This is a genomic window from Paenibacillus sp. DP01 (assembly GCF_044784315.1).
Taxonomy (GTDB): domain Bacteria; phylum Bacillota; class Bacilli; order Paenibacillales; family Paenibacillaceae; genus Paenibacillus; species Paenibacillus polymyxa.
Genome location: NZ_CP173059.1, coordinates 1,810,070 through 1,867,740, shown reverse-complemented (window position 1 = coordinate 1,867,740; position 57,671 = coordinate 1,810,070). Strand labels below are relative to the sequence as shown.

At 44.1% G+C, this 57,671-nt stretch carries 54 protein-coding genes and 1 pseudogene (2 of these 55 running past the window's edge); 21 read left to right on the top strand and 34 right to left on the bottom strand.

The genetic code is table 11. The features are described 5' to 3' along the window. The 11 genes from ACH59B_RS08310 to ACH59B_RS08260 form a co-directional block, all read right to left on the bottom strand. A protein-coding gene (locus ACH59B_RS08310; RefSeq protein ID WP_016820446.1) for a hypothetical protein crosses the window boundary here: on the bottom strand, window positions 1-27 show its 5' end (the start). Its footprint begins 462 nt before the window's first position; the window shows 27 of its 489 coding nt (coding positions 1-27); its start codon is at window positions 25-27; the stop codon falls past the left edge of the window. Then, window positions 27-1,370, bottom strand: a complete 1,344-nt coding sequence (locus ACH59B_RS08305) for a WXG100 family type VII secretion target (protein ID WP_404303619.1) — start codon at window positions 1,368-1,370, stop codon at window positions 27-29. Before ACH59B_RS08305 ends, ACH59B_RS08310 begins: the two co-directional genes overlap by 1 nt. Window positions 1,371-1,662: 292 nt before the next feature. Beyond that, window positions 1,663-3,033: a helix-turn-helix domain-containing protein gene (locus tag ACH59B_RS08300; protein ID WP_017426699.1), complete on the bottom strand. Its 1,371-nt coding sequence runs from the start codon at window positions 3,031-3,033 to the stop codon at window positions 1,663-1,665. 330 nt (window positions 3,034-3,363) lie between these two features. Beyond that, window positions 3,364-4,695 carry a helix-turn-helix transcriptional regulator gene (locus ACH59B_RS08295; RefSeq protein ID WP_044788197.1) on the bottom strand — a complete coding sequence of 444 codons (1,332 nt, stop codon included), beginning with the start codon at window positions 4,693-4,695 and terminating at the stop codon, window positions 3,364-3,366. 223 nt (window positions 4,696-4,918) lie between these two features. Then, complete coding sequence (locus tag ACH59B_RS08290) at window positions 4,919-5,374, bottom strand: GNAT family N-acetyltransferase (protein WP_019686805.1); 456 nt, start codon at window positions 5,372-5,374, stop codon at window positions 4,919-4,921. Between the two features lie 94 nt (window positions 5,375-5,468). Then, window positions 5,469-6,143, bottom strand: a complete 675-nt coding sequence (locus tag ACH59B_RS08285) for a VOC family protein (RefSeq protein ID WP_404303618.1) — start codon at window positions 6,141-6,143, stop codon at window positions 5,469-5,471. 45 nt (window positions 6,144-6,188) lie between these two features. After that, a complete protein-coding gene (locus ACH59B_RS08280; RefSeq protein ID WP_404303617.1) occupies window positions 6,189-6,713 on the bottom strand; it encodes a hypothetical protein in 525 nt (174 codons plus the stop codon). 136 nt (window positions 6,714-6,849) lie between these two features. Next, on the bottom strand, window positions 6,850-8,025 hold the full coding sequence (locus ACH59B_RS08275) for an MFS transporter (RefSeq protein WP_404303616.1): 1,176 nt from the start codon (window positions 8,023-8,025) through the stop codon (window positions 6,850-6,852). A gap of 75 nt (window positions 8,026-8,100) precedes the next feature. After that, window positions 8,101-8,412, bottom strand: coding sequence for a helix-turn-helix transcriptional regulator (locus tag ACH59B_RS08270; RefSeq protein ID WP_014599587.1), 312 nt, complete (start codon window positions 8,410-8,412; stop codon window positions 8,101-8,103). A gap of 139 nt (window positions 8,413-8,551) precedes the next feature. Then, a complete protein-coding gene (locus ACH59B_RS08265; RefSeq protein WP_404303615.1) occupies window positions 8,552-10,600 on the bottom strand; it encodes an iron ABC transporter permease in 2,049 nt (682 codons plus the stop codon). Beyond that, on the bottom strand, window positions 10,597-11,592 hold the full coding sequence (locus ACH59B_RS08260; protein WP_153795124.1) for an ABC transporter substrate-binding protein: 996 nt from the start codon (window positions 11,590-11,592) through the stop codon (window positions 10,597-10,599). Before ACH59B_RS08260 ends, ACH59B_RS08265 begins: the two co-directional genes overlap by 4 nt. A gap of 171 nt (window positions 11,593-11,763) precedes the next feature. Here ACH59B_RS08260 and infC point away from each other — a divergent pair, with 171 nt between their 5' ends. After that, window positions 11,764-12,279, top strand: a complete 516-nt coding sequence (gene infC / locus ACH59B_RS08255; RefSeq protein ID WP_019686800.1) for a translation initiation factor IF-3 — start codon at window positions 11,764-11,766, stop codon at window positions 12,277-12,279. Window positions 12,280-12,347: 68 nt separating this feature from the next. Here the strand turns inward: infC and ACH59B_RS08250 are convergent, their stop codons facing one another. Next, window positions 12,348-12,650, bottom strand: a complete 303-nt coding sequence (locus ACH59B_RS08250; RefSeq protein ID WP_404303614.1) for a hypothetical protein — start codon at window positions 12,648-12,650, stop codon at window positions 12,348-12,350. A 98-nt stretch (window positions 12,651-12,748) separates the two neighbouring features. Between ACH59B_RS08250 and ACH59B_RS08245 the strand changes: the two genes are divergently transcribed. Beyond that, window positions 12,749-13,519 (top strand): ANT(4')-I family aminoglycoside nucleotidyltransferase, encoded by a 771-nt coding sequence (locus ACH59B_RS08245; protein ID WP_031463176.1) that lies wholly within the window; start codon window positions 12,749-12,751, stop codon window positions 13,517-13,519. A gap of 443 nt (window positions 13,520-13,962) precedes the next feature. Next, the gene (locus tag ACH59B_RS08240) at window positions 13,963-14,511 is read left to right on the top strand and encodes a hypothetical protein (protein ID WP_016820460.1); all 549 of its coding nucleotides are present in this window, start codon (window positions 13,963-13,965) and stop codon (window positions 14,509-14,511) included. A gap of 105 nt (window positions 14,512-14,616) precedes the next feature. Here ACH59B_RS08240 and ACH59B_RS08235 read toward each other — a convergent pair whose 3' ends face one another. Continuing rightward, entirely contained in the window at window positions 14,617-15,000 is a 384-nt protein-coding gene (locus ACH59B_RS08235; protein WP_016820461.1) for a DUF423 domain-containing protein, read from the bottom strand. Between the two features lie 219 nt (window positions 15,001-15,219). Between ACH59B_RS08235 and ACH59B_RS08230 the strand changes: the two genes are divergently transcribed. From ACH59B_RS08230 to ACH59B_RS08220, 3 genes are all read left to right on the top strand, one after another. After that, window positions 15,220-15,693 (top strand): hypothetical protein, encoded by a 474-nt coding sequence (locus ACH59B_RS08230; RefSeq protein WP_103042333.1) that lies wholly within the window; start codon window positions 15,220-15,222, stop codon window positions 15,691-15,693. A 32-nt stretch (window positions 15,694-15,725) separates the two neighbouring features. Next, window positions 15,726-16,577, top strand: coding sequence for a DegV family protein (locus ACH59B_RS08225; protein ID WP_016820463.1), 852 nt, complete (start codon window positions 15,726-15,728; stop codon window positions 16,575-16,577). A 155-nt stretch (window positions 16,578-16,732) separates the two neighbouring features. Further along, complete coding sequence (locus ACH59B_RS08220; protein ID WP_103042332.1) at window positions 16,733-18,358, top strand: S-layer homology domain-containing protein; 1,626 nt, start codon at window positions 16,733-16,735, stop codon at window positions 18,356-18,358. A 71-nt stretch (window positions 18,359-18,429) separates the two neighbouring features. On the opposite strand, the gene ACH59B_RS08215 is transcribed toward ACH59B_RS08220, so the two are convergent. Together ACH59B_RS08215 and ACH59B_RS08210 are read right to left on the bottom strand one after the other, a co-directional pair. Further along, complete coding sequence (locus ACH59B_RS08215) at window positions 18,430-20,019, bottom strand: amidohydrolase (RefSeq protein WP_103042331.1); 1,590 nt, start codon at window positions 20,017-20,019, stop codon at window positions 18,430-18,432. A gap of 47 nt (window positions 20,020-20,066) precedes the next feature. Then, a complete protein-coding gene (locus tag ACH59B_RS08210; protein ID WP_103042330.1) occupies window positions 20,067-20,768 on the bottom strand; it encodes a 4'-phosphopantetheinyl transferase superfamily protein in 702 nt (233 codons plus the stop codon). 226 nt (window positions 20,769-20,994) lie between these two features. On the opposite strand from ACH59B_RS08210, the gene ACH59B_RS08205 reads away from it, so the two are divergent. Further along, window positions 20,995-22,461 carry an RICIN domain-containing protein gene (locus ACH59B_RS08205; RefSeq protein WP_103042329.1) on the top strand — a complete coding sequence of 489 codons (1,467 nt, stop codon included), beginning with the start codon at window positions 20,995-20,997 and terminating at the stop codon, window positions 22,459-22,461. A 108-nt stretch (window positions 22,462-22,569) separates the two neighbouring features. On the opposite strand, the gene ACH59B_RS08200 is transcribed toward ACH59B_RS08205, so the two are convergent. Further along, on the bottom strand, window positions 22,570-23,085 hold the full coding sequence (locus ACH59B_RS08200) for an acyl-CoA thioesterase (protein ID WP_014599583.1): 516 nt from the start codon (window positions 23,083-23,085) through the stop codon (window positions 22,570-22,572). 99 nt (window positions 23,086-23,184) lie between these two features. Further along, window positions 23,185-23,733 carry a helix-turn-helix domain-containing protein gene (locus ACH59B_RS08195; protein ID WP_017426682.1) on the bottom strand — a complete coding sequence of 183 codons (549 nt, stop codon included), beginning with the start codon at window positions 23,731-23,733 and terminating at the stop codon, window positions 23,185-23,187. 233 nt (window positions 23,734-23,966) lie between these two features. On the opposite strand from ACH59B_RS08195, the gene ACH59B_RS08190 reads away from it, so the two are divergent. The 3 genes from ACH59B_RS08190 to ACH59B_RS08180 all read left to right on the top strand — a co-directional run bounded on the left by ACH59B_RS08190 (window position 23,967) and on the right by ACH59B_RS08180 (window position 26,433). Next, the gene (locus tag ACH59B_RS08190; protein WP_017426681.1) at window positions 23,967-25,205 is read left to right on the top strand and encodes a sugar MFS transporter; all 1,239 of its coding nucleotides are present in this window, start codon (window positions 23,967-23,969) and stop codon (window positions 25,203-25,205) included. Window positions 25,206-25,381: 176 nt separating this feature from the next. Continuing rightward, on the top strand, window positions 25,382-26,107 hold the full coding sequence (locus ACH59B_RS08185) for an AzlC family ABC transporter permease (RefSeq protein WP_016820470.1): 726 nt from the start codon (window positions 25,382-25,384) through the stop codon (window positions 26,105-26,107). After that, window positions 26,104-26,433 carry an AzlD domain-containing protein gene (locus ACH59B_RS08180; RefSeq protein ID WP_017426680.1) on the top strand — a complete coding sequence of 110 codons (330 nt, stop codon included), beginning with the start codon at window positions 26,104-26,106 and terminating at the stop codon, window positions 26,431-26,433. The genes ACH59B_RS08185 and ACH59B_RS08180 overlap by 4 nt, the downstream gene beginning before the upstream one ends. A gap of 38 nt (window positions 26,434-26,471) precedes the next feature. Here ACH59B_RS08180 and ACH59B_RS08175 read toward each other — a convergent pair whose 3' ends face one another. From ACH59B_RS08175 to ACH59B_RS08155, 5 genes are all read right to left on the bottom strand, one after another. After that, window positions 26,472-28,205, bottom strand: a complete 1,734-nt coding sequence (locus ACH59B_RS08175; RefSeq protein ID WP_231124963.1) for an ABC transporter ATP-binding protein — start codon at window positions 28,203-28,205, stop codon at window positions 26,472-26,474. 154 nt (window positions 28,206-28,359) lie between these two features. Further along, window positions 28,360-31,614, bottom strand: a complete 3,255-nt coding sequence (locus ACH59B_RS08170) for a lantibiotic dehydratase (protein ID WP_017426678.1) — start codon at window positions 31,612-31,614, stop codon at window positions 28,360-28,362. Then, a complete protein-coding gene (locus tag ACH59B_RS08165) occupies window positions 31,589-32,266 on the bottom strand; it encodes a winged helix-turn-helix domain-containing protein (RefSeq protein WP_016820474.1) in 678 nt (225 codons plus the stop codon). Before ACH59B_RS08165 ends, ACH59B_RS08170 begins: the two co-directional genes overlap by 26 nt. A 50-nt stretch (window positions 32,267-32,316) precedes the next feature. Further along, window positions 32,317-33,582, bottom strand: coding sequence for a lanthionine synthetase C family protein (locus ACH59B_RS08160; RefSeq protein WP_016820475.1), 1,266 nt, complete (start codon window positions 33,580-33,582; stop codon window positions 32,317-32,319). Window positions 33,583-33,657: 75 nt separating this feature from the next. After that, window positions 33,658-33,810 (bottom strand): FDLD family class I lanthipeptide, encoded by a 153-nt coding sequence (locus ACH59B_RS08155; protein WP_016820476.1) that lies wholly within the window; start codon window positions 33,808-33,810, stop codon window positions 33,658-33,660. A gap of 197 nt (window positions 33,811-34,007) precedes the next feature. On the opposite strand from ACH59B_RS08155, the gene ACH59B_RS08150 reads away from it, so the two are divergent. After that, complete coding sequence (locus ACH59B_RS08150) at window positions 34,008-35,369, top strand: lanthionine synthetase C family protein (RefSeq protein ID WP_153794423.1); 1,362 nt, start codon at window positions 34,008-34,010, stop codon at window positions 35,367-35,369. Here ACH59B_RS08150 and ACH59B_RS08145 read toward each other — a convergent pair whose 3' ends face one another. From ACH59B_RS08145 to ACH59B_RS08125, 5 genes are all read right to left on the bottom strand, one after another. Next, window positions 35,370-36,104 (bottom strand): ABC transporter permease, encoded by a 735-nt coding sequence (locus ACH59B_RS08145; protein ID WP_404303613.1) that lies wholly within the window; start codon window positions 36,102-36,104, stop codon window positions 35,370-35,372. Window positions 36,105-36,117: 13 nt separating this feature from the next. Continuing rightward, on the bottom strand, window positions 36,118-36,825 hold the full coding sequence (locus tag ACH59B_RS08140) for an ABC transporter permease (protein WP_017426676.1): 708 nt from the start codon (window positions 36,823-36,825) through the stop codon (window positions 36,118-36,120). Further along, on the bottom strand, window positions 36,822-37,745 hold the full coding sequence (locus ACH59B_RS08135; RefSeq protein WP_017426675.1) for an ABC transporter ATP-binding protein: 924 nt from the start codon (window positions 37,743-37,745) through the stop codon (window positions 36,822-36,824). Before ACH59B_RS08135 ends, ACH59B_RS08140 begins: the two co-directional genes overlap by 4 nt. A 145-nt stretch (window positions 37,746-37,890) precedes the next feature. Next, entirely contained in the window at window positions 37,891-38,826 is a 936-nt protein-coding gene (locus ACH59B_RS08130; RefSeq protein ID WP_226888706.1) for a sensor histidine kinase KdpD, read from the bottom strand. A 131-nt stretch (window positions 38,827-38,957) separates the two neighbouring features. Then, window positions 38,958-39,677, bottom strand: coding sequence for a response regulator transcription factor (locus ACH59B_RS08125; RefSeq protein WP_193190554.1), 720 nt, complete (start codon window positions 39,675-39,677; stop codon window positions 38,958-38,960). A 163-nt stretch (window positions 39,678-39,840) separates the two neighbouring features. Between ACH59B_RS08125 and yhbH the strand changes: the two genes are divergently transcribed. Both yhbH and ACH59B_RS08115 read left to right on the top strand, forming a co-directional pair. Then, window positions 39,841-41,007, top strand: a complete 1,167-nt coding sequence (gene yhbH / locus ACH59B_RS08120) for a sporulation protein YhbH (protein WP_031463169.1) — start codon at window positions 39,841-39,843, stop codon at window positions 41,005-41,007. After that, entirely contained in the window at window positions 41,004-42,449 is a 1,446-nt protein-coding gene (locus ACH59B_RS08115) for a SpoVR family protein (protein WP_016820484.1), read from the top strand. Before yhbH ends, ACH59B_RS08115 begins: the two co-directional genes overlap by 4 nt. Before the next feature lie 68 nt (window positions 42,450-42,517). On the opposite strand, the gene ACH59B_RS08110 is transcribed toward ACH59B_RS08115, so the two are convergent. The 4 genes and pseudogenes from ACH59B_RS08110 to ACH59B_RS08095 form a co-directional block, all read right to left on the bottom strand. Beyond that, window positions 42,518-43,699 carry a hypothetical protein gene (locus ACH59B_RS08110; RefSeq protein ID WP_017426672.1) on the bottom strand — a complete coding sequence of 394 codons (1,182 nt, stop codon included), beginning with the start codon at window positions 43,697-43,699 and terminating at the stop codon, window positions 42,518-42,520. Between the two features lie 113 nt (window positions 43,700-43,812). Continuing rightward, window positions 43,813-45,396 carry a cell wall metabolism sensor histidine kinase WalK gene (locus ACH59B_RS08105; protein ID WP_103042324.1) on the bottom strand — a complete coding sequence of 528 codons (1,584 nt, stop codon included), beginning with the start codon at window positions 45,394-45,396 and terminating at the stop codon, window positions 43,813-43,815. Then, the gene (locus ACH59B_RS08100; protein WP_016820487.1) at window positions 45,393-46,079 is read right to left on the bottom strand and encodes a response regulator transcription factor; all 687 of its coding nucleotides are present in this window, start codon (window positions 46,077-46,079) and stop codon (window positions 45,393-45,395) included. Before ACH59B_RS08100 ends, ACH59B_RS08105 begins: the two co-directional genes overlap by 4 nt. A gap of 32 nt (window positions 46,080-46,111) precedes the next feature. Continuing rightward, a pseudogene (locus ACH59B_RS08095) lies at window positions 46,112-46,327 on the bottom strand (helix-turn-helix domain-containing protein); the annotation flags it as partial. 189 nt (window positions 46,328-46,516) lie between these two features. Here ACH59B_RS08095 and ACH59B_RS08090 point away from each other — a divergent pair. The 7 genes from ACH59B_RS08090 (at window position 46,517) to ACH59B_RS08060 (ending at window position 53,096) form a co-directional block, all read left to right on the top strand. Continuing rightward, window positions 46,517-47,218, top strand: coding sequence for a response regulator transcription factor (locus tag ACH59B_RS08090; protein WP_090887791.1), 702 nt, complete (start codon window positions 46,517-46,519; stop codon window positions 47,216-47,218). Further along, a complete protein-coding gene (locus tag ACH59B_RS08085; protein WP_103042323.1) occupies window positions 47,215-48,576 on the top strand; it encodes a cell wall metabolism sensor histidine kinase WalK in 1,362 nt (453 codons plus the stop codon). Before ACH59B_RS08090 ends, ACH59B_RS08085 begins: the two co-directional genes overlap by 4 nt. 22 nt (window positions 48,577-48,598) lie before the next feature. After that, window positions 48,599-49,192: a PepSY domain-containing protein gene (locus ACH59B_RS08080; RefSeq protein WP_404303612.1), complete on the top strand. Its 594-nt coding sequence runs from the start codon at window positions 48,599-48,601 to the stop codon at window positions 49,190-49,192. Window positions 49,193-49,307: 115 nt separating this feature from the next. Beyond that, the gene (locus ACH59B_RS08075) at window positions 49,308-49,856 is read left to right on the top strand and encodes a PepSY domain-containing protein (protein WP_404303611.1); all 549 of its coding nucleotides are present in this window, start codon (window positions 49,308-49,310) and stop codon (window positions 49,854-49,856) included. Window positions 49,857-50,060: 204 nt separating this feature from the next. Then, window positions 50,061-51,071: an aminoglycoside phosphotransferase family protein gene (locus ACH59B_RS08070; protein WP_019686778.1), complete on the top strand. Its 1,011-nt coding sequence runs from the start codon at window positions 50,061-50,063 to the stop codon at window positions 51,069-51,071. An 18-nt stretch (window positions 51,072-51,089) separates the two neighbouring features. Next, window positions 51,090-51,986 carry a phosphotransferase gene (locus ACH59B_RS08065; RefSeq protein WP_404303610.1) on the top strand — a complete coding sequence of 299 codons (897 nt, stop codon included), beginning with the start codon at window positions 51,090-51,092 and terminating at the stop codon, window positions 51,984-51,986. A gap of 243 nt (window positions 51,987-52,229) precedes the next feature. Further along, window positions 52,230-53,096: an arylamine N-acetyltransferase gene (locus tag ACH59B_RS08060; RefSeq protein WP_017426663.1), complete on the top strand. Its 867-nt coding sequence runs from the start codon at window positions 52,230-52,232 to the stop codon at window positions 53,094-53,096. 169 nt (window positions 53,097-53,265) lie between these two features. On the opposite strand, the gene ACH59B_RS08055 is transcribed toward ACH59B_RS08060, so the two are convergent. Then, on the bottom strand, window positions 53,266-54,288 hold the full coding sequence (locus ACH59B_RS08055; protein ID WP_126666748.1) for a globin-coupled sensor protein: 1,023 nt from the start codon (window positions 54,286-54,288) through the stop codon (window positions 53,266-53,268). A 249-nt stretch (window positions 54,289-54,537) separates the two neighbouring features. Then, window positions 54,538-56,433, bottom strand: a complete 1,896-nt coding sequence (locus ACH59B_RS08050; protein ID WP_013370145.1) for a PrkA family serine protein kinase — start codon at window positions 56,431-56,433, stop codon at window positions 54,538-54,540. Between the two features lie 283 nt (window positions 56,434-56,716). Between ACH59B_RS08050 and ACH59B_RS08045 the strand changes: the two genes are divergently transcribed. Continuing rightward, complete coding sequence (locus tag ACH59B_RS08045; RefSeq protein WP_404303609.1) at window positions 56,717-57,475, top strand: DUF2161 domain-containing phosphodiesterase; 759 nt, start codon at window positions 56,717-56,719, stop codon at window positions 57,473-57,475. Window positions 57,476-57,494: 19 nt separating this feature from the next. Here the strand turns inward: ACH59B_RS08045 and ACH59B_RS08040 are convergent, their stop codons facing one another. Continuing rightward, window positions 57,495-57,671, bottom strand: the 3' portion of a protein-coding gene (locus tag ACH59B_RS08040) for a PLP-dependent aminotransferase family protein (protein WP_016820497.1). 1,077 nt of this gene lie beyond the right edge of the window; the window shows 177 of its 1,254 coding nt (coding positions 1,078-1,254); its start codon lies off the right edge, out of view; it ends in the stop codon at window positions 57,495-57,497.

Here is a 57,671-nt window from a genome sequence, read left to right as displayed (position 1 = left end):
TATTAAAATAAAAGCCGAACTCCCCATCACTTAACCACCTTTCTTAATTCCTCCAAGGAATTTACAACAGTTACTCCTAGTTTCTTGATATTATCTAATTTTTCTATATTGCTTTGAGATAGATTGCCCAAAGGCTTATCAATATAAAGTATAACTTTCTTCTGTTCTGGATTAAAATAAAGCTTATCAGTTGTAATTGTCATTTTCTCAAGTTGTCCTTCTTTAACTGCTTTAATTGAAGCCTTAACCTCAATTAATTCATTTTTTGTAACTACATCTAAATCACCTGCAAGTTGACCATCTTTCTTTAATATTTTTTGTCCAAAACCTGTGACTTCCCGTTCTTCTTTTAAAAAGCCAGCTACTTTTGCTTCAGTTGCCTTTCCTACATCTGAGCTATTCATAAAGTTCTCAATATCCCGGTTAATATTTTTGGGATGTTGATCAACCCATGTCAATTCATTGCCAGCAGGGTTTGTATATTTTGTCTTATTTCCTTCCTTAATTATGCTACCCATATTATTATTGTGGGTTCCCTCGATCACATGTGGAGCCTTTTCTGCCTTAGCTCCCGAAGAAGGGGTAGATTTTGATGAGCCTCCGCCTTCTCCTTTCACCATCTGCCACAATTCGGCTGTTTTTTCTCCTATTCCACTTGCACCTTTAAATGCGGTGGTACTTCCATGCGCTGCCAAAGCTGCAGATCCAATTAATCCTGGTACTCCAACGATACTTCCAACTCCTGTAGATGAAACAGCAACTGATAATCCTTCTCCACCTAGTCCAGCTACTACCTCACCGGCGCCCTGCAATGTCGTAGCTACGTGACCGAGAATTTCGCCTACTTTAGCTGCCATAGGATGATCATAATCCCGTTCTTTATCAGGCAGTATCCCTAAGGTTAAATCTTCCTGAATAGCACCTTTTGCTCCCTGTGCAGTATCCCAGAAAATTTCTCCTTGTAGCTTGCTAGCTTCCAGTTGGGCTTCGGCCTTGGTAATCTCCGCTTTTCCAATCTGTTCAAAAATTTTATGTAACCAACCTTCACCGCTGGATGCTGTTTTGATAGGTACACCATTCCCTGGCACATCTAATACGACTTTTTCCCCGTCTACCTGTGTGAAGTTATTTGAAATAAAGATGAGTTCTTGTGCAACCGTAGAAAGTCGTTCAAGCGTTACACTCATGGATTGTCGAGAAACCTGAAATTCCTGAAAAAATCTTTCTCGGGTAGCTCCAGACCAGCCTTGTTGGACAAAATCAATTCGTCCACTCAGAAAATTCAGCATACGATCCATTTCATGCTTTCCGTGTAAGAACTGATCAGCCACTTCCATCAATTTGTCAGGTGGAACTAAAATTCTCCCCATTCTACCACGCTCACTTTAATTTTGATGGAAATAATCCTATCAGAAGGGGTGATTTAGGAAAATCCATCTACTATCCTGTTATTTCCTTTTAATCCATATGAAGTTCGAACTGAAATAAACAATTCTATTATGTCTTAAGTATCACACTCCCTTGTTATAAGTTATTTAAATCAATGAGCAGCACTGTTAGCTTTCAAATCTCGAACAACATACCCTGTAACTCAGGAATCAATGTCAGGTGTAGTTTTGAACTTAAAAGCATTTTATTTGCAATTGGAATGGTGGGATCAGCTTACTCTTCCTCTTCGTTAACCGCTTTAATCAGATCTCCATAGACTGCCCTCGTATGAGCAGATGCATGTTCTTTAAAATGTGTAAACAATCTCATACATCTGATTGCTTGTATTCTATTATTAGCTTCAGCAGACTTTTCCAAACAGCTGAACAAAAATGTGAATCCTTCCGAAAACCTCCCCTTGCGCAAAAGATAGATCGCCAACTCCCTTAAAAAATGAGTAAAACGTTCTGTAGTGAATTGTTGATTGTACACGCCCGAACACTCAGGATTATCCAGTAATGTGAAAATTTCCGTTTCAAATTGTTTTAGAATATGATCAACATCTAAATGAAATCGATTTGCAGCTTCAATTACATTATCTAATCCGGGAAGTGTCTCTTCTTTTCTTGAAGAAAAATATGTTACATAATCAGCCAATATACCAACTTCACCAGCATGAAGCTTATTTACATAAGCGTTGGCTTTAGCCCATTTTTTAAATCGCTTTTTCCATTCCAAACTGATTTCATCGGTTTCCTTCACCCAACTTAAATCAGCATATTTGTACGTATGTTGAAGCGCCTTCTCATAATCTTTATGTGCTTCACACACTTCAGCACGAAGCAGATGAGAAAACGCCCAGTAAGCAAAAGCTGGAGAAACAGGTTTCTTTGAGTTCTCTTTTTTTACATTATTACTTTGATCTAACTTATATTGAATATCTGCTTTTATCTCCATTGCTTTAGCGAATAGTTCTACTTTATCCCATTTTCGTAACGAACGGTATGTATTCGCCAAGTCTTTTAATGCCTCTAACTGATCTATCTCATCTAACCGTTCAACGTAAGGCTCAAATTGAATGGCTGCATCATAGTTTTTCTCTTGATCGTCTCCAATACGAATCGTAAACAATCGATACTGGCAAACCGCCAAACGTTCTGAATACTGATACTTTTCCCCTTCTGACACGTTTTCATAAAGGAACGCCGCTGCTTCAGTATTACCCTTTTTAAAAGAATCCTCGGCTACTTCAAAAAGTGAAGGAAGATAAACAGGATTATCTAGCAACATACCTGCAACTCTTCGCAAGCAATCAAGTCGTCCTAACTCCACGCATCGGTACAAAAAAGGGCTGATTCTTCGCCAGTTGAGCGGTTCTTCCTCAATACATTCATCAATATAACGTTCATAAAAATAATCCGGTGGTAAATCCATTCCCATAGTGATGCGATCTAGCTGGTGAACAGAAATAGACCGGTTGCCCGTCACAATGCCACTAACTGTACCTACATTCAAATCAATCATGTGACCAAACTCGGTCATGGTTAAGCTTTTCCGTATCAGATAGGTTTGTACTTCTGCTCTAATCGTAGGTGTGATCTCCATAGATAAACCACCCTTTCAACATAAACTCGACATACAACACACATAACATTTTTGCACTTTTTACATATATTTCTCAAAAGAAGATTTTCTCATATTGCTTATATACAGCGAAATAGGTAATAAAAAGGCTAGACGGATCATTCCGTCTAACCACTTAACATTGGTGATTTTCTAGGTTCTACTGTGGCCTTGAACTTGAGGCCTTTTTACCCTCACATTCCTCCGTGTTTTCCAGTCGGCTCGTAAGTAGATCCTTTGTCTTGATACTGAAGGGGGGTAACCATTACCGCTGCTAGTGTAAAACTTGTTACCAAGAAAGCTATCATCACTTTACGTCCCATCATCATCCACCTTATTAATCAAATTTCTGTAGGCTGCCTTCGTCTCAAACGATGCATACTCCAGATAGGATTCATACAGCTTTACACATTTAATTATATACGATTTATTATTTACTAATGTAGATTTTTCCAAGCAACTTAATAAAAAATTAAATCCATCTGCAAAATTATTTTTGTTAAAGTAGTAAACCGCTAATTCACATGTAAAATGAATATAACGTTCTATAATAAATTGTTGATTGTAGACACCTACACCTTCATGTTTATCTCGCATAGCTAAAATTTCCGTTTGAAATTGATTTAGAATATGATCAACATTTAAATTAAATCGATTAGCAGCTTCAATTACGTTATCTAACCCGGGAAGTGTCTCTTCATTCCTTGAAGAAAAAAACGCTACATAATCAGCCAGAACACCAATTTCACCAGCGTGAAGTTTATTTACATAAGTATTGGCTTCAGACCATTCTTTATATCTCATTTTCCATTCTGAAGTGATTTCATCTGACTCTTTCACCCAACTTAAGTCACCATATGTGTACGTATGTTGAAGCGCTTTCTCATAATCTTTATGTGCTTCACAAACCTCATCACGAAGCAAATGAGAAAAAGCCCAATACGCAAACAGAGGAAAGCTTGGTTTCTTTGCATTTTCTTTTTTGGATGGATGGCGTTCTTGCTCCAGTTTATATTGAATTTTTGCCTTGTCTCCCAGAGCTTTAGCGAATAATTCTACTTTGTCCCATTTTCGTAACGAGCGGTATGTATTCGCCAGATCTTTTAATGCATCTAACTGTTCGATCTCATCTAGTCGATCAACGTATATTTCAAATTGAACGGCTGCTTCATAGTTTTTCTCTTGATTATCTCCTTGCCTAGTATGGAACAAACGGTACTGACAAATAGCCAGACGTTCCGAATATTGCTTTTTTTCACTTATAGCCACATTTTCATAAAGTATGGTTGCCGCTTGATACATTTTTTCATGAAATAATTCTTCGGCAAGCTCAAATAAAGATTCTGAATAGCCTAGTTTATCCATCAATAAATTAACCACATCATGAATGCAGTCCAATTTATTGAGTCTCGCACAATTATGTATAAAAGGACTCATTCGACGCCAATTCGGATTAGCCTCTGCTAAATACTCAGACACGTAGCGTTCATAGTAATAACCAACGGGATAGCCCATCGCTTGTGTAATTCGGTCTAACTGATCGACTGAAAGTGTGCGATTCCCATTAATAATACTGCTCATGGTGCCCGGATTCATTTCGGCTGCTCTAGCTAAATCACTTAGGATTAAATCATGATCTCTCATATGTTTTGCTATCTCTGTGAGTATCGTGGTTGTTGTGTTGTACAAAGTAACCACCCCTTGTCAGGAACTTAGTAGGATATCAGCTCATTAAAAAAGGACTATTGCAATCCAATGATTGTATAGCCTTTCCGCAATTCATTGTACCATCTTTTGGCACAATATCATATACCTTTCAGAACCTTACTTAAGATACCTTTGAAGGGTTTGCAAAGAAAATTAAGCTCTACAAATCCTGAGACATACGAATCATATCTCTACACTGTATGCCATTCTCATAAATTTCTTCTACATAGTTATGTCTGACAAAGAAATCTAGATCTACACCTACAATTCTGAAACCACATTTTTGGTAGAGAGCTAACTGTCCAATGCTAGAGTTTCCTGTACCAATTTCTAATGTTTTATAGCCTTGTATCCGGGCTGTTTCAATCGCATGTGTCACTAATTGTCTGCCAATCCCCTTACCATGCATGACTTCCGATACTGCAATATTCACCACCTCAATTGTTTCAGGTCTTGTAGGTAAAAGAACATAGACTCCCACAATTTGATGGTCAATTTCTGCTACATAACACTGCCCTCTTTTCAAATATTCCTCAACAAGTTGGCGCGAAGGATCAGCTAGTAACAAGAGCTCTAACGGATAATTTTCATTTGAATTTAGCAATCTAATATTCATCTATTCTCTCCTATATGTATGGTAATCCCCGGATTTTCCTCTTATTGATCTATTCTAGAAATCCAGGGTGGTGGCAATGAGATGAAGCCTTAACTCAGGTTGATCTCAATTCATACGACCCATTATGAAGCGAAAGACGGGCAGAGCATATACCTTCAAACAAGACACGGATGCTGAACACGGTCGGAAGCCTATCATCAGGAAACCAGGGACGTTGCTTGTCTGTAACAATAAAGGAACCTTCCACATCCCCTAGCGGTACAAATTTCTGTCCAGCCCCTCCCCATGAATTAAGTTGGAACGTTTCGGTAATTATTCTAGAACCCTCTGGAACATCATCGACCGGAAGACCAATCTCGCTTATACGAAGTATCGAGTGAGATCCGAAAGCTTCAGCGACTGCATTATCGAGTGTATGGTGAGCAATGAATTCAACGAGGTTTTGATCCGGATCATAGAAGTAAAACGCGGTTGCATTCCAGTTTTCGAAATAAAACTCATCTTCTTGGTGCCTTGAAATCAACGAAATTCCTCGGTTGATAGCCCACTGTTTGGCTTCTATAAATTTATTGGTTGGAATCGTAAAGGCAATATGGTAAAACTCATTTTCCATATGGGAGGATTCCTGAAAAGCAAGCACCGATTCACCTACTTGAAACGATAACCGCGATGGACCCTCCTCTACAACCTGCAAATCCAGGAGAGAACCGTAAAAAATCTTCATCGCTTCGAAGCTGTGTGTACCTAAGAGCACTTCTTTTAATTTCAAAGCAGTCGTCCTCCTCATAAATAAAAAATAAGACCATTACATTGATTATTGGCTATCTTTTAATTCGCTCAAAAGTTTGGCATTCACATCCAACGCCTTAAATCGAAGTAATACATCCTGTTCATCCAGAGCTTTACTTTTCGCCATTTCGAGATAAAGCTTGGGCTGATCCCGAAATGCCCGTGCGCCCCCAATCGAGTATGCCTTCTTGAGATATTTATAAGCTAATCCAGGCTTGCTCTGAAGAAGATGCGTTTCCGCCATTTGAATGTAAGGCTCTGCATGTATAATTCGGTGCCCTGAACCTTCCAAATCTAAAATTTCGTCATTTAAAAGCTCTACTGATCGCTCCATATGACTGTTATAGTTGAGTATTTGAACATACTGATGCAAGGTTACACCTGTAATGCCCCATGTATGCTTTGGCTCAGGGATTAGATCCCAAGCCTTCTGTGCCTTTTCCTCGGCCATACCGCTATCTATGGGAAGTATAAGAGCTGCTTCCTCTCCAAGAGCCCAAATCGCTTCTTCCAATTGAGCCTCCAGATCGTGATACATTCGAATATCCATCAGATTCCTCCCCATAAATAATGTAATTTCAACACATAGAGATGTCTACTCCTTTATTACGATTAGCGAAAACGCTTAATTAAGGATATCACTCCCCAGGTGAGCAACGCCAAGATCCCGTTTGCCTCTCCATATTTTAACGCACGTTGACTTCCGTTGCATTTGATTTGAACATTTTTATTTTTGTGATAATCGATAAAAATGCTAGCAGTGCAAACATCATTCCACTCCAGATGAGCTGGTGTATTCCCAAGTGAGAGATAAACCACCCACCCATAGCAGCCCCTATCGTAATACCGAGATTAGAAAATGAGACAAATAGGCTATTACCGAACTCTGGAGCTTCTTTCACTTCAGTGGTTAACCATACTTGACTAATAATTAGCCCTCCGGAATGTACAGCTCCCCAAATGAGCACAACCACAATCATCGGTAGGAAAGAAGTACCCAGAGCATAAGTGAGTACGTAAATGACCATATATAGCAACGGGAACGTGATGACAGTCTTTGTCAGATTTTTATGTAGTAATCCCCCAAATAAAAAGTTCCCAAAAATCATAACGATTCCAAAGACCATCAGCATCATACTGATCCATGACCCGTTCATACGGGTTATTTCTCCAAGATATTCAGCAAAATAGCTATACACTGAAAACATAGCTGCAAAGATAAAAATAACTGACACAATATTGAACCATAATTGAGGCTTGCGTAATACACTTAGCTGTTTGCCATAAGACATTTTTTCCTGAACAGGTAGAGAAGGAAGCCATATGAGGATTCCTACAAATGCAATCATGCTTACGACAGCTCCAAACCAGAAAGCAGCTTCTAACGCTATTTTCTCAGCAAGATAAGAAGTCAAGGGTACGCCAAAAGCAAATCCTACCGTGATTCCGGCGAAAACCTTGGTGACGGCTTTACTGCTCTTTTCAGGGGGAACAAGATTAGATGCGGTCACGAGGGCAACTGAAAAAAAGACAGGATGAAATATTGCAGGAAGAACACGAAAAGTGAGCATGACCTCAAAATGAGTAGTATAGTTATAGACAAGATTTGAAATAACAAAACTGAATACAGCTATTAATAGAACAACTTTACGATTCATGCCAGAAACGAGTAAGGTCAAAAACGGTCCTGAGATCGCAACAACGAAAGAAAATATACTGACGAGCCAACCAGCTTGGGAAGCTGATATATTGAATTTTTGAGTGACTTGGGGAAGAACACCTATAATACCCATTTCCGTTGTAATAATGCCGAACACGCCCAAAGCTAGAATGATAATAAGTAACGGGTTAACCTTTTTCATATTTAAGTATAAGCCTCCAATTAATTATATATATAGATTTATAGATATGTTATGTGAAAAAAAACTCCTTTCTGTTTATAGTTCTTTTTGGATGTACTCGGCAAATTCCTGTATTGTTTTTTCATTCCGACGATAGTACGTCCACTTCCCTACTCGCTCAGACTCTAACAAACCGGATTTTTGCATCGTTAATAAATAACTTGAGATTACAGACTGTGCAAGTCCCGATTTGGCCTGAATATCTCCCACACATACACCAATTTGAAAATTGAGCCCTTGCTTTAAATAAGCCTGCTCATCAAAATAATCTTCTGGTTTTTTTAACCACTGCATAATCAGACGACGAGTCTCGTTCGACAAAGCTTTATAAATCAATGACGGTTCCATACTTCACATTATATCTACTTTATTAGATTTGTAAATATTTAATTCAGATGATTCCTCAGATGATTACATAGAAAAAAATAATAAAGGCTGCTTCCTCACGGAGAATCCGCTTGGAAACAGCCTGTTCATGTCATCTCAACTACACAGATTTACTCTTATTCGAGCGGTACATCAAGTACAGAAAATACGGTGCACCGATTAGTGCAATCAGCAATCCAGAAGGAATTTCGGTCGGCGCAAGCACGGTCCGTCCAATCGTATCCGCCAGCACCAGCATGACCGCTCCCAAGATGCTAGACAGAACAATGGAACGGCGTACATGGTGCCCGATCAACGTACGCACGATATGCGGAGCAATCAGCCCAATGAAGCCGATTGTACCCACACAGGCTACTGCTCCACCCGCCAGCAGCACACCTACTACCATCGCCCACAGCCGGGTGCGGCGCACCGGAAGCCCCAGTCCCATAGCGCTGCTATCGTCAAATACCAAAAGATCGAAACGGCGAGCCAGCCACCATGCTACTGGCAACAACACGAGTAGAAAGGCCAGAATGGTTGCCACCTGTCCCCAGTTTCGAGCGTAGGTGCTACCAGTCAGCCAGATATAGCCTGTGCTACCCCAGAGCGAACCTTGGATGATCAACACCTGAATACCGGCTGATCCGATGGCAGATACGGCAATCCCAAGCAGGATGACCACTGACGGATTTAGGTGCTTGTTCCACGATAAAAAGAAGATCACCGCTGCCGACACTGTCGCTCCAGCAATCGCCGCGATGGGCAGCATGTAAATAGGCAGCCCAGGCCACACGATAATCACTGCAAGCGCACCGAAACCAGCCCCTGACGAAACTCCAATGATCGAGGCATCCGCCAAAGGATTACGAACCGCTAGTTGGATCAAGACGCCGCTGACCGCAAGCGCGATACCAGCCCCGGCCGCCACCAGCGTACGTGGTATTCTAAATTGAAGCAAAGCCGAATTCGCACTCTCCCCGCCAAACAGGCCGGATAGCAGATCCCCCACTGGAATGCGCATTCCTCCAAACATCAGGCTGAATACCGTTAGCAGCACGGCACAGCACGCAAATATTGTAGCCAGTCTGCCAAACGGTAATTTCCGAGAGCGCACACCTATGTTCATGGAAGACTGTCCGCCGATACCGGATGGCAGCTTCATTTTCCGCAAAATCAGCCAAATCAACCAAGGTGCCCCAATCAAGGCCATAACCGCTCCGGTTGGCAGATCCATGCTTGATTTGTGAATCATTTTCGCCAGCACGTCTGCGCCGATCAACAGCAGTGCCCCCCAGAGGAAGGAACCGGGTAGCACCCAACGATGCATTTTCAACCCGCTTAGGCGCACCAAATGCGGAGCCACCAAACCTACAAATCCGATGGGACCAATGACGCTGACTGTAATGGTCGACAGCAGAACCGCCAATACAATACCCACCGCCCGTGTTAAGCTAACCTTTTGTCCAAGGGATGTGGATGTGGACTCATCCAGATCCAGCACATCAAACTGCCTTGACAGCAAGACAGCAATAACCGAGAGTCCTACGACCCAAGGCCAAGCGTAAGTCGTCCCACTCCAATCATTTTGCACCAGTGAGCCCGAACCCCAGAGAAACAGCCCCTGTGTTTCAAATGAATAAAAAATATGCAGTGCTCCAGTAAACGAACCAAGAACCATGGATACGATCAAGCCGGCAAGCGCCAACCGAATCGGAGTTCCAGCTCTTCCCCCGCCCATAAAGTAAGCCAGCACCGCTGCCAACAGACCGCCAGCAGCGGCAAATAGAAATGGCGCCTGGTGCAGCAATCCGGGAAACATCACCGCACCAAGTACGACCACAAAGTAGGCACCAGCGTTTATCCCTAGGGTATCAGAAGCTGCCAGTGGATTTTTGGTGATGGCCTGAAGCAAAGCACCCGCGATGGCCAGCGCACCGCCAGCCAGAATTCCAATGACCGTACGCGGCATCCGAAGATCCCAAACCATGTTATGCTCAAGCGTATTCTGACGCTGGGTCAACGCCTCGATGACTGTATGGAGCGGGATCGAAGCCTCCCCATAACACAAGCTTACAAAAAAAAGCACGATGAGGACGATCAAGCCGCCCCCAAAGATGCTTCCTATACGCCAAGTCTTCGATAATCCCGTTGTGTCCGTTCGGGTCATTTCGTCAGAGCTCCGACTACTTGATCAACCAGTACTTTGGATGAAATTGGACCGCCGAAAGTCCATGTTGTACCGTCCAGCGGGTAGGTGCGTTTTTCTTTAACAAAGTTCAGTCCGTTCCATACCGTGTTGTTCTTCATGGCGGTGCCAAATATATCGTCCGTCTTTTGCGTAATGTAGATAAAATTACTATCCTGTACAGCTGGAAGAGCTTCGATGCCTACGGTACTAAATCCGTACTTCTCAGTCTGGTCCGACTTCCAGTCGTTCACCATGCCGATTCTCGCAAGCGTACCCGCTACAACTGAATTATCCTTGAACATTCGCAGACTGGCAGCATTTTGAGCTGTAAAGGCCTGTGTCAGCGCATAGTGAAAGTCTGCTTTGCCCGCCTTCTCCAATGTTGCCTTTGCCTCTACATAGTGCTGGTCAAGTTCGCTTAAGACTTTATCAGCCTGTTCCGTTTTACCGGTAGCCACCGCGATTTGCTTGAAAATCTCGACCATACGGTCGTAATCATAGCCGTTCCCCTTGTAAGGATCAAACTCTATCGTCGGTGCAATTCCCTTAAGCTGTGCATAGATCGCTGCATTGTTATCGGCGTTAGAGATAATAAGATCCGGCTTGAGCGCCGCAATCGCTTCGAGATTGGGTTCGCCCCGTGTACCGATATCCGTTACGGTATCAGCCAGCTTCGCCTCTGGTGTCACCCACAGCTTGTAATTGGCATTGTCCGCATTCCCGACCGGCTGTACGCCAAGTGCTATCAGATCCTCGGTAAACGTCCATTCGAGTACAACGACACGTTCCGCTGGCTTGTCCAGCTTGACTTCCCCATGGTCGTCCTTAACCGTAACCGGACCAGCCGCTGTAGATGTCTGCTCAGACCCTGTAGCCCCTTCCGTCTTCGAGCTATTCGCAGCCGAACCGCAGCCTGCCAATACAATCGCTAAAACTACAAATAACAATAGGCCATTCCACATCTTTTTCATTTCTCTCAATCACCCCTGTATGTATATGCATCGGAAAATGATAATCATTATCAGTAAAAGAGTATAGGGGTTAGTGATTTTTGTCAATAAGGATATATCGAAGTTCAATTGAATCGCACATAGGTTCCGTATATGATAGTTTTATCATTGTTTAAGGGAGGCTACATTGAAGTGGCAGTATTAATTAACGAGCAAATTAAAGCTGACGAGGTGGTGCTCACCGGACTCTCGGGGGAGAAGCTCGGCGTTGTTTCCAAGTCAGAAGCCTTGGCTATGGCCCGATCCAAGGGAGTGGACCTGGTCTGCACCTCACTGATGAGTAGTCCGCCACCGTGCAGCTTGGTTGCAAAGGGCAAAGGAAAAGCGCTTGTGCAAAAAAAAGCCGCAGCAAGCAAAACAAATAACGGCCAAGCCGCAGGAAACCATGGTAAAGAAAAGGTCAAGGAGCTTCGCTTCACCGCTCACATTGAGGAGCATGATTACGACACGAAGCTGCGTCAGGCGGACAAACAACTGCGTTCTGGTAAACCGGTACAGTTGGTCGTTAAGGCCTCAGGCGCAAAAGAAGCACCTGTCGCCAAAGCGGTGCTGGAGCGTCTACTGGGCGATCTGAAGGAAGTCGGTGTAAAGGAAACTGGAATCCAGACGGGCGGCAAGGGCTCACAGGTGAAATTAAACCCTCGCTGAATGGCGAACCAAATGGCGAATCAGTAGATTGGACAAGTCTCTTAGTTCGTACAATCAAACACTTCACCTTAGTCCTCTAAGCCTAGTTCGGCTATAAGAAAATCAGCCTGATCCATTTTCATCTGTTTCTTTTCTTGGCTGTAATCCCAACCGAGTGCTATAGCATATTTAATGATACGGGCACAAGTATTGGGTTTATGAAGGTTGATGGACCAGCTCCCCTTCCATGAAAAGCTCACTTCAAAAAATGAAGTTTTGGAAGAGTATATTCTAAGACTGACAAAATCTCTGCTAGGCATTTCATTAATCACACAATGAAAAAGAAAATTATTGACCGTAATGTTTTTAGTTCTCTTAACAAAGGGCTTCATAAGTCACCACACTACTGATAAAATAGATATTTTCACTTGTCGCTATTTCCCCACAGCACTCCATACCATGCTTGCTAAAAACGGAGGGAGAATCACAAATGAACATGAATGGACCTGTCCACATTTCCCGAAATGAGAGGCTTCAGACGTGCCATGAAATAGCTGCTAGGTTACATGAAGTATACAAAGACAAAATTCTAGCTATAGGGGTCTATGGATCTGTTGCCAAAGGTACGGACGGCCCTTTCTCAGATATTGAAATGTTTTGTGTACTAAGTGAATCCAACGCTCCCGTAGATTTTAGCCATGAATGGTCGGCGGGTCCCTGGAAAGCCGAGGTGAACGTCTGTAGTTCAGACATTCTTCTGAAAACCGCCTCTACTGTTGAGGGTACGTGGCCGTTGACACATGGACCCTTCTTTTCCCCACTTCGTCTGTATGATCCTAAAGACTTTTTTTCCATATTAAAGGAAGCTGCCGAATCCCCAACAAAGGAAGATTTCAGGCATGCAATCAACGAAGTGCTTGTAGGTGAAATGTATGAGTTTATTGGAAAGCTTAGAAATGTCAGTATAAATGGCCCTCGTACCTACTTGCCGTACTTGATCATGCAGTTTGCCCAATATGGAGCTATGTTAGTTGGGTTACACAATCAGAAGCTTTTCTCAACGGGCTCAATGGTTCTACCAGAAGCACTGGAACTGCCTGGTCGTCCAGAGGGATTTGATCATCTAGTTAAGTTGGTTATGTCCGGAGATTTAGCGGAACCAACAAAGATCATTTCAGTCTGTGAAAATTTCTGGAGTAGCCTTGTGAGTTGGGCAGTCGAACATGACTATCATATTCAATCACAACGAATTCCATTTTGATTGAATATAACATCCACTTTATTTTTTGCTTACTATAATATACCATGTTTTCGATATGCCAAATCCCTCTTTCGTTAAGGGGGATTTTAATTTTTTTCTCGGCGGAAAAAGATCCGTAATGAAGATATGCCACGCTATACTTTTTTGTAAAATATTTAAAATTTAAATTACTTGATTTCATTCCCCACCTCACTTATTCTCGGTATATGCATACTTTAGCTCTATTAATTCTTCTCATACACAGTCCTCATTCATGTACACATATGCTAAAATGTACATTTCCTGTGGATTCAGAAAAAATTTAGCTCATAGGGCTTTATATAGAATTTATTTTTGCTAATGTCCAACAACAGGGCCCTAGGCCCTATGACAGATTACATTTTAATGATATATTGATAGGTACTACAAAAGACTAATTACCCAGGGCTTGGGCTGGAGGATGTATGAAAAAGGAATCAAATCAAGACGAAACCAGTTATTTATTTAATGTTGATGTATTAGTTAAAGGTCGTTCGAACGTAGAGGCCCTTCAGTTCCTGCTTCATCTCTTGAGCCAAAACGAACAAATTGCGGATAGTCGGATTCAATCCGGTATCGAACTTGGTAATTTAATTGAAGCTGCATTGTATCTAAAAAAACAGTCGGCCGTTAATAGCCCGTCTGATGCAGCCGCTACGCTTGCGGAAAAATTCTCCAAAAAGAAATCAGCCGCAATTACGAACAAGACACCCGTTATTCAAGAGATCAAACAATCCCACGTACAGCCAAAGCCTGCAATACAACAAGACCTTAGTACGTACGAATGGATCAAACGCTATATACATGATAATACGCTTGTACGGTTAATCGTGAACCGCTATGGCGGACAGCGCAGCATTCCATGCCGCATACTCAACCTGGATCATGATAATAACCTGCTGAGTGTGTATCATGTTGATGAGAAGCAAGTGTACTCCTTTAAAATGAATGAGATTGATGAGATCACATCGTAAATGTAATATCTCACTAGAACAAGTAAGCATGAAAAAAGAGAATCGGTGGAAAAACATGGCGTCTTTCCTATCGATTCTCTTTTTTAAAATGGGGCAATGAGCTTTCTAATTCTCTTTCTTTAGACCGGCAGCAGCCCATGCCAACAATATCCATCCTGCAATAAAACACACGCCTCCTAATGGGGTGATCGCACCCAGCACACGGATTCCGGTTAAACTTAGCACATACAGGCTGCCGGAAAATAAAATGATACCCGTGAACAACAGCCGCGCAGCCCATCTTAAGCGGGTCGAAGGGCCCCACTGTCCGGCAGCCAACGCAATGATCAGCAATCCGACAGCGTGAATCATATGATATTTCACACCGGTTTCATATACGGCCAATGCATCCGCATCAATCCGTGCTTTTACAATATGCGCCCCAAACGCTCCAATGGCTACCGCCAACATCATCATTATAGATCCTACCATAATCCATCTTCGTTGCATGTTTTTTTATACTCCTTTTCACTGATCCTTTTACCCGAATGTTCTTCTTATTTTATCGGAACAGCATGAAGTTTACCAGCCAGTGTGTGTAAACAAACCGCATACAAAATTTGATGATTAAGCCTGTCTATTGGAGGGTAATGTGTAAAGTGGCTTGCTTTTTTGTTTATTTTGTGGAAAATTAGTACCTGTTCGGACTATGTTCAAGGAGTTGAAAAAATGAGTTACCAAGATCCTAATTTGCAAAAGCCTGCTGCGTCTGAGGAGCATCCTGTTTTTTCAGAAGCTCCTGTGTTCCAGCCTCCGGTCAAGCTCAAGCATTCCGGTCCCGGAATTGCTTCTTTTATTATGTCGCTCGTCAGTCTGATCGGATATATTATTCTGGCTATTATGGTCATTAATCTGATGGCTCATTTCAGCCAATACCAAACTATGAACCCGGAAGTCGCCTTGCAGCAAACCGGAACCATGCTGATTCCCTTTATTTTTTTAGCCAGCCTACTGCTCAATTGTAGCGGACTTGTGGTCGGAATCATCGGCATTGCGTTAAAAAACCGTAAGAAAACCTTTGCTATTATTGGATTAATCATTAATGCACTCATTATTGTAGGCTTTATTGCACTACTTGCCATCGGTCTCGCCATTCCGAATAGCACGGCGGATATTTATCCTTCGTCTGTGCAATCTTTATGATTTTTCTGCATCTCACAGAGAGGATTTAATGTATGAACAAAATTAAAATTTTTGCAGACAGTACCAGTGATGTTCCTGCTCACTGGCGTCAACAGTACGAGATTAGCATTGTACCATTGTATACCGTATTTGGTGATGAAGCATTGCAAGATGGGGTGAACATTCACCCGGAACAATTATTTCAGCGTGTCAGCCGCGAGGGACGTTTACCTCGTACCGCCGCACCTTCTCCGGCAGATTTTATTCAAGCCTTTACGCCCTACATAGAACAAGGAGAGGACATTTTATATATCAGTCTGTCCTCCGAGCTATCATCGACGTACCAGAATGCGCTGCTCGCTGCCTCCGAATTTCCAGAAGGTCGCATTACGGTTTTTGATTCCCTAAATCTCTCGTGCGGCTTTGGCTTGCTTGTGATGAAAGCTGCTCGCGCGGCAGCAAACGGTAGTACAATAGAGCAGATTGTAGATATGTTGACGGCAACCAGACCGCTAATCGACACGGAATTTGTGATTGATACACTCGAATATCTATATAAAGGCGGAAGATGCTCAGGCATGCAAAACCTGATCGGCAGTCTGCTCAAAATTCGTCCGGTAATCAAAGTGATTGATGGAAAAATGACGCCTGCCTATAAGGTCCGCGGCAAACGTGAAAAAGCACTGGAACAAATGCTGCAAAATGCCCTGAACCAGCGGGATTTGATGGATAACGATATGATCATTGTCGTGCACGCTCTGGCTGAGGAAGATGCGCTGATGCTGCAAGCACGCCTACAAGAGGAAACGAACGCACAAGAGGTACTGTTAACAACAGCAGGCTGTGTTATATCTAGTCATTGTGGTCCACAAACGATCGGTATTATGTATGCCAAAAAAGCATAGTTTATCCAATATCAAACCTGTTACCCATCGGTAGCGGGTTTTTTGGTATTTTTCCAGCAATTTAGCAATGAATAACTTTCCTCTTTTTGATAGTATTATTCGTCGAGTAACAATATATACACTTACAATCTATCATAAAAAAGAAGGTTATTGGGATGAGTTCCAAACGATCGCGTTGGCTAACCAGGTTTACTCTATCGGCAACTACAGCCATTACAATATTCACAGCATTCACTTCATACTTAGCTGCCCCGGCAGCAGCAACCGGCGTAGCTTTTCGAGATATTTCACACAGCTACGCCTATCAGTCTATTATTTCCCTACACGCTAAAGGAATTTTGAACGGTACACAACCTGGTTACTTCTCACCTAAAAAGGCCGTTACCAGAGCTGAATGGGTTACCGCATTGGACCGTGTCCTCGCTCTGAAGCCTGTACAAGCAGCTGTTTCCTCCTATCGGGATGTTCCCAAACAAGCGTGGTACTACGGTTGGATCGAAGCGGCTTCGCAGCTCGATATCGTACAGGGAGGAACGTCCGGCACATTCCAACCCAACAGTCCTATAACCCGGCAAGAAGCAGCCTTAATGATTGCACGTCTCATCCGCTCTTCGGGCGGATCAGTTAGCACCACATCCTCTTTCACCGATCGTGACGAAATTGCAGATTGGGCTCTTGAAGGGGTAACCACCGTGAATCGTTACGGATTTATGAAAGGTGGAAATAACTATTTCCACCCGGCATCTTCTCTCACTCGTGAAGAAACAGCGGCACTATTGGAGCGTCTGCTGACGTATTCAACACAGCATGCTCGCCAAGCTGCTTCCACCGCTTCTTCCATTCGATTAGGCTGGCAATATGACCAAACCGTTCAGCAATTTGAAAATACGGTGCTTCAATCCAACATCAACACCCTATCACCACGCTGGTTTTTTCTGAACGAAACGGGCAGTATCAGCGATTACACCAACTCTTCGCTGCTTTCCTGGTCCAAACAGCATCAAAAAAAAATCTGGGCTATGGTGGGCAACCGTTCCAATCTGGCGTTGACACACCAAATTCTGTCCAGTGAGGTTCTACGAGCTAAAACCATAACTCAGCTTGCCAATGCTGTATCTGTACATGGTTTAGACGGGCTTGTCATTGATTTTGAAAATGTAGATGGTCAGGATCGTGCCTATCTTACATTGTTCGTCCAACAATTAAAAGCGAAGTTGAAAAGTCAAAATGCAGTACTGGCGCTCTGTGTATCTCCTGATTACGGAACGGACTGGACTGCCGCTTTTGATTATCAAAAGCTTGGCGCTGCTGCAGACTATCTAATCCTGATGGGATATGACGAGCATTGGGGGGGAAGCTCGATTCCCGGCTCCGTGTCCTCCCTGCCATGGCTGCGTGAAAGCGTGCGACGCTTTGTACAAACCACCGATCCGGAAAAAGCAATTTTGGCGCTGCCGTTATTTACACGGAATTGGACACTTAACGCTAACGGGCAATCCATCGCTTCCTCTGATATTTCACTAGATCTGCAAAATCTACTGGTGTCCCGTATCTCCTCCAAACCGATCTGGAACGAGGATATTCAGCAGTATACCGTGTCTTACAAAGATACTCAGCTTCATAAGCTATGGCTGGAAGAAGGGCGATCCATCACTCGTAAGTACCGCTTGGGTCAGGATCAAGGATTTGCTGGCTTCGCCTACTGGTATCCAGGCGGCGCAAGCTCTGATCTGTGGGCCAGTGTGAAAAATGCGGACCGCTTCATACAGCGTGGCTTGTAAAAATTCAAAAGCCTTCAACCTCACGTAAAAAGTGAAGTTGAAGGCTTTTGCCATACATACGTATCACCAGCCTACGACCGGTATGCAACTTGCCCGTTCACAACGGTCATTCGTACCTTAACATCAAGCAAAGCTTGGTGACTTTCCGATACATCGCGGTCAATAACGGTAAAGTCAGCGGCTTTGCCTTCAGCGATTGTCCCTCTTTCATCAGCTTCCCCAGCCGCTACTGCGCTTCCCATAGTAAACAGATGAATGGCTTCGTGAACATCCAGCTTCTCAGCGGGAAGATAGCCCTCATGCATTTCTTCCGGCTTGACGCGAGTCACTGCCGCATGTATACCCAGAAATGGGTTTAGGGGCTCGATCGGTGCATCACTGCCTCCAGCACACGGAATGCCTGCTTGCAGCAGCTTTTTCCAGGCATATAAATACTCGGTCCGTTCTTTCCCAACCCGATCCAGCACCCAGGGAAAATCACTTGCGACAAAACGAGGCTGGATGTCTGCAATCAGCGGCAGCTTCGCCATTCTTTTAACCAAATCAGCCCGTAGCACCTGCCCATGAATCAGACGATCCGGCAACCCGCTTTCCTCCGTTAGTCCATGGGCCTCCATCGCTGTCAAAATCATGTGCGCCGCCCCATCTCCGATGGCATGTACAGCCACTGGAAAGCCTGCGGCTCTGGCTGCTGCCACCATCTGATTCAGCTCTGGCTGTGGTTGGATGGCCATTCCACACGTATGTGGAGCATCACTATAAGGTTCGGATAATAAAGCCGTTCTTCCACCAATAGCGCCGTCAGCAAATATTTTAATCGCACCGATTTTGAACCACTCATTTCCAGTACCTGCACGCAGCTCCTGTGCTTTCACTTCTTCCATAAATGGATGATAGATGAGCTGGTGTGTGCGAAAAGCAAGACCTTCTTCTCGCAGCTCCTTGTAAATTCGCTGCATCGTCTCTATGCTGCCCAAAAAACGTAAATCCTCCGTGTGCGCAGCAGTCAGACCCAGCCGTAGCGCATCCAGACAAGCTCGCCGGATCGTATCCTTCTTCGCCGAATAATCCGGCTCTGGCTGCACGCTTGTAAAGGCAAAGGATGCTTCCTCATAAATCAATCCATTTAACCGTCCCTCTGCGTCTCGTCCATAGGCTCCTGAAGCCGGATCAGGGGTGTTCTCGTGAATACCTGCACGCCGAAATGCCTCTGAATTGGCCAAAAACGTATGAAAGCACGTACGAGTCAGATATACCGGATGCTGATCTGTAATGTTATCCAGCTCAGCTATATTTGGAATTTCAACAGGAATAAACGCGTTTTCGTTCCAATTAAGTCCTAAAATCCACTCTCCCGGCGGTGTTACAGCGACCCGCTTGCGCAGCATAGCCAGCATCTCGTCCTTGGAAGTAGCTGATGTGAAATCCAGCATAGCCAGCTTCATACCATGCATAGACAAATGCATATGGGCATCAGTTAAGCCCGGCAGTACATTGGCACCCTCCCAATCCACCGTCTCGTACTCCTTACCGGACAACTGCAATTCAAGCTCCCGGGCATATCCAATGGCCTGTATGCGGCCATGCTGTACAACGATGGAGTCTCCTTTGGAAGCCCAGTCCCCATATAACCTGCCGTGCTTGAACAAAACGAATGTCAACGCCACTCATCTCCTTTTCTCCAACTATATGCTTGATCTGCTGCATATTACGCCAAGGTTGCCACTTCCAAACGTAGTGTATTTATATCTACCTGCTGTACCTCCTGCGCAAAGTGATCATGAGCTGCACAGACAGCCATTTTATAATCTGGGCCTAGCTCATTATATTGCTTAAAGTGACAATACTCTGTAGTAAAGCCCTCTGTCGTGAAACCTATAGACGGTCGTGCTTCCAACTCGAATGAAAAAGACTTTAACGGCAGCGTCAGCCCCTGCCCTTCGGCCTTCACAAAACTTTCCTTGAGCGTCCAAAGATCGTAAAAATAGTCTAAACGACTCTCTGCATCCTCCTGCATTAATGCATCGTACTCTGCGTCTGAAAAGCATACCCTGCCTACCTCAAAATCAATAGGACGGAGCTGTTCAATATCAATACCAAGCGGGTGATCATCAATGGCGCATACTACCCATTTTCCCGAATGGGAAACATTAAAATGGAATGCCGGCGCATTCAACAAGGAGGGCTTGCCAAAAGCATTGTATGTAAACTGAAGGCTGGCATTTGGTATTTTTAATTGCCGACAAACCAACCACCTTAACAGCACATCGGCGTATAACCCCCTCAAAGCGTCTTCTCGATGTAAAAAACGATCCAACTTGTGCTGTTTTTCCAGTGAAACCTGATTTACCAGTAATTCATAATGTTCCTCAGCCTCCGGCTTGCTTGTATCAATCGCGTATATTTCCATGGTCGCCTCCTGTATACCTAATGGATATTAGCCAGTTTGTAACACTCACCAGTCGATTGAAGTCTGTTAAACTAGGATGACACTTGCCATATACATGGTCAATATACTACTCTAGCACTTTCAATTCAATATGGATACAATTGGGATAAGCAGCTCTATCAAAACTACTTCATAGACCCTATTAATGAAAGCGTTTTAAAATAACCATACAGAGGAGGACGAAACAATGAAATATGATTTTGCCCGCTTGCTGTGTATTATGCTCACTATTTTGCTTTCGTTAAGCATTTTTCAGATGTTTTCACCTAAGATCGCTTCAGCTGCTTCAGCGAATGTAGTAAATGGCATTCAGTTTAAAGATACAGATGGAAACGTGGTCCATGCCCATGGGGGCGGGATGATTAAGGTGGACGGTTATTATTATTGGTTTGGTGAAAATCGTAATCCGAATGGAACGTTCAAGGCGGTCTCCGCCTATCGTTCCTCTGATTTAAAAAATTGGGAGTTTCGTAAAAACGTGCTGACCAGCAGCTCGGCCGCAGAGCTGAATGTATCGAATATTGAACGACCGAAAGTGATTTACAACGAAAAAACACGCAAATACGTATTATGGATGCACAAGGAAAACGGGATTAATTACAACGAAGCCCGAGTGGCAGTTGCCTCATCCGATACTGTAGACGGAGATTATACGTATCAGGGCAGCTTCCGTCCGCTGGATTATGATTCGCGCGATATGACCGTATACAACGATAACGGTACTGCATACCTGATTTCGGCTACCCGTGTAAACGCGGATCTGAACATTTATCGTCTGACACCGGATTTCCTTCAAGTTGAATCGCTGGTGACTACACTTTGGCCAGGACAATATCGTGAAGCTCCAGCGATGTTCAAAAAAGGAGACGTCTACTTCCTGATTACATCCGGGGCAACCGGCTGGAATCCCAATCAGGCCAAGTATGCTACCGCATCCAGCATTGAGGGAACTTGGAGCAATACGATGAATTTCGGGGATAGTACAACCTATGGTTCACAGTCAGCCTACGTCATTCCTGTTGAAGGTACGCAGACGACCTCGTATCTGTATTTGGGCGACCGTTGGGCTGGGGCGTGGAGTGGTCCTGTGCAGGATTCTCAATATGTATGGCTGCCGCTGCGTTTTCCAACCGCGACCTCATTAGCTATGGATTGGTTCGACAGCATTAATATTGATACCGCCAGTGGTGTGGTGGAGGGCGTAACTACGCCGATGGTCATCGACCCGGATAGTTATTATCAGCTGGTAAGCCGCAAGAGCAACAAGTCGCTAGGCATCATTGGCAATGCGACGACAGACGGAGCAGATTTAGAGCAGCGTGCGAATTCCGGAGCGCCAAGCCAGCAATGGCAGCTTAAGGATGCAGGCGGCGGGTATTATAAAATTGTGAATCGGAACAGCGGGAAGCTGATTGGTGTTGAAAGCGGTGCTACAGCAGACGGCGCAGTTATTGAACAATGGAATGATGGAGGCTGGTCCAGCCAGCATTGGCAGCTCGTATCCGTAACCGGAGGCTATTACAAGCTGAAAAATCGGGCAACGGGCAAGCTAATCGACATTTCCGAAGGTGCCACCACCGATGGAGCCAAAGCCATTCAATGGGGCGATAATGGCGGGACGAACCAGCATTTCCGTGTAGTCAAAGTGGAATAGCTCAGATCCTTATCAAAAGGAGCCGTCATCCGAACAGATCGTAGTGATCTCTAACGGAAAACGGCTCCTTTTTATGCTAAAACGGTAAAAATGGGGATGTCTAGTACACTACACTTCCCACGGAAAATCTGTCGTCAGAAAACTAGCCAGCTGCTTGCTTTCTTCCCTCCGCTGACGCCGTATGGCTGCGCGCGATGGAGCCGTCTGGTGTAATTGTATTTGCTCCTCTGTTTCCGGAATCACCTGTGGGACGGTCACTTTACGATTGTTCTCGTCCAATGCCACAAAGGTCAGGAAGGCGGTAGCTGCAATTTTGCGATCGCCAGTCATCAATCCCTCGCGAATCACTTTTACGAACACCTCCATCGAGCTGCGGCCTGTCCAAGTTACGAACGCTTCCAGCGTGACAGAATCGCTCGGGTGGATAGGCAGCAAAAAATCTACCGAATCCGTCGAGGCTGTTACTGTGTTCGTACGGCACAGCTTGGCGGCAGCAATAGATGCGATATCGTCGATATATGACATCAATCGGCCTCCAAAGAGCGTGTTATGATTGTTGATATCGTTGGGAAATACTCGGGACGTCTTAAAGCAGTAGGTTTCTCGGATGTACTTGCTTTCCATGGGTTCTTTCCTCTCTTTTCCTCGTTGCTCTCTTTTTATATCTCAGGATTTTGCAGAATCCTGTGTGGAAGTCTGTTGTAGACTATGTTAATCATCCCACTAATCCGCATAATAAATCAATACATAAAAATCGGCATCCTCATCCGAATCATTACGATAGGTATGGATATCAGATCCTTGAAATTGTACGGCGTCCCCTGCACTCAGTTGGAGCTGTTGCCCCTGCATTTCAAAGTACATTTCCCCACGGATCATGAGAATCGTTTCCTCTCCCAGATGCTCTTCTGCCTTGTGTGTAAAGCCTGGCTTCAGACTTACCGTGAATACCTCGAACTTCTTTTCCGAGTGATACGGGAAGACAGGGTAAACAAAATAGTTACCGTCCTCATCAATAACTGGATGCAGATCTGCTCTACGAATTTTGGTGATTTGCGGCGGGTCTTCCTTAAGAAAGGTGGAGAAGGATACGTGCAAGCCGTTCGCAATCTTCCAAAGTGTGGTTACCGTAGGATTAGATTTCCCCTTCTCAATTTGAGCCAGCATCCCTTTGCTAACCCCTGTCAGTTCAGCCACCTTATCCAAACTAAGTCCTCTAGTTTTCCTAATTTGAGCCAAATTAGAACCAATAATATATTGCATTGAATCCACCGAATTATACCTCCTCGTATCCCAAAGTCTATATATGAAGAATACACAAAAGTGTCCGCTGTAGCTATAATTTACTGTTGACATTAACTATAAATGTCCTTAAACTTCACTTACTAAAACGTTTTTCAAAACTATTGTAATATCCTGAAGGGGGCCGCTATCCTGTGACTTTTCCATCCCTGAACACCCAACAGGCGAGAAAATCAACGTTGACTATCTAGGAGGGACTAAATTTGAATCCGCAAACCCGCAAGTCCCGCCACATGTACATGATGCAGCTGGCGACAATTTTTATTGGCTTTATTGTATTTGGTATCTCGGAGAATATAAAAGGTCCTGCCATTCCACGCATTCAATTCGACTTCAATCTGGATGAACAGCAGCTCGGAACATTGTTGTCTCTAAACGCACTTGGTTATTTGATTGCCTGCTCGTTCACCGCTGTCCTTGTCCGTAAGTGGGGAATCAAGGCGGTCAGCATCATTTCTTTTGCTTCCATGATCATCTCGGGAGTGTTCATCTACCTGTCGCACACGTATCCGTTCTTCGCTTCGTCCTACTTCTTGATGTATATCGGGAACGGCATGCTGGAGATTGCACTCGCAATTTTGGGGGCGAGGATTTTTGTGAAAAATACCGGCACGATGATGAATTTGTCTCACTTTTTCTATGGGCTTAGCTCAACAGTCGCCCCTTTGCTGGCGACGGGAGTTATGTCACTGACGGTATTTGGGCATACGCTAGACTGGCGGGGAATGTATCTGGCTATGTTGTCGCTCTGCCTGCTGCCGATTGTGGCCGCGCTGCTCAGCACCTTCCCGGGAGACGATCTGCAGCATGAGGAACGGACCTCACTCAAGACCCTAACCCGCGATCCGGCACTCTGGATGATGGTAATGATCCTGTCGTTTGGGGTAGTCTCTGAGCTCGCAGTTGGGGGCTGGCTAGTCAACTTTTTAGAGAAAGCGTATTCATGGAGCACGGTGAAGGCGTCCAGCATGCTCTCAGCGTTTTTTCTTACCTTCTCGTTGGGGCGCCTGTTGCTTGGTCCACTCACAGACCGGATGGGGTTTGTACTTTCGACGATTCTATTCTCCGCCTTCTCAGCGATATGCACGTTTGCAGCAATCGCGGGTGGGGAGAGACTGGCGTTTCTCTTTGCCGCATCGGGTGCCGGCATTGCAATGATCTATCCGACCGTGATGGCGTTCATAGCACGGAGATATCCGAAAGACAGTGATACAGCTATTACGTTCGTCGTCACACTGATGGGCATAGGTAGTGTCATTGGCAACTATGTGATCGGCTGGGTAATCGAAGGGGTCAAGATAGTCTACGGAGCAACCACTGAGCTTGGCATACTGCGCGGGCTTCAGGCGGGATATGGAGTTATTGGTCTATGTGCAGCCATCTGCGCGGTCTCGGGAATGATTCTCTACGGATATCTGAAAAAACGGCAAGAGCTTATATAAGCCACCACCTTAGGGTTGTCCCATAAGTCATGAACTGACTGGGGCGCCCTTTTTTTACGAACTACTTGTTCGCTATAGGGATTATTCAATATAACATACAATTGTATAATATATTGATACTTCGCAATTTCCGTTATATACTATTATAAAATTTATACACTGGGGGTAAGGTTAACATGTCCATAGCTTCGGAATTGAGCGGAACGAAGCCCGATTCACTGAGCGTTTTACAAGGGGTTAAAGATTGTATTCCTACACTGCTTGGTTATGTATGTATTGGATTCGCAGCTGGCATTGTGGGCGCTTCATCAGGGGTTAGCACCATGGAAATTGGTCTGATGTCAGCGCTTGTATACGCAGGCGCCTCCCAGTTTATTATGTGCTCGATGCTGGCGGCAGCCAGTCCTCCGTCTGTCATTATTTTAACGACATTTATTGTGAATGCTCGCCATCTGCTTTTAAGTGCGTCATTGGCTCCTTACTTTTCTAAATACTCACTGTGGAAAAACATAGGCATCGGTATCCTTTTGACGGATGAATCCTTTGGGGTAGCGTCGGATAAATTGGCTAAAGGCGGGCAGGTCAGTGACCGCTGGATGAACGGACTTAATATTACAGCTTATCTCGCTTGGATTGCTTCCTGTGTGGCTGGTGGAGTGCTAGGGAATTGGATTTCCCAGCCGGAAGCTTTTGGTCTAGACTTTGCCTTACCTGCAATGTTTCTGGCCCTACTCATTTCCCAGCTCCAAAGTGTCCAGACCTCCAAACTCAAGCATCGCCTGCTGCTTGTGCTATGTATGGCCGTTCTAATGTACCTTTTGTCCTGGTGGGTGCCATCACATATCGCAGTCATTGTAGCGACCATGATCACCGCAACGATTGGAGTGTTAACTGACAAATGAGTATTAGTCCCAATGTCCTGTATATCATTATCGGCGGTATGATTGTCACGGCAATTCCGAGAATCATCCCCTTCGTCGTGCTGCAAAAACTGACGTTGCCCAAACCTGTGTTACAGTGGCTGTCCTACATCCCCATTTGCATCTTCACGGCACTGGTCATGGAAAATCTGCTCGTACGAACTGAAACCTCGGTCACTCTTAATGGGCAAGTGCTTATAGCGGTCCTTCCTACGCTGGTGACCGCTTTGTGGAGCAAAAATTTGCTGGCTACTGTGGTTGTGGGTATTGTGAGTATGGCTGTAGTTCGAGTTTTGTGGTTGGGATAGAAAATCCCCTCCTAAAATAGGAGGGGATTTGTCCTTTCTTACGATCCGCCTGTCGCCTTTACCAACGGAGGTGACAGCATCTCTTGCTCAAGTTCACTTTCTCCTTGTGAAAGATACGAAGATGCTTGTAGCCTGAACATTTCAGCGTATACTCCGTCCATATCCATTAAGTGTTTATGACTGCCCGCTTCCACAATTCTGCCCTCCTTCATTAAAATAATGGTATCCGCCATACGTGCGGAGGACAATCTGTGTGAAATAAATACTCCTATTCTCTCGTGAACAAGTTGATCAAATTTTTGAAAAACTTCCTTCTCTGCGTGTGGGTCTAAAAAAGAACTCGGCTCATCCAACACATAGATATCAGCATTTCTCATAAAAGCCCTAGCTATTGCTATGCGCTGCCACTGCCCTCCAGATAGCTGTTGTCCATCTTCAAACCATTTTCCAAGCAGAGTGTTCAGTTTTTCTGGCAGACCAGCTATCAAATCTACAATGCCTGCCTTATCAATAGCTGTCCAAATGGCCTCATCATTTTCTCTGGCAGCCACATGACCAAAGCCTATATTATCCCTAACAGACATCTCATAATGTACAAAGTCCTGAAAAACGACGCCTATCTTTCCCCTAAAGCTGTCTTTATCCAATTCGTGTATTGAGTGTCCATTAATTAAGATTTCTCCTTCAAAATCAGAATACAGATGAGTGAGTAACTTCACAATTGTTGATTTACCCGATCCATTTCTCCCTACAATGGCTAGCTTCTCTCCTTGATGAAGAGTAAAGCTAACATTAGAGATGGCATTCTCCTCCGTGTTAGGATATCTAAACGATACATTTCGAAATTCAATACTGTGTATAGCGGACAAAGGCAAGTGTTGAACTGACTTTTGCATTTTCGTTTCCTCCGGCATATCCAGAAAGTCAAAAAGCTGCTTAATATACAAGTTATTTTGACACAGACTTAAAATACCTTGTACAATGCTCTGCGACGTTGACTGGGTTAACGTGATACCTTGAATTAAGCTCACCAGGTTCCCCACTAAAATTTGACCAACATAAGTGGCTTGTATGGCCATGAAAATAATAAATGCGCATGCACCCTGATTCACAATCTGAAATGCAAGAGAAGTATAGGATCTACGAACCGCCAGCACTTTATCCTCACGATAAAACCCTTCGAGTATTGTTTTATACCTTTTTCGCAGATAATCTCCCAGTTGAAATATTTTCACTTCTTTAAAACTATTATCTCTCGTCACCAAAAAAGACAAGTACCAGGATTCGCGTTGTCTTCCTGCTCTTTGAAAGTGAACATTAAATTCTCTTTGCCCAATGCGTAAAAAGGAATAGAATGACAAACATGGAATGAGAAAAATGAATAAAAACGCCCACCATCTCCACGCAATAAGAATAGCACCCGTCGAAAATAAGGTTACCACACTGCTCATAATGGCGAGGATCTGAGTAAATATTTCAAATGGTCTGTAATCTGCTTCTCCCTGAGCACGTTGAAGCATATTTTGCACATCTGCATCCTCAAACGACTGCAAAGACATCTTTTGTGCTTTTTCAATAATTCTGATATTTACCTGGTTTGATAGCCGGCTTTGAAACATTTTACGAAAAAAGCTTTCCCCAATATTGATCAGATCGTACAGCAAATTGACACCTATTAGAACACCAAAAGCTATAAAAACAGGCTGAAAGCTTCCTCCTGACGCTCCTGCCACAACACTATTAATTAATTCCCTCGTTGCTAAAAGGATCACAGCAGGAACGGCACCCTTCAACAAATTTGTAATAAGTATAGCGATCAAAAAAGTAGGGTGTGTGTCCCAAAGCAGCCTGAATATACGAGGCCAAAATAAAAAGGTACGAAATATATTTTGGTAGGACAAGGAAACCAGGTCATTGGTTTGTCCTTTAGACTGTGACATGGCGCACTCCTTTCCGATGCAACAGGTTGGCCGCTGTATGCTTTGCCAAAGCCATACATTTCATTTCCCGTTCCCGATTTACACCCAGCAGACGATTCAGGTGCATATGAATGATACTGCCTAAAATATCATTAGCATGGTTCGTAAGCTCATGATTGTTTTCAGCCAGGGTTATCGCTTGAGCATACTGTTGAATCATGGCCTGTCTTTTTTCTACAAGTGCCAACAAAGCGACCTGTGTAGCCGTATCCGCTTGTCTAATCCATTCATATTCCGATTCTACAGCGGTAATCAATGCTTTTTTAATATCCCTGAACGCCTTCATATAAGGCTTGCTGTCAATTCTACCTTCTAGCCAGTCCACTTGCTCCTGAATCGTTAAACCAAAGCTGCTTAAATAGTGAATAATGTTAATCACAGCTGCAATCTCTATGTCCAGATTGAAAGCTTTGGAACGAATTCCTGCCATATAGGCGATAACCCATCGGCTATCCACGTCAAAAACCTGTTCTGCCAGGTCCATAAGTGTCTGCCCTCCATACCTCTCCAACTCAGGAAGGTATGTATCCAGTACCATATGTGTGATAAGTCCCTCTTCACGCAGCTCACCTGCCCACTGATTTAATTGCGCCAAGCCAGCACTCCATAGTTGACCTGGCTCTCCTTGAAACCGCAGACGAATATGATGCTCAGGATCAACGTACCGCAAAAAATAAGATTTTTTACTCCAATCCTCAAATTCCGGGTTATTTCGGAGTTGATCCAAGCTTAAGGAAATAAGATCCGTTTCCCTTTCCTTGACTCCATACAATTTAAGGTACAGCCATTCACCTCCTGGAAGGAACCCTCTATGAATGCCCGAAGGGGTATAAGCCATGAATTTTTGAGAATCCATCTTGTGGGGTAAACTTGGAATACTCGGCTTCCCCTTTATTTTTTTCTTCTTGAGCGGAAACACAAATTCCCCCATATATCTTCCAGCGGTCCCATGTAGCGGGGTATGGAATGGATCGCCCAAACACTCGGTAAGAAGCAGTTCCTGTCCTTCCCTCATCTTGCTCATCTCACGAAGCAATTCTTTGATATGGAAGAGATTGCACAGGTCCAATAACAGTCGGTTATCTCCCATCGTTAAATAAACATAGCGTGGCACATTCCACTGTTCTCTCCAAGTATGAAAAAGCTCCTCCCTTGCTTGAGGCTCAGTTAAATCTGAAATATTCAATGCAGCCTTGCCAAGCCTCCACTGCGCAGCACTAATAACAATTTTTCCATATACAAGTCTTGGCAAAAAAGGAGACTGCTCTAGTGGCCCCCAGTCAAAGTATGACCATGTGCCAAGCTCTTTGTTGGTGATATCGGTCAAGAATCTGAATACATGCGGTGAAAGCTTGTAATTAAGCATATGGGTTTGCAGGGGGATGATTTCTTTACCCAAACGCCTGGACTTGACATAGAAACGGTCGTGAGTTGCACCTATCAATAAATCATCCATGTGTAGTGTCTGCTCCTCATCTTTAGAAGAGGTCGTTCCGGACACGATTTCATATTCCATAAAATTTTTGCTCAGTGATATATTCGATATTTTTCCCTGGTCAGGCATAAAAACCATCTCTGCCAACAAGGCGTCGGGATGAAAGCATCGGTGATGATCATAAATATCAGAGAATTTCTGAACATACTCTTCACTAAACATATCCAGAAAACGTCCAAAAGTTTTACCTGCCCGATTAGAACCGGCGCTGGGCCCAAGTAAAAGCTTATAGTCTCCTGAATCAACTTTTTCAGGTGATTCGGCAAATATACTGTAGTATACCTCCATAGATTCCGGGGAAGTGTCATCATTATCGGATATCGTCAGCTGCTCCAACTGCTCATCTGAAAGAACGATTTCTATGTCATGGTTGGCAATGGCATTCGAAAGCCATTGAAAGAGAACTGCGTTGCGTTTAAATGCTTCCATGCCCATTGATTTTTTCTCATTGGTACGATACGTCTTTGGTATACCAAGTCCCCAATCCTCATCAAACAGTTCATTGATAGGGACCTCCTGGTACACTCCGTACTTTTCCAAAAAACGATTTAAATATTCGTCCAGTTCATCCATTTTTGGGGATGAAAACAACCTGCACATGACTTCAGCTCCTAATGCAACATCATCGAGCACATGTCTCGGCAGCGTTACTTCTTGAGCTAATTTGACATCGACCTGTACAGGCGTTTTTACAGCAATGATATCTAGCATTTTTCCACATAGTTCCCGGTAGGCCTTCTCTCCTTCTCCAATCATGCACTGATTGTATTGTCGTAATAAAATATCAATTTCGTGTAAAATGTCAGTCCAATAATCAGACATGTCCATTTTTTTAATTTTTTCAAATATGTAATGAAAAGGTGAGTGATCCATCAGTGGAGGTCTAAGCTCGCTCAAAATAAACTCTTGCTCTACAAGCTGCTGCAAAAAATGAGCGATGATTTCCGTAGTAGCGTCAGGAAATGCCTTCAATAGTAATTCTTTAAGCTCCATCACCTGAATCGGATGCTCAGCAGCTTCAAACGTCAGGCGAACGACGTCCGTAAGCCGAATGGAACTAAACATTTCGGCCGAATCATCGGTTTCTGCCGCTCCATGCTTAGGCCGAAATGGTAATTTGGCGCGATCGCCCTTGATCATAACCGTTCGGTTTAAAAAAACCTTTAATTGATCAAATATGACTGGGTCAGACTCCATTTTTCGGATAATCTTATATATCCATTCCATGTCAGGTCTAGCTCTCTTCAGATGTTGATGATAGGTACCTATGTCCAAATGGGTAGTATCCTTACAAATCCCTTGCCCCACCCCTGAAAATAATCCAAATGGAGTCGTTCGAGTAGTCATCCGAATAAAATAACGATAAAAACTATTTAGCGTCTTCTCATACTTTTGTAACTCTCCTTTATCTTCCAAAGCATCGTCATCGTTCAAGTAGTGTAGAAACTGCATAAGGGACGGAGAGGCCAATGAAATAGCTTCTCGAATAACAGCTTCACGGGACACAAGCTTTAGTCGACGAGTGATTTCCTCCAAAGAAAGATGGCTATCTACATCTTGATCCGAAAACACCTCAAAATATTGCTCTAACGGTAGTAATGGGGCTCTGATTAGAAAATAATCACATGCGCTGAACCATCGTTCATTCTTATCTCTCGGTTCTCTATGTAGGTTATGAGCATCAGTGTAATGCAGTTGTCTCTTCACAACTGGCCACCTCCAAGTTTTTAGGAAATATATTCAACCTGTAACCGATTCCATGGCATGTTACCAGTATTTTCGGATGACTTGGATCATCTTCTATTTTCTCTCTCAATTTTCGGATATGCACATACACCGTATTAGATGTAGTAAAAGCATCAACTCCCCATACTCTGTCTATAATGTGATCAATCGTGGATGCACACTCTTTCGCTGTAAGGAGATACATCAATAATCGAAATTCCATCATCGTCAGCATATGCTCATGTCCTTGCTTCCAAATAACCTTACCAGCAGGATCAAAAATGACATTGGGTGATAAACTAATTGCCTCCTGATCTCTTTCCAGACCATATTCAGATGAAGCCATGGAAAGCAGTTGTTTGAGGAGATCCAATTGCCGTTTGTCATCACAATGATAGGATAGGAAGATAAATGGGACTGTAAATTTCTCTTTAATGGTGTGCCAGTGAGATAAATCCTCTAGCGTTACATGATCCTGATTCAAAGCTACACCGATGCACTGCTCATCAATATCCGGTAGAGCCTGGTAAAGCGAATCATAAAACATAATTTGAATGTTTTCTGGAGTGCTTAAAGTCTCAAAAAAATGCTTAATCTTCTTAAAGGATGATATAACCATAAATTTTTGTTTCATCTAATCCTCCCCAAAAACACGGCTTCAGATAAGCAGTTAAGACAGAGCTTTTACGAAATTAGAAACAATTCACTCCATCTCCCTGAATATTTAGGTTGTTCCTTCCCTACTCCATAGTCCAACAAGCTTAATGCAATTCCTGTTGCCCCTTGCAGTATTCCTATATTATGAACATGAGTTGTCCCCTCCAAGTCCTGATAACCAAATGGGAGCTCTTCATCGTATAGATTCATCAACTTTAATGCTATTTGGTCGGCAAAGCCTAATGCAGCTTGATTACCAGTGAAGTAATAGAATCTATGAGCCATATGAAGCAAACCCGCCAATCCATGACAGAAAGTGGGGGATAGCGCGTTTAAAAGCTCATCATCCAAGCAAAATACGGATTTCATAGCTTGTTCAGCTATCTTTGTCCATTCTTCATTGCTACACTCCATTCCTGCTCTGAATAAAGTCCATGCTATCCCACAGGTTCCATGGCACCAGCCTTCAATTTCTCTCATTCCTTCTTTGTTATCTGTCTTGTTCATTGAAGTCGCTTGAGAGCTTACAGGCCAATACAAACCATATTGATCCTCCTGAATTTGAATAAGCAAAAAATCGGCTATATATTCTATAGCCTCATGTAATCCTTTAACTCTAATCTTTTTTTGTAGGGCAGTGACAAGTAGTGCAAGGATTCCGGTGATGCCATGCGCCATTCCTAGATGAATCGAAGTCGAACTTCCCCTTGATACCGAATGTATATATTCAGGTATAAAGTGCGTTATAGTATCTAATAGTTGATGGGTCAGATTGCACATCTTCTCGTCGTCTTCAGGAATCTCTAATGTGTATCTGCCCACTCCGAGCAGGCCGTGGATAACGTCCATCTGCTTGCTGAACTCTGTAATTGTATTTATAACGGGTGACTTTACCCATTGAGTACGAATATAATCATTTATTTGATTTAACAGTTGCTGATAATTAGCTCTGTTATTTGAGGCAAGCAATATTCCATATGCTACACCTGTAGAACCATAGTACAGAGATATATCGGGTAGTAATATTAAAGAATTGCGATGTAAATACAACAACTGTGTATGCACATGTTCTGCCCAATTCTGATCAGGTTTCAGATAACCCCACTCGGCCAACAGCACGAATACACCTGGAACTCCATCAGCAAGCCAGCCGGGATTCCAAGGGGCCGTCCCACGCGAAGGTGAAAGGTTGTTTCTATGATGAACTATTTTTTCTGTATATGATAGGTCTATCAGTTTTTGTGTAATATTTTTGCTGATCTCAACTGACCTTTCCTGCAAATCTCCAACCATAATTCCTCCCCCTATTTTATAACCGGGAAAAGACACGGTTATAAAACCGTGCCTTTTGTACCTTGTTTCTCGTTATTAACACGTTTTGCAGAAAGAAAGACTAACTTGGCAATTCAAAGTACCTGTTGCACATGAAGGAGTACAGATAAGACCGCTAGCTGGTTGAACCTCTTTAGGAGCAACCTCATTTTTGGCAACTTGCAAGTCCAGATCAAATTGATTTTTCATTTTGCTACCTCCTTTTATTTTTTACAATTTTATTATAATTTATATAATCTTAACTAGACTTTATAAAACTCTTACATCCATCTTAAATTTAGTGAATGCAATTAAGATAATCCCTCGTTACTTTTTAGAATTTTTAAGGACAACTCGCCAGCTTTGAGCAACAATATAATGAAGGAAAAAATGAAAGGGGCATTCGTATGAAAACGGACCATTTTGTTATGGAAGCATGCGAGCAATTACAGGCAAAAGACTTCAGTACAACAATCGCCTTGCGCCTGAGTAACCCTGAATCGGTCTACAAAGCAGTCCACGCAGAGCAAAATATTTCACCCGAAACAAAATATCACCCATGGGGAGATACTTCGCTTTCACACGGTTATCCGGGTAATATTTTTTTACTATCTCAATGTCGTGCTTCAGATTCCACGTATGATTGGAATCAGGCAATCTACTTGAATATGAAGCACATTCAAGCTTCACTTGCTAAAAAAGGTCTGAATAATGTCTCACTTTACAGCGGCTGGACCGGCATCGCTTCTTCTGTGAGAGAAGCCTCCAATCATGGCGAATACTACAGCCATTTTTTACAGCAAATACATGAATGGATGATTCCTCTGACAGAACAATGGCTGCAATTGAATACAGCACAATTAGCTCTGCACGAAGGGATGCCCATGCAATCCTTTGATACGATTTCAGGAGCCTCCGGGATTGGGAGATATATTGTGATGAACTCAACCGATCCTAGTTGTGCTCCTCTTGTCGAGCCTATTCTTCAATTTTTAACCGATCTCACATATCCTATAAAAATTCACAACCGCTATGTTCCAGGCTGGTACTCTCCGCAAAAGTTCCAATTTTTGGATCGTGATAAAAGCAATTATGCTATGGGTAATTTCAATTGCGGAATGGCACACGGCATTCCCGGACCACTGGCCTTACTATCTGTAGCTTACAGTTCTGGAATTGAAGTAAAAGGCCAATATCAAGCGATTGAAACGATTACGGAATGGCTGCTTAAGTATAAAAATGAGGATACATACGGCTACTACTGGCCTCATATTGTTCCTTTTGAAGCTGAAACAGCCTCTTTACAGTTAGATTTAAAACGAGCAAGAGAAGCCTGGTGTTACGGTACTCCCGGCGTTGCCTGTTCCTTATATCTTGCCGGGAAGGCTCTTCATGATGAAGAACTGCAAAAAATGGCTGTGAAGGCCTGTATCGGTGCCATTACCTATGAGGTTACTAAGCAGGAAATGGACTCCTCTGCATTGTGTCATGGTCTTGCCGGGTTACTTACGATCTCCTGGCGAATGTGGTGTCACAGTAAGGAACCAGCGTTTATCCCGCTTATTCAACACTTAACCAGTCAGCTGATAGATCGCTTTCAAGCCGATAGCCCACTTGGATATCTGGACCCCGAGCCAAGGGCAGACAGCTCTTTGGCCTGGCTGACAAAAGCAGGCCTGCTTGAAGGCGTCGCCGGGATTGCTTCTGCTTTATTAAGTGTTTCTGAGAACAAAGAGATGCCCTGGGATTACATGCTCATGCTATCCTAGCTACAGCCAATCCCTATTCACAAACATCTTTCTTCCAGCAAATAGATAGGCTAAAAACGTAAAAAGTACAATCAAACCAAGACTATAAGGCTCAACTCTAGGAGCATAGCTCGCTGTTTGCGGCAACATGATATAATAAGGAATCGTAAAAGGAAACCATGCGCCTATGGAAGAGTGAAAGCCTGTCATAACAATATTAGGCACCACACAGCAAATAGCCATTCCTAGTGAAGCTCCAAAATTGCGAATTTTCACCGAGAGCATAAGCTGGAGGGCTGCCAATGGTAGAATCCCGAACCACCCTCCCCATCCGGTAGAAAGGACGAGCAACCAAGGGATTTTTCCTGGAGCACCTGCTATATACCCACCTACAAAATATCCTACTATGAATGTAAGCTGATCAAGAAACAGGATGAGAATGAGCAATATATATTTTGCATAATAGATTCGCTGACGGGGATATGGACTGCTCAATAAAATCTTCCATCCCCCGTCTCGATGTTCGTATGCGCACAAAAGAGAAGCGATAATTCCACAATAAAGCGGATAAAAAAACATCGAGTGAAATTGCGCCGCATAGGTGTATAGCATTAACCAGCTAGGCTCATAAAATTGCTTCAAATCGTTCAGTTCCAGGACTCCCATTAAAGAATTGATAACCGCATCTAATATAATGAGAATCCATACCATGCCCCATTGAAGCTTCATCGCTTCCACGCGTAAAATGGATCCCATACTACTCCTCCTCCTATTTGAATTCATGCTTTCTAAACTGTAGAGTACCGAGTCCTGTGAAGATGACCCCTGCACATAAAGCAATGATCACCCATATTACGTATCCCTTAATTAGAGGACTTGATAGAGCCGGATACGACCAAGGTAATAATTTAATCCAAAGAATACTGGTTCGTGCCAAAAACAAGCTGGCAATAGAACCAAATATGCCAAATGCTAACGGGAATGCCTGATTAGTAAAAAGCGTAGACAACCAAAGTTGAATTGCAAGTACAGGCAGAGTAGCCAAGCTGGCGTTAATCGGCTGCAGCAGCATAACTCGCCAAGGAATGGGCTCGTTTGTATACAGCACCCAGATGAGACTCATCCCTGCTATCGTAATCAAGGCAGTACCAAACTGCAGAATCACAATCCATAACATTTTGGATAAGTAGATGTAGCTTCTGGGAACCGGCATGGCCATAAGCTGCTTCCATGTTTGGGTATCATGCTCTGTACCCGCCATAATACTTGCTAGAAGTGTACCGCCAAGCAGCATCACGAACGAGATGAACATAAACATAACCGCAAAACCAGCATAGACTCCTCCCGGCCCCTGACGAAAGTAGAGATACCATTCCATGACAGTCATCCCTGTAAGGACACAGCCCTGTATTAGAGGAAGCCACCAGCATATTTTTTTCAGCTTATATCCTTCCGCCTTGATAACTTGGAGTATCATAAACTTCGCTCCTTACCCGTCAGCTCCAGGAATATTTCCTCCAATGTTTTTTTCTTCTCCCTTACCCGATAGACGGGGTGATTGTGCTCTACCAACACTTTGATCATCTCCGATGATTGTTGCCGATCCACAATAGGAGTTATGACCTCTTTTTGCTCCATGGATTCAGCTCCGGCAATCCATCCATGCTGCATCAGGGCTCCAGCAGCCTGAACAGGATTTTGGGTTTCAATGAATAATTGAGGCTTGCTTTTGTCTGTAAGTTCTTTCATCGTTCCCTGGAATATCATTTCTCCTTGATTAATAATCCCTACATAGGTTGCGATCTGTTCGATTTCACTTAGTAGATGGCTCGAAACCAATACCGTCATTCCGTAAGCATCAGGCAGGCTCATAATTAACTCCCGAATTTCCTGGATACCAGACGGGTCCAAACCATTCGTCGGTTCATCAAGAATCAACAATTTGGGATCAGCAATCAACGCCATGGCAATTCCTAGCCTTTGCCTCATCCCCAAGGAGTATCCTTTTACCGGTCGATACGCATCTTTGCTTAATCTCACCAAATCCAGCACTTTATGAATTTTTCGGGTCGGCAGCCCACGCATTGTTGTAACGATTTCCAAATTTCGATATGCAGACAAATGGGCATAATAGGCAGGTGATTCAACCAGAGAACCTACATCCTTTAATATTTCCATGCGATGATCCTTGAGCTTTTTCCCAAAAATCTCAATCTCCCCGGATGTGGATTTAATCAGCCCGAGTAGCATACGAATCGTGGTCGTTTTTCCCGCCCCGTTTGGTCCCAAAAATCCGTAAATTTGCTTCTCAGGTACCTGGAGATTTATTTGTTTGACAAATTCTCGTTTTCCAAAACGCCTGGTTAGCTGCTGTGTATGTATTACATATTCAGACATTTCCTGATCTCCTCTCGACTTTTAATGCTGAAGTTTTAGTTACATACAGTTTACAGAAGGAAAGTTAACATCAGGTAAACAGTTCCTAAACAACAGGCAAAAAAACGAGCGGACTCCAAAATGTGAAGGCAAAGATGTTAAAGAGTTACATATTTAGCGGCAAAGTAATTTCCACCCTGGTACCCTTTTTACTTCCCGGAAGAATATGAAGCGTTCCGTTATGAGCTTCAATAAAGCTTTTGGCAATAGATATGCCATGCTCTTTGGAATGAGACACCTGTATACATTCAGTTGGATTCATTCCTTTTCCATCATCTTCGATCGAAATATGAAGCTTATCGCTCTCTTTATTTACATCCATTGAAATATGTGTACCTGAAGGATTATGAATGATTGCGTTCATCAAAAAATTTTTCAGCGCTCTACCTAATAATTTACTATCGAAGGGCATGGTACATACTGCCTCCAATGACATAAAAGAAAATTCGTACTGCTCGGCCGAAGGATGGTTAGCGATATCTATGACTGTATTGCGGAGAAACTCCACAATGTCCTCCTTCTTCAGCTGGATCGGCAAGGCACCCTCCTTGAGCTGCATAGAAGCATTCAAATCCTGAATTAACTGCTTCATTTCCGTTACTTTCTCACTGATAGCCATACTAAAGCTTCTTTTTTCTTCATCGGACCAATCATACTCTTGAGTAGTCAGCATGGCTGCATATCCTTCAATATAGGATAATGGTGTTTTGAGATCATGGCTTACGCCTGCTACCCACTGCTGTTTTCGCTTTTCTATTTCTATTCTCTCTTCCTCATTACTGCGCAATTGAGCAGATAAGATGTTCATTTGTTCAAAAACTTCTTTATACAATTGATACGGAGGCTTATAATTATTTCTCTGATTTTTTTTGCGCTCTGGCAGTTCTAGCTCACTTAGCGGTGCCTGGAATTCCCCTGTTGCTATATTTCCAATCCATTTAATTACATACACCAAGGGTTTGCCTATATACCATCCATAGACAACTATAAACACAAGGCTCTGCACGATTCCAAGTCCGATCCAGAAGAGATCAATATTCATATTATGAGATGTACCAAATGTACTTTTTATAAAAATATATATAACAGTACAGATAAGAAAACAAAGAACATAGGCTAGAGCAAAACATAATGTTACTTTTATAAAACGAAAGGACATCTTGACGAGAGAGTTCATTCTTGCTCCCCCCTCTTGACTGATATCATTTTATAACCTAGCCCTCTTACATTAACTAAAAATTGCGGGTGCTTGGGATCAGGTTCTATTTTTTTTCGCAAACGGGAGATATGAATGACTACTGTCTTTTCATCACCAAGGAAGGTCTCGCTCCATATTGCTTCGTATAGCTGACGCACACTGAATATACGGTTAGGATGCTTGCACAAAAATACCAGCAGCAGCCATTCACGTGCAGGACAATCGACCTCTTGGTCTTGCACATACAACACACCTGATTCCAATTCCAGACAAAAATATCCATAATCTAAGGTTCGTAAGGCAGGCCTCATGTCCGCTGTTGTCACATTTCGATATTTCATTCGAGCTTTCATACGTGCAACGACTTCTAACGGATTAAACGGTTTGGTAATATAATCGTCCCCACCAATACCAAATCCCATTAATTTGTCCAAATCTGTATCTCTTGCCGTCAAAAAAAGAATAGGAGCTTCCGTGTATAGACGCATCTGACGACACACCTCAAATCCATCACGATCAGGAAGCATAACATCAAGCACAATCACATCAATACGAGATTCCATCACGATTTGCAACGCTTCTTGACCCGTGGCTGCATGCTTAACATGTAGAAACCCTTCTTTTTTTAAAACTGTTGTCAGCATATCTCGCAGTCCCTGTTCATCGTCTACGATAAGCACTGCAATTTCTTCCATAACCAAGGTTCTCCATTCTTTTTTTACATTTTTTACTTTCATTATAAAAGCAAACGGGCAGAATTTAAATCGAGTTCCATCACATATCGTACATCCCCGTGAATATACTTAATAACCAACAAGGCCAAACTGTGCCGTGTATCCACTTGGGGGGTGCCTAACAATGACGGAACCACGCCAGCCATATTCATTCGTCGTATCCCGCGAAGATTGGTCGCTGCATCGCAAAGGGTACCAGGACCAGCAACGCCATCAGCAGAAGGTCAAAGATGTCATTAAGCAAAATCTTCCCGATCTGATAACGGAAGAAAATATTATAATGTCGGACGGTCAACAGATTATCAAAGTGCCCATTCGCAGTCTGGATGAATATCGCTTCATTTATAACTACCAAAAGCAAAAGCATGTAGGTCAAGGGGATGGCGACAGTCAGGTGGGGGATGTCATCGGACGGGATCCTGCTTCCCAGAAGCCAGGTAAAGGTGAGAAAGCAGGCGACCAGCCAGGACATGATATTATGGAAACTGAAGTCAGCATAGAAGAACTCGAAGATATGCTGTTTGAGGAAATGGAATTGCCGCATTTGCAGCAAAAAGATAAGGATCAAATTGAGGTTGAATCTATCGTATTCAATGATATACGTAAAAAAGGCATGCAAGCGAACATTGACAAGAAGCGAACGATACTCGAAAATCTGCGCCGCAACGCTCGTGAGGGGAATCCGGGCATCCATCATATTAGTCCGGACGATCTTCGTTACAAAACATGGGAAGAGAAAACCGTTCCCCAATCCAATGCTGTAATTATCGCTATGATGGACACCTCAGGCAGTATGGGATCTTTTGAAAAATATTGCGCCCGCAGCTTCTTTTTCTGGATGACTCGCTTTTTGCGTCGCCAATATGAAAAGGTGGAAATTGTCTTTCTTGCGCATCATACCGAAGCCAAGGAGGTTACGGAGGAAGAATTTTTTACTCGCGGTGAAAGTGGCGGAACAATCTGCTCTTCTGCTTATTTGAAAGCATTGGAGATTATCGACAAGCGCTATCCTCCTTCCACTTATAATATTTATCCCTTCCATTTCTCCGATGGCGATAACCTAAGCTCAGACAATGAACGGTGTGTGAAACTAATTGAGGAGCTTATGAAGCGCAGCAATATGTTCGGCTATGGAGAGGTGAACCAATATAATCGCAGCAGTACGCTGATGTCAGCCTACAAGAATATTAAGGCAGATCAGTTTATGTACTATGTCATCAAGGAAAAAGGTGAGGTATACCAAGCCCTACGCACCTTTTTTCGCAAACGGGAAGGGGGGACAGTGGGATGAGTACCGACCAGAAAGAGCTGGAATACGCGATATCAGAAATTATGGAGATTGCTGATGGATTCGGGCTCGACTACTATCCGATGAGGTATGAGATTTGTCCGGCGGATATTGTATACACATTCGGGGCGTATGGTATGCCCACGCGCTTCAGCCACTGGAGTTTCGGAAAAACGTTTCACAAGATGAAAATGCAGTACGATTTTGGATTGAGTAAAATCTATGAGCTGGTCATCAACTCCAATCCCTGCTACGCTTTCCTGCTGGATGGAAATTCGTTGGTGCAAAATAAACTGATTGTCGCTCATGTGTTGGCGCACTGCGATTTTTTCAAACACAACGCCCGCTTCTCGGCCTCCAACCGCAATATGGTCGAGAGCATGTCTGCCACCGCAGAACGGATCAGCAGCTATGAAATGGAGTACGGCTCAAAGGCCGTAGAATCCTTCATTGACTCTGTACTGGCGATACAAGAGCATGTAGACCCACAGCTCATCAAACCAAGGCATCTAGATAAACAACGATACATGGAACTCAAAATCAAGGAGCAAAAAGAACCTAAAAAACACCAGCGTCCCATCGGACCTTACGATGATCTGTGGTCACTGGACACAGTAAAGCAGCATGATTCGGCCGAGACCGAGGGGATCAAGGTACGCCAGTTCCCACCGGAACCTGAAAAAGATATTGTCTGGTTTATTCAGGAATTCTCCGAGGTACTGGAGGATTGGCAGCGGGACATCATGACGATGCTGCGGGACGAAATGCTGTATTTCTGGCCCCAAATGGAGACCAAAATCATGAATGAAGGCTGGGCCTCTTATTGGCATCAACGGATTGTCAGGGAACTGGATTTGACCGGGGATGAAACTGTTGAATTTGCCATGCTGAATGCTTCCGTTGTGCAGCCTTCCAAGCAAAGCTTGAATCCGTATTATTTGGGATTGAAGATATTTGAAGATATTGAAAAGCGATGGGATAACCCGACTCGCGAGGAGCAAGAGCGCCAAGGACGCAAACCGGGCGAGGGCCGAGCTAAAATGTTCGAGGTGCGAGAGTTTGATTCGGACACCTCTTTTATACGCAATTACATGACCAAGCAGCTAACAGAGGATTTAGATTTGTACGTGTTTGAGAAACGGGGACCGGATTGGAAAATTACCGATAAATCCTGGGAAAACATACGGGATCAGCTTGTGTTCTCACGCGTAAATGGAGGCTCCCCTTACATCGTCGTTGAGGACGGAGACTACCTGCATACGGGCGAGTTAAAGCTCAAGCATCAGTATGAAGGCATTGAGCTGGATTTAAAATATATGGAGCGCACGCTTCCATATGTATATCAACTGTGGGGGCGTACCGTTCATTTGGAAACGATGATTGAGGGGAAGCTCGCCTTATTTTCATATGATGGGAAGAAACATCATCGCAAGTTTGTGCAGTGACCCACAATCGAATAGCCAGCCTAATTTAAAAAAGGTGCATTCCGAAGAAGGAAATGCGCCTTTTTTTACTACTTTTTCTTAAATTCGACGATGTAGCTCTGATTCAGTTGTTTTCCACCTTCCGAAATGTTCTGGTACATGGATAAAAACCGGGCGGAAGGGCTCCACACTGTTGGACTGTCATAGGATTGGATATCGGTCGTAACGGGAGTGGTTTTACCCGTGGATTGGTCAAACACATACAGCCCTCTCATTCCTTGCTGATCCTCATCATAAATGGAAAAAGCAAGCTTGGTCCCGTCGCTGGACCAGCTTCCACGACTCATTAAAGTCCCTTGACCCACGATCCCTTTCTCTTTGCCTTGTTCATCCAAAATGATCATACGGGCTGGTTCGGATGTATTCCATTTCCGCTTTTCAATGGCAATAGATTTACCATCAAGCGACACAGCAAAAGACATGGCCCCCTCTGCAATGGTCACAGCTTGAGGATGATTGAGAGAGAACCGATTCAGTACCGGATACCCTTGTTTATCATTGCCTGTATAAAATATGTCGTTACCCACCTTCTCGACATGAGCAATTAATTCTGAGTGATTCGGATCTTGAAAGCTTAGTTCTTCTGCTTTGCCGTTCAGACCAATCAGATGTATCTTACCGTCTGGTGTACCTGTAATGAGATGATCCTTATCGCCCCAGCTCACTTCGTTAGTCATGTCCAGCTGACCAACCGATGTAACCTTACCACTGCTGAGTTCTAAAATATAGCCCTGGATATCATACTTGCTGCTGGCACTGCCCTCCGTAAAAAACACATGGCGTTGATCCGGTGATACCACAGCAAGTAACTGTAGAGCGTTACGACCTGGTGTTAAAACTCGCTCCTTGTTGGTCTTTACATTATGAATCCATAACTGATTCTGGCGCTCCACAATCAATTCTTCATCACTCAGCCATGACCTCGCGTAGACATCTCCCAGCCTGTCGATGGACTGTACCACCAGTTCGTCCGATACTTGCTGCCGAGCTGCATCCATGTCAATCACAGTAAGCTTTTGCCCCGTTTTCATACCGGATGTTGGAATTGTCTCTCCTGCGCTTTTTATGCCGCAGCCGCTGAGCAATCCTCCAGCGATCAAGCCAGTCATGAGCAAGCCTGTGACTTTGTGTCTGAAAAAGCGTGCATAGGGATATTCGAGACGAGGAAAGCCGTTCTTTTGCCCGTAGCTGTCTAGGTTTTTCTTCATCATGTATAACGGCCTCCTTGTTAACGTTACCCCCAGCTTAATGCCTGAACATCTCGTGAATACATCGAATTGTTTCCAAATTGTAAATAAGACAACATTTTCAGTTCTAAAGCTATCTACTGAGAGCCATCGTGAACCAACAGGGGGAGCCTGAGCGAAAATTCATTGCCACTTGCAACTGAATGACCATTGCTATTTTCCAACCCAGTACCGCCCGAAGCTGTAAGCTGCAACTCTCCACCCATGCGCTCCGCCAGTCTGCGTGCCAGAGGCAGGCCAAGTCCCGTACCACTGTCCTGGCGAGAACGATCACGGCTTAAGGTAACAAACGGCTCAAAAATCATGTCCCATTCTTCCCTAGGAATCCATGGACCGGAATTGCATATATACACTATCACAGTGTCCTTTTCCACTCGATTGGATAACGTGATCCAGCCTTTGTCCTGATTATATTTTACTGCATTATCCAGCAAATTCAGTACAATATGCATTAGATGCTTAGGATCTCCACACACCTTGGCTGGAATGGTATCCATCGAAAAATTTAGTCCACGCGCCGCAGCTTTCCCCCGGATTCGGCTACCTGCATCTTCGAGCAGCAAATGCAGCTCCACTTCCTCCGTATGTAATTCAAAATCGTATTTGTCCAGCACAGATAGTCTCAGTGAATCCTCGACAAGCTCATACAACCGTTTTGTTTCCTTACCGATACTTTCTCTGGCTTCACGCACCAATTCGGGATCATCCCCATACATATCCAGCAAATCAGCGTAAGCCTGAATAGATGTTAACGGAGTCTTCAATTCATGACTGATATTGCCAATAAAAGTCTTCTGCTGCTGCTCCAGCTCTCGCAAACGCTGAACTGCTTCTTCCAGCCGAAGCTTTTCATTCTCGAGCGCGGTAATACTAGCCCGGATCACATGACTCATCTGGAGCATCCCTTCATCCAGCCTTCCTAGCTCGTCCTGACGTCGCAGCAATCGAGCTTCTGGATAGTGCCCTGCCGAGATCTGCTCAGAAACACGAGTCAGTCGTCCGATGTCCCTCGTCTGGCGGCTGACATAGCCTAAGCCCAAAATAAAGCTTAAAACCAGCACCGCCCCTCCTGTCCATAAAAACAAGCGGGCGATCGCCCGGTAAAACTGCTGCTGCGCTTCTGTTGAGCTATGAAGCTGTACCACTCCCAGCAAGCCGTCCGGACCTTGCAGCGGAGCCAAATAAGTAACTGAGCTACCTTCCGTAATATACGCAATTTTCCCTTGGAGCGCATAAGAAAGCGCCTGGCCGACGTCTGTTCTATAAGCCAGTGGTAGAGAATTTCCGACCTCATCTCCCCGGCCATCATATAAAATAACGCGCATATTACTGGATACGCCAAGCTCCACGGCAAGCTGTGGTGCTTGCTTTTTCATGAAGTCTTCGGGCGATTGGTGAACTCCCAACAGGTAAGACTGTTTTACGCGCATCTCCACGATTTCCGCCTGACGCTTTAAGCCGCGTTCCATTTGGTCTGTCTGATTAGCACGAATACCGGTAAGTACGAGCCAGCTCAGCACACCGACAGTAAACAGCAGTAAAGCCGCCAGGACCAGCGGAAATTTCCAGCGCAGGCTCAAGCCTGTACGCTTACGTTGGCGCTTTGGCTGGTCAGTGGACTGCAAGCTTCCTTCTGGATGGAGTGAATGATGTTCGTTCACGTCATTTTCTCCGCCTTATAGCCGATTCCATACACAGTTTGCAGCATCGACTGGTGCGGCTCCAGCTTCTTGCGCAAACGCTGAATATGAATATCCACCGTCCGCGTTCCCCCTGCATAATCGATGCCCCATACTTGTTCCAGCAACTCGTCCCGCGTATATACCCTTCCAGCATGGGACACCAGTAGCGCCAGCACATCAAACTCCTTGGGGGTCAGATCCAATGCTTTTGCTCCGAGTTCAGCCGTTCGACTGGACGGACGCACTCGCAACGGGTCCAGTATTATTTCCGTTCCTTCCGGCGCAGGCGCTCCTTCTCGTTCCAGTCTCCGTACCAATGCCTTAATACGTGCGAGCAGTTCTCTTAGGTCAAACGGCTTGCTCATAAAATCGTCCGCCCCCAACTCCAGTCCGAGCACCTTATCGACGATATCGTTTTTTGCGGTTAGCAGTAAAATACCGATGCCCTTTCGGCTTTCCAAACGGCGACACACTTCATATCCGCCCAGTTTGGGCATCATCACATCCAGTATGAGCACATCCGGGTGAAACAAACGCACTTTTTCCAATGCATCCTCTCCATCCACGGCAGTTTCCACCAAAAAACCTTCCCGCTTTAACGCATAGGCCAGTGCATTCCGAATACTCGCCTCATCGTCCGCTATCAGTATTCTTTTATCCATGTCCTTCCCTCCCTACCTCAAAAAACGTTCGACTACTTATACTCCCGCAAATAATAATGTATTAGACATGTATGGCATATAAACTGCTCGCGGGAATCATTAAGATCAAAATCCGTCATGTCGCGTATCCGTTCCAGTCTATATTTTACCGAATTATGATGTATAAAAAAATAATTTGCTGTATCTATCAGACTGCCCCTGTTTTCCAAATAATAAAATAATGTTTTGAGTAAAACACTGCCATGTGACCCACTGACTCCCCGGTCGCTAATGCCCTTTCTATGATAGGGGCTACATCTGATCGAGGGGATTGTCCATAATTATAACGCATTATGCTAAGCTCTTTCTCTCCCAGTCCCGTGCTTTGAAGTGTCTTACCTGTCCGTATATGCTAAAATACTTCCGTATCGGCTATTCGCCTACAGGAGGGCATGATTATGAACCAATCCATTTTGATCGTAGAAGACGAAGAGAAGATTGCCCGACTTCTAGAGATCGAACTTGAATTTGAAGGCTATCAAGTAAGTAAAGAAAAAAACGGAATTGACGGACTGGAGACCTATTGCAAAGGTAGTTGGGATCTGGTTTTACTGGATATTATGATTCCCGGTCTTAATGGCATCGAACTCCTTCGAAGGATTCGTAAACATGATGCGAACGTTCCTGTCATTTTACTAACGGCTAAAAGTTCCATTGCAGATAAGGTAGAGGGACTCGATTTGGGAGCCAATGACTATGTTACCAAACCTTTTGTGATCGAAGAGCTGCTTGCACGTGTAAGGGCCGCGCTCAGGGTAGGTGCAACGAAAGACATGGCTTCACAAGTGGCAGATCAATGGCTTAGTGCCGGGGACTTACGTCTCCATGAAGGTACTCGTGAAGTTCTTCGTAGAGAACACAACATTGAGCTTACGCCGCGAGAGTTTGACTTGCTCGTTCATTTACTTCGACATCAGCGGCAGGTACTTAGTCGTGAACAATTACTGGAGAATGTATGGGGCATTGATTATATTGGTGATACCAATGTGGTCGATGTGTATATTCGCTACGTGCGGAATAAAATTGACCCTTCGCGCCAACTCCCTGAGCTGATTCATACTGTACGCGGAATTGGCTATGTTCTGAAGGAATCGTTATGAAGCTGCAGAACAAAATCCATACGTACACCTCGTTACTATTCGGGGTTTTACTTGTAGTCATTAATTTCTTAGTCTATTTTCTATTCAGCCAACTTTCGATAGACAGTCGAAAAAACCAGGTAGAGGCCGCAGCAGAAAACATGATTCATGGCATTCAACGCGCTCCAGTATCCGTAGCCACTGAGGATCTTCTACGAGCTTATGTGCCGCTGGATGGTATGCTTCGGCTAATGAGACCGGAAGGCGATTTTCTTGCCCCTATCACCTCTTCATCAGAGCAGTCTCTCAGCTTGGCGAAGGGCGTTTTTAATGAAACACGGCAGGTTCGCATCATTACCTATGAAAGCAACCGTTATATTTTCGTATCGGTCCCCATGATTTGGTCGAATGGAGAGGTTGTCAATCTTCAGGTGACCGAGAGCCTGCAACCGACGATGCAGACGCTTCAGGTGCTCAGAATCGTACTTATTGCAGTCACAGGAATTGCTTTTATTCCTGTCGTCCTATCGGGAAGACTGCTGGGCAGACTGATTACACATCCAATCACATCCATGATTAACACGATGAAAGAGATTCAACGTAGCGGGAAATTCAAACGTCTTCCGCTCAATTCGTCATCACGCGACGAGCTAGTCGAAATGGGAGAAACGTTTAATGACATGATTGAATTGCTGGAGCGGAATTTTGTTCGCCAAGAACAATTCGTTTCGAATGCGTCCCATGAATTGAAAACACCTCTAACCATTATTGAAAGTTATGCCAGTCTGCTTAAACGACGGGGATTGCAGAATCCCAGTATTTTTGCCGAATCCGTTGAAGCGATCCATTCTGAGGCGCTCCGAATGAAGGATATGGCAGAGCAGCTTCTTCTATTGGCCAGAAACGAAGAACAATGGAATGTCGTGTTAGAACCTGTGCGCTTGACCAAAGTAGGGACAGAACTGAAAGCTACATTTGAAAATGCTTTCGCCAGACAAATTCAACTGGATGTACAAACAGACTGCATCGCCTATACGGACGAAAATAAATTAAAACAACTTTTATTTATATTTTTGGATAATGCGCGCAAATACAGTGACGAGCCGATACACCTGATGATTGATATTGTGGGCGGTACGGCTCAACCTTGCATAAGAATCACAGATCAAGGAATTGGAATCCCTGAAGAAAAGTTATCTAAAGTTTTCGACCGCTTTTATCGTGTGGACGAAGCCAGAAGCCGCGAGGAAGGTGGGGCCGGGCTAGGCTTATCATTAGCTACAGGAATTGCTCAAGCTATTCAAGCACAAATTGGGCTAGAAAGCATAGAGGGAAGTGGAACAACTGCAACGATCATCCTCCCTACTGTTCCAGAATAATAAGCCAAAGGAGGCAAAACCAATGAAAACGATCTATACCTGGATGATTGGAGGTATGGTAGCGGCTATATTAATCACCATTTGCCTTTTACAGTGGCCCTGGGCACGATCGTTATCAGCTTCGCCCTTGGAAGAAAAAACCGTGGTCCAATCTGTATTGCATCAGTATCCCGGTGAGGTGCTCGAATCCCAACGTTTGGATAATTTTTATGTGATCAAGCTAGAACGCACCAAAGGGAAGTATGTAATAAAAGTCAATGCCTATGATGGTGTCATTCAATCCATTAAGCTGACACAGATGTATACAGATGCAAAGCAGGAACCCCAAGATCACCCCCCCGGTTCCTCAGAGCCCAGTGACAAATCAAATCCAGTCCATAAACCTGACCCGGTTTCTCTTGTCATTACAGAGAATGAAGCAGCCAAGCTTGCTGCAAAAGCAGTGAATGGAACATCCGATGATATTGAACTGCACCGCAATGACAAAGGCCTCTATTATCTTGTTGAGGTTGAGATACAAGATGGGCGTGAGGCAGTGGTGCAGATCAATGCAGTATCAGGCTCAATCGACTCTATCACTTGGGAAAAAGAAAAACAGGATCACGACGAATCATGACGCCCTGATGATCTTGCTTATAGCTTCTCATTGTTTTCTCATGATTCTATTATGTTCCTCTCATATTTAAGGGTTAAGCTGTATTCAAGCATACAGTTCAAGGAGGAATTAGGTAATGAAAAAAAACTATACATTAGGAATAATAGCAGCCACGGTTCTGCTTGGAGTTACGGTTACAGGTGTCTCGGCAAATGCCGTATGGGCTGCTAAACCTACGGGATTAATTGGAGCGACTGCTGCTGCCAATATTGCCAAGAAGGCTGTGGGAAATGATGCGCAAGTTGAGGATGTCGAACTGGAGCGCAAGAACGGAAAGGTATACTATGAAGTGGATCTTCAGCAAGGAGATAAAGATTGGGATATAGATGTTGATGCTTATACCGGGAAAACTATCCGTTCCCATTCTGAGCTTGATCATGACTCGAATGACGAGTCTTCCTTTTACAAGCCCAACCACGTCACTCTAACTGAAAAGCAGGCTGGACACATTGCACTTAAGCATGTGCCTGGGAGTACCCTTCTGTCTTCTAAATTAGATAAGGAAGACGGACAGTTCATCTATGAGGTCAAGGTACTCACCAACGAAGGAACTGTCGAGCTTGAAATCCATGCATCGTCTGGAGCGATCGTGGATACAGACGAAGAAGATGACAACGATAACTGATCAATCATTCATAATCAGGCTTGCGTAATACAGAGCAAATTAAAACGGAGCAGCGAACTTTCGCTGCTCCGTTTTTTTGACGAATGTGAACAGGAAAAGTAAGAGAATAGCTCCATAAAACTGCACCTATTATTTCCTCATGAATAGACTGATAACTAACAGAGGATTACCTTTTTCTTCAATTAAAAGTCAAGTGAGGTTCTTATGGCGAAATCCTATACAAAAGCACAGATTCGCGAAATCACCCGTCGTTTCGGCCTGATCCCCTTAAAATCAAGCTTAGTCTCATCACTGTACCGAAAAAATGCAGTAATCCAAGTAAAAACGAAAAAGGGAACTTATGCATTAAAGCCCTTTAGTCGTTCAAAGATGGCTCGTTCCAATACGATTCAACAGATGGAACGAGCTGCGAGCTATATAAGGCTTTTGAAAAAGAGAAAGTATAACTACATGCCCACATGGCTCCCTACTCATTCCGGCAAGCTATGGACACTACATCAAGGAACGCCATTTTATGTAAGTCAATGGATCAAAGGACGGGGACTGGAAACCGCTGAAGATTTCGAAAAACTAGGGTTAGCCCTTGCCACACTTCACGCTACATCCACCGGCTTACATCGGATGGAGAAAGGAAATTCCCCTTCGACCATTCAACAATTGCGGATATGGAAAAAGCAAGACCGTCTTTTCCAAAAAAAAATGACAAAAATCAGCCGCAAGGATAAAGAGTATCGCAACTGGTACAACACTCATGGCAAGGACTGTATACGTTTATCCAGACGTGCATGGAAGGATTTGCAGGACGCATCCATTATAAGACTACTTCGGACGGAACGCCGGCATCCCTCCTTGATACACAGTGATATCACCACCCCGAATGTCATTATTTCAGACGACGGTCATCTCAAAATCATTGATTGGGATCGGGCTAAGATTGGCTCCGTCTATGCTGATTTGGCAAAGGCTCTTATGAATACGACTCAATTTAATCCTGAATTTGTGCAATCCTTGTTAAGGGGATATCAAAAACGCAAACCACTCAGCCGAACTGAGCGGAAGATTGTTACAGCTTTATATAAACTGCCACGAGAAGCTTGGCATGCTTCTCGACATCCGAATCGTTCAAGAGACCGCGAAATCCTAGACAACTGGGATCAGTCGTGGCCTCTTCGATTACAAATCATCCATATTTTGCAGGAATGGGCCCGTGTATAAAAGAAAGTGAGGAGCAAAATGTCGATTTTATCGAACGTTGAGCAAATGTACGGAATCAAAATTCAGCGTAGCCGTCAAATGAAGGACATTCACAAGATTGAAACCGCTAATACAACTTATTGCTTAAAACCCTACAAATTTCCGGAAGAAGAGATTCGTTTTATTACACGTGTCTTGTCCTACCTGGATGAACGCGGGTTTACACGTAGCCAAAAGGTCTATCCAACCGTACAGCAAACAGCCTACATGACCTATGAAGGTGTTTCGTATACACTAACTAATTGGGTTCATGGATCCAGACCGGAATTTACAAAAAGAATAGACTTCAAAAAGGGAATTTCTACTTTAGCCAAATTCCACACCAGTGCCGTAGGCTTTCCTGTCACGGAAGCGCCGCCTTCCAGAATCCGTTATGAAGGCTTGAGCGATGAAATAGCTGAATATAAAAAACGTCTCAGTCCTTACAAAGGCACAGCACATCTCCTAGCTCTTTGTGAAGAAGTGTTATATCGTCTACAGCAGCCCAAAGTTCGAGCTGCAATCCAGCAGGAGCAAAAAGCAGCTGCATTAATACACGGTGACTATAACTATCCCAATCTGGTCAAAGACAGGCAGCTCAAAATCCATTTGATTGACTTTGAAAATTGTTCCCTACACGTAAGAATGAAAGATCTCTCCCATCTTCTTCATCGGAATTGTCTTTGGAACGCGACAAAGATGCTGCGCGCGATAGACTTTTATCAACGATATCGACCGTTGAGTACTCAGGATCTGCATCTGCTTCATACGCTATTGATCTCTCCCTATCATGTGGTCCGCAACCTTAGAATAGGTGGCTTCCGTTCTGCCAAGCGAGTCATTCCATCGTTCGTGCATTTGAACAAATACCGACGTGAACTTAGATCACTGCTATAATTAGTTAGCTTGAAAATAAGAAAAAAAACAGACCCGATAATCAGGTCTGTTTTTTTGTGTTCTGACAGCCATCTACGGGAAATCGACATGTTACTAAACGAATTGATTTGCTGATTGTACCGGTACAGCCATAAATTTATAGCATTGTACACAGCACGTACCCCTTTTACAATGATGCTAAGACTCAATGCTCATTTGTTTCGAGAAGAGAATTTGGCAAACTAACAATAGAGGTGACTGCACATGTACACCATGACAAAAGAAGAAATAAAAGCTTATTTGAACAGAATTGGAATTTCCGAAGTTCAGCCTCCTACCCCATCCTATTTAGTGGAGTTGCATAAGGCACATGTAAAAAATCTTTCATGGCAAACGTTGGACATTTTTGCAAGAAAGCCGGCTGCCATTGGTTTTCAAGAATCCGTTCAGCTCATTCTACATGGGAGAAGTGGTTATTGTTTTCATCTGAATGGTGCCTTTAGTGCGCTACTACATTCGCTAGGGTACAAAGTTTCTTTGCATCATGCTGGGGTACAACCTTTAGGAACTGAGCCACGCATTAATTCATTTCATCTTGGACTAACAGTGAACTTGCTAAATGAGCAGCAAGAAGATGAAGTATGGATTGTAGATGTCGGACTGGGCGATATGCCATATGAGCCTCTACCACTCCTTATGGGGACTTATGAACAAGCCCCTCTTCGTTATAAAGTTATGGAATCTGAAGTTGTTACTAAAGGTTGGCGTTTAGAACATGACCCGCTCGCTTCATTTGTTGGCGTTGATTTTGCCCCTACGGTTGTTCAGGATTTGGAAGAATTTAAGCCGAAACATCATTTCTATAGCCGCTCCGTGGAATCTCCATGGTTTAACCTGTTTCTAATTCGGCAAAGGCAAGCATTAGAAGCGAATGAACTCAGAGGATGTATGTGGAAAAAACGCGGGCTAAACGGTTTGGAAAAAATAGAGCTGGATAAGAAATCGCAGTGGCTGGAAGTATTGGCTGATGTATTTGGTGAGCCGCTCGTTAACTACAGCCACCAGGAACGGGACGAGTTATGGAAAAGAGTACTTGCGGCTCATATGGAATGGAAAAAAAGCTTCCTCTAATTCCTTGTTTCAAAAATTCGGTCATTCTTTCATAGGAATATGCACTTCCTCTGTTGCCTTTGTTGTGTTGACTGGACTGCCAACAGGAAGATCGTCGCTTTGCCAGTATCCAGCCAGCTAACGCCCCGAAAACTTCCAGTTCCCCAGGATATACTGCTCAAGCTACATCTCACACCTCCAGCAATTCCGAGGAGTGCTGCAACATTTCCAATTCCTTCACCATGTTTTCAATCAGCTTTGTGAATGAAGCCAATTCTTCGGAGCTGGAGGCCTGTTGCTGGGCACTGGCTGTTGTGGCAGCGGTTTCGGATTGCACACTGTCAAGCATACGGGCAATATCCAGCACCTTGCGCTGAATTTGCTCCTGTGCTTGCTTTGAATTAGATGCCAGCTTTCGCACTTCCTGCGCCACCACTTGAAATCCACGCCCTGCTTCTTGTGCATGGGCTGCCTCAATTGCCGCATTCAGTCCCAGCAAATGAGTCTGATCGGACAATTCTCGAATGGTACTGCTCATCTGTTCAATATGCTTAATTTCATCGCTCAATTGCAGTACCAGTTCCTCTGTATGTTCCTGCGAAGAAGCAGTGTTGCAGGCACTCTCCGCGATATTATCGGTATTTTCCCTAAGTTCGGCAATCATCCCCGTCAAATTTTGTGCAATTCGGGACACCACAGTCAGCATCTGCGTTTGTTCATCGGCGAGCTCGTTAACTTGTTCCTTTTCCTTTTCCTGATAAGCTTCCAGCACAAGTTGGGAATCCAGATTGAACATTTTGGAAAGAGCGTGCACAATAGAATACCAATCCTCTATCCCCGAACGCTTTAAAATGTCTACTGCAATATCCAGATAAGCAATGTACGTACCCAAATAATAATCGGAAGATAATCCAATCCGGGAATGTACCTGCCCCACAAAAAGGCGGTGCTCGATAAACTGATCATCTATTTTCCCATCTGCGAGAGAAAGCCAGTATTCACGTTGTGTTTGCTTTAGTCGCTCAATATTCGACCATTTAGAGATAATCGACATGAGATGGGGAACCTTTTCTACATGCTCATAAAAACGATCCACTACCTCATTTACAATAGATTGGAATAGCCCCTGATAATGATGCAATAAAGCCAAATCGCCATCAGTAATACCAATGTATTGTATCTGTTTTAATCTACTCTCAGCGACATGAATCATAAGTTCCTCCAAATAATAGTTTACATAGATTTTACATTACCATATTTATCGGCAACTTTTTAGAAAATGTTAAAAAAGCAGAAGATTGATTGTGATTGTTTACATATTAATTTCAGAAAAACATATAAATCCAACTCTCTATTCATACAAAAAAAGAACCCGTCAGCACCTCAAACGCTCTGTGCCTGACGGATTCTCTTCACCATCCATTTCAATCCATAGCCTCATTACACAATTGTTTATTTCCCCTTACCTATTCAGGAGGCTGCCTACATACCTCAATAGATCGTTGGCGCTGGCTCCAGTGTAGCCATGCTCCTCAATCAGCCGCTTAATCACCTCATTCATCCGTTTGAGCTGATTAGCATCAGGCGTTTTGGTTGAAGTTGTGATCTTCACAATATCCTTCAAATCGGCGAACAGCTTCTTTTCAATGGCTTCTCGCAGCCGATCATGATGATGATACTCAAACTTTCGCCCCTTGCGGGAATAGGCAGAAATACGGATTAATATTTCCTCACGGAATGCCTTTTTCGCATTTTCTGACACCCCGATTTGCTCCTCGATGGAGCGCATAAGCCGCTCATCTGGGTCGAGCTCCTCATCTGTGAGCGGATCGCGGATTTTCGCCCAATTGCAAAAAGCCTCGATGTTATCCAAATAGTTATCAAACAGCGTCTTGGCTGATTCTTCGAAAGAGTACACAAAGGCCTTTTGTACTTCTTTTTTCGCCAATTCATCATATTCCTTACGAGCCACGGAAATGAAATTCAGATACCGCTCCCGCTCTTCCTTTGTGATAGAAGCGTGCTGGTCTAAACCATCCTTAATGGCTCGTAAAATATCCAGAGCATTGATGGACTCCACATTTTGCTTAATCAGCGCACTGGAAATACGATTAATGACGTACCTTGGGTCTACACCGGACATGCCTTCTTCCAGAAACTCATGTTGCATCTCCTTCAGATCGGCCTCCTTATAGCCTTCGACCTCCTCACCATCATACATGCGCATCTTTTTAACCAGATCCATCCCCTGCTTCTTGGTTTCTTTCAACCGGGTGAGTACAGAGAAAATGGCAGCCGTTCGCAACGCATGAGGAGCGATGTGTATATGACGCATGTCACTTTGCTCAATAAGCTTGGCATAAATCTTTTCTTCCTCGGAAACTTTCAGATTATAGGGAATTGGCATTACAATCATCCGCGATTGCAACGCCTCGTTCTTTTTATTCGCAATAAAGCTTTTATACTCCGATTCATTGGTGTGAGCTACGATCAATTCATCTGCACTGATGAGCGCAAACCGTCCGGCCTTGAAATTTCCTTCCTGGGTCAGAGACAGTAAATTCCACAAAAATTTCTCATCGCACTTCAGCATTTCCTGAAATTCCATCAGTCCGCGATTCGCTTTATTCAGCTCTCCGTCAAATCGATAGGCGCGTGGATCCGATTCCGAACCATACTCTGTAATGGTGGAAAAGTCGATGCTGCCTGTCAAATCGGCAATATCCTGCGACTTCGGATCAGAAGGACTGAACGTACCTATGCCGATCCGGTTTTCTTCCGATATAAATACCCGCTCCACGCGAACCTTCTCAATATCACCATCAAATTCCGTACGTAATCTCATTTGGCAGGATGGGCACAAATTACCTTCAATGCGCACACCCAGTTCTTTTTCGAATTCGGGACGCAACTCATGAGGAATAAGATGAAGGGGATCTTCGTGCATAGGGCAGCCTTCTATGGCATACACGGCTCCCTGATCTGTTCTCGAAAACTTCTCCAGACCACGCTTTAGCAAAGTGACCAGTGTTGATTTCCCTCCGCTAACAGGTCCCATTAAAAGAAGGATACGCTTGCGGACATCGAGCCGCCTGGCTGAGGAATGGAAGTACTCCTCCACCAACTTCTCCAGTGCACGATCCAGCCCAAAAATCTCCTGCTCAAAAAACTTATATCGCTTATGTCCCCCAACCTCTTCTACACCAAAAGATTCAATCATTTTGTAAACCCGTGCATGAGCGGTCATCGCCGGTGTCGGGTCTTTCTTGAGTATCTCGATATACTCTCTAAAAGTGCCGTTCCAGGCCAAGCGGTTGTTCTCCGCTCGGTACTCCGCAAGGCGGTCAAAAATATTCATGCTCGGTTCCTCCCATGACTGCGTAATGACTATCCTCCACTCTTGATGATTATGGCTACACTCGTCACGCCTTTCAGGATATAATGCGATCCTCTTAAAAAAAGTGTAATACATACCTATGCAGATTGATTTCAGAATTGACCTATTTTTTTGTGACAGGTCTCTAGGCTTTTTCCAAAAACAAAGGGATTCACTATGCTAAAATAGACAACAACGACGCGGACCTGACGCATTATGGTACAATATAAGCTCGGAATAATGGGATAAAGGAGCGGGAGAATCCATGGCGGTTCGGCATGAGACGGAGCTGTACGCTCCGGTCAAAGCCTTTTTTGAAAATTTGGGTTATGAAGTCAAAGGAGAAGTGCGCAACTGCGATTTGATGGGGATCAAGCCAGGGCAGCAAGCGCCTCTAATTGTGGAGATAAAAAAGACGTTTAACCTGGCGCTGGTACTGCAAGGCATGCAGCGCTTGAAGCTAAGCAGCAATGTATATGTGGCTGTAGAACGGAATCGTGCCAAAAAAGGGGCGGTGAATCAACGCTGGAGTGAGCTGGTCGGACTGTGCCGCCAGTTGGGGCTTGGCTTGCTCACCGTCACGCATTTTAAAACAAAGCCTCCGCTCGTTGAGGTGCTGTGTAAGCCCGTGGCATCTAGTGATGATGTTCACAAAACGACTACCGTTCGCCGCGGCTCGCGCAAGGAAAAGCTGTTGCGGGAATTTCACGCACGCAGCGGTGACCACAATGTCGGCGGGAGCACCCGGCGCAAGCTGGTCACCGCCTACCGGGAAAAAGCGCTGCGCGTAGCCGCTGCTTTACAGGGTTTGGGGGAAGCCGCCCCGGCGCAGCTCGCCCGCACAGCAGCCGTCAGCGACGCTGCTGCCGTACTCCAGCGCAACTACTACGGCTGGTTTGAACGCGTAGCCCGCGGGCGTTATCGGCTGACTCCGTTCGGTGAAGCCGCTCTGAGCGAGTATGCAGAAGTACTGCAGCAACAGGGCATTGAAGCGGCGCCTGGAATGACGGCAGAGGATGACTGACCCCGGATAGTGATTATTACTAGCTTCGCGCAGTAAATTCTCCGATCGTCTCACCGATTAAATTCATACCCATAAGCAGTTGTTCTCGACCCGGGTGGCTAAAGTTAAGGCGAATATGGGCCGCACCTTCATCGCCAACCGCACACAACGCACCTGGCATAAAGGCTACACCCTTGGGTAGCGCCGCTTTGAGCAG

Excerpts from the sequence above, each read along its gene's own strand:
- ACH59B_RS08305 (WP_404303619.1), bottom strand. The coding sequence starts at position 1,370 with ATGGGGAGAATTTTAGTTCCACCTGACAAATTGATGGAAGTGGCTGAT.
- ACH59B_RS08300 (WP_017426699.1), bottom strand. The coding sequence starts at position 3,033 with ATGGAGATCACACCTACGATTAGAGCAGAAGTACAAACCTATCTGATA.
- ACH59B_RS08295 (WP_044788197.1), bottom strand. The coding sequence starts at position 4,695 with ATGAGAGATCATGATTTAATCCTAAGTGATTTAGCTAGAGCAGCCGAA.
- ACH59B_RS08290 (WP_019686805.1), bottom strand. The coding sequence starts at position 5,374 with ATGAATATTAGATTGCTAAATTCAAATGAAAATTATCCGTTAGAGCTC.
- ACH59B_RS08280 (WP_404303617.1), bottom strand. The coding sequence starts at position 6,713 with ATGGATATTCGAATGTATCACGATCTGGAGGCTCAATTGGAAGAAGCG.
- ACH59B_RS08275 (WP_404303616.1), bottom strand. The coding sequence starts at position 8,025 with ATGAAAAAGGTTAACCCGTTACTTATTATCATTCTAGCTTTGGGCGTG.
- ACH59B_RS08270 (WP_014599587.1), bottom strand. The coding sequence starts at position 8,412 with ATGGAACCGTCATTGATTTATAAAGCTTTGTCGAACGAGACTCGTCGT.
- ACH59B_RS08265 (WP_404303615.1), bottom strand. The coding sequence starts at position 10,600 with ATGACCCGAACGGACACAACGGGATTATCGAAGACTTGGCGTATAGGA.
- ACH59B_RS08260 (WP_153795124.1), bottom strand. The coding sequence starts at position 11,592 with ATGAAAAAGATGTGGAATGGCCTATTGTTATTTGTAGTTTTAGCGATT.
- ACH59B_RS08250 (WP_404303614.1), bottom strand. The coding sequence starts at position 12,650 with ATGAAGCCCTTTGTTAAGAGAACTAAAAACATTACGGTCAATAATTTT.
- ACH59B_RS08245 (WP_031463176.1), top strand. The coding sequence starts at position 12,749 with ATGAACATGAATGGACCTGTCCACATTTCCCGAAATGAGAGGCTTCAG.
- ACH59B_RS08240 (WP_016820460.1), top strand. The coding sequence starts at position 13,963 with ATGAAAAAGGAATCAAATCAAGACGAAACCAGTTATTTATTTAATGTT.
- ACH59B_RS08235 (WP_016820461.1), bottom strand. The coding sequence starts at position 15,000 with ATGCAACGAAGATGGATTATGGTAGGATCTATAATGATGATGTTGGCG.
- ACH59B_RS08230 (WP_103042333.1), top strand. The coding sequence starts at position 15,220 with ATGAGTTACCAAGATCCTAATTTGCAAAAGCCTGCTGCGTCTGAGGAG.
- ACH59B_RS08225 (WP_016820463.1), top strand. The coding sequence starts at position 15,726 with ATGAACAAAATTAAAATTTTTGCAGACAGTACCAGTGATGTTCCTGCT.
- ACH59B_RS08220 (WP_103042332.1), top strand. The coding sequence starts at position 16,733 with ATGAGTTCCAAACGATCGCGTTGGCTAACCAGGTTTACTCTATCGGCA.
- ACH59B_RS08210 (WP_103042330.1), bottom strand. The coding sequence starts at position 20,768 with ATGGAAATATACGCGATTGATACAAGCAAGCCGGAGGCTGAGGAACAT.
- ACH59B_RS08205 (WP_103042329.1), top strand. The coding sequence starts at position 20,995 with ATGAAATATGATTTTGCCCGCTTGCTGTGTATTATGCTCACTATTTTG.
- ACH59B_RS08200 (WP_014599583.1), bottom strand. The coding sequence starts at position 23,085 with ATGGAAAGCAAGTACATCCGAGAAACCTACTGCTTTAAGACGTCCCGA.
- ACH59B_RS08185 (WP_016820470.1), top strand. The coding sequence starts at position 25,382 with ATGTCCATAGCTTCGGAATTGAGCGGAACGAAGCCCGATTCACTGAGC.
- ACH59B_RS08180 (WP_017426680.1), top strand. The coding sequence starts at position 26,104 with ATGAGTATTAGTCCCAATGTCCTGTATATCATTATCGGCGGTATGATT.
- ACH59B_RS08165 (WP_016820474.1), bottom strand. The coding sequence starts at position 32,266 with ATGAAACAAAAATTTATGGTTATATCATCCTTTAAGAAGATTAAGCAT.
- ACH59B_RS08160 (WP_016820475.1), bottom strand. The coding sequence starts at position 33,582 with ATGGTTGGAGATTTGCAGGAAAGGTCAGTTGAGATCAGCAAAAATATT.
- ACH59B_RS08155 (WP_016820476.1), bottom strand. The coding sequence starts at position 33,810 with ATGAAAAATCAATTTGATCTGGACTTGCAAGTTGCCAAAAATGAGGTT.
- ACH59B_RS08150 (WP_153794423.1), top strand. The coding sequence starts at position 34,008 with ATGAAAACGGACCATTTTGTTATGGAAGCATGCGAGCAATTACAGGCA.
- ACH59B_RS08145 (WP_404303613.1), bottom strand. The coding sequence starts at position 36,104 with ATGGGATCCATTTTACGCGTGGAAGCGATGAAGCTTCAATGGGGCATG.
- ACH59B_RS08140 (WP_017426676.1), bottom strand. The coding sequence starts at position 36,825 with ATGATACTCCAAGTTATCAAGGCGGAAGGATATAAGCTGAAAAAAATA.
- ACH59B_RS08135 (WP_017426675.1), bottom strand. The coding sequence starts at position 37,745 with ATGTCTGAATATGTAATACATACACAGCAGCTAACCAGGCGTTTTGGA.
- ACH59B_RS08130 (WP_226888706.1), bottom strand. The coding sequence starts at position 38,826 with ATGAATATTGATCTCTTCTGGATCGGACTTGGAATCGTGCAGAGCCTT.
- ACH59B_RS08125 (WP_193190554.1), bottom strand. The coding sequence starts at position 39,677 with ATGGAAGAAATTGCAGTGCTTATCGTAGACGATGAACAGGGACTGCGA.
- yhbH (WP_031463169.1), top strand. The coding sequence starts at position 39,841 with ATGACGGAACCACGCCAGCCATATTCATTCGTCGTATCCCGCGAAGAT.
- ACH59B_RS08115 (WP_016820484.1), top strand. The coding sequence starts at position 41,004 with ATGAGTACCGACCAGAAAGAGCTGGAATACGCGATATCAGAAATTATG.
- ACH59B_RS08110 (WP_017426672.1), bottom strand. The coding sequence starts at position 43,699 with ATGATGAAGAAAAACCTAGACAGCTACGGGCAAAAGAACGGCTTTCCT.
- ACH59B_RS08100 (WP_016820487.1), bottom strand. The coding sequence starts at position 46,079 with ATGGATAAAAGAATACTGATAGCGGACGATGAGGCGAGTATTCGGAAT.
- ACH59B_RS08090 (WP_090887791.1), top strand. The coding sequence starts at position 46,517 with ATGAACCAATCCATTTTGATCGTAGAAGACGAAGAGAAGATTGCCCGA.
- ACH59B_RS08085 (WP_103042323.1), top strand. The coding sequence starts at position 47,215 with ATGAAGCTGCAGAACAAAATCCATACGTACACCTCGTTACTATTCGGG.
- ACH59B_RS08080 (WP_404303612.1), top strand. The coding sequence starts at position 48,599 with ATGAAAACGATCTATACCTGGATGATTGGAGGTATGGTAGCGGCTATA.
- ACH59B_RS08075 (WP_404303611.1), top strand. The coding sequence starts at position 49,308 with ATGAAAAAAAACTATACATTAGGAATAATAGCAGCCACGGTTCTGCTT.
- ACH59B_RS08070 (WP_019686778.1), top strand. The coding sequence starts at position 50,061 with ATGGCGAAATCCTATACAAAAGCACAGATTCGCGAAATCACCCGTCGT.
- ACH59B_RS08065 (WP_404303610.1), top strand. The coding sequence starts at position 51,090 with ATGTCGATTTTATCGAACGTTGAGCAAATGTACGGAATCAAAATTCAG.
- ACH59B_RS08060 (WP_017426663.1), top strand. The coding sequence starts at position 52,230 with ATGTACACCATGACAAAAGAAGAAATAAAAGCTTATTTGAACAGAATT.
- ACH59B_RS08055 (WP_126666748.1), bottom strand. The coding sequence starts at position 54,288 with ATGATTCATGTCGCTGAGAGTAGATTAAAACAGATACAATACATTGGT.
- ACH59B_RS08050 (WP_013370145.1), bottom strand. The coding sequence starts at position 56,433 with ATGAATATTTTTGACCGCCTTGCGGAGTACCGAGCGGAGAACAACCGC.
- ACH59B_RS08045 (WP_404303609.1), top strand. The coding sequence starts at position 56,717 with ATGGCGGTTCGGCATGAGACGGAGCTGTACGCTCCGGTCAAAGCCTTT.